This window comes from Halobacillus sp. GSS1 (genome assembly GCF_017307035.1).
Lineage (GTDB): Bacteria > Bacillota > Bacilli > Bacillales > Halobacillaceae > Halobacillus > Halobacillus litoralis.
Genome location: NZ_JAFLHE010000010.1, coordinates 57,672 through 108,164 on the forward strand (window position 1 = coordinate 57,672; position 50,493 = coordinate 108,164).

The window sequence follows — 50,493 nt, forward strand, 5'->3', positions numbered from 1 at the left end:
TACCCTCCATTTATCCTATTGATGAAGTGGTAGACATGTCCACGCCGACATTAAACCAAGTCTTTGAATGGGCGAAAGAACATCAACCTTCCTTATTCAATGAAATCATGGAAGTTCAAAAACGACTCAAGTCGATGGAAAACAATGAAACTATAAAAAGCATTCTTCAATATGTGAATGATCCAGAATATAGCAAAGAGCTTCAAAGGGTCTATATGAAGTTAGCACGAGTCGGTGACCGACAGCATCAAGTGGGGGTCCATTGGCTAAAGCAGTGGCATCATCGTGATTTGGCGATTGCCGCCAATATATCAAGAATATCCGGGAAGAACGACCGCATTCTCGTTCTCATCGGCGGAGATCACCTGCACCTTCTGCAGCAGTTCTTAACAGACAGCGGTGATTTTAAAGTGCGTTCTGCAAGTTCCTATCTACCCAGCTGATGCTTACTCGAAAGCATAATAAAAGAGGTTCCCCAAAATCATCAGGGGAACCTCTTTTCTCATTAGTCTTGATCAGGTTTATCTTCGAGGGCTTCCAGAGCCGAGCGTTTTTTCTTCTTCTTACGGTTTTTCCAACGTTTGATATGAATCGTACTTGGTTCATAATCATCAGATTCGCGAATATCTGTGTTGGAAGCTTTCATGAACGACCAAGCAAGTAAGAACATAATCACAATCAGCGGGAATCCACCGACGATACTTGCTGTTTGCAATGTATCCAATCCTCCAAGGAACATAAGCGCGAGTGGCATTAAGCACAAGGCGAAGGCCCAGAACAGACGGTTCCAACGTAATGGTTCACCTTCTACATTCTTCTGCACGACTGAAGCAAGAATATAAGAAGATGAATCGAAAGTCGTTGCAAGGAAAATGATCGCTAGAATGGTAAAGATTAATACCATGAATTTCGCTAACGGAAGTTGGTTGATGATTTCAACAATGGTCGCAGGTGCACCATTCGCATCCATAAAGGCGATGGCATCGAACTGTCCTGTCAACTGCATGTACAAACCGAAGTTCCCCATAATTCCGAAGAATAGTACACAACCGAGCGTTCCGTATACCATTGTTCCAAGTACCATCTGACGAATCGTACGTCCTCTGGAAATACGTGCAACAAACAATCCGACAAACGGAGCGTATACAAGCCACCAAGCCCAGTAAAAGATGGTCCAATACTCTGGGAAGCTTGTTTTTTCAAATTGGCCTAAATTTCCGAAAGGCTCCATCCAAGTTGCCATCTTGAAGAAATTATCTGCCAAAATTCCCAACGCGTTGAACGTAGTCTCACTGATGAACCGTGTCGGGCCAAAGATGAAGATAAAAGCCAGCAGGAATATGGATAGCCATAAGTTCACATCACTGAGGACTTTAATCCCTCGCTTAAGCCCTGAATAGGAGCTGATTGCGAAGATCAGAGTACACAATAGCATTATGACTGTCTTAAGACCTAAATTGGCCGGGATACCAGTCAGGCTATTGATTCCTTGAGCAATCATTGGTGTACCGAGAGCAAGCGTCGTTCCTGCTCCTCCCAAAAGTCCAAACATGAATAACACATCAATGACATTTCCTAAAGGACCGTCAACGGAATCACCTAATACGGGGCGGACGGCTTCACTTACTTTAAGTACAGGTTTCTTTCGAACGTAATAAAAATAGGCAATCGGAAGGGCCGGAAGTGTATAAATCGCCCAGGCGATTGGTCCCCAGTGGAACATTCCATAAGCTGATGCCCATTGGATCGCCTCTTTAGATCCCGGTTCTATGCCAAAAGGCGGGCCTTGATAATAATACGCCCATTCAATAACCGCCCAGTATAAAATACTGGAACCAATTCCAGCGGCAAACAGCATGGCTGCCCATGAGAATGTATTGAATTCAGGCTTTTCACCTTCATCCCCTAGTTTAATCGATCCATTTTTACTAAAAGCAACATAAACAAGGAAAGCGAAAATAACAAAGCCCATAATCATATAAAGGACACCAAAGTTTTCCGTCATGAACGTATTTGCTTGAGATACCACCTCTTTACCAGCTTCAGGGAAGATAATTAGTGGTAACGTGACACCAAGTAACAACACCAAAGCGCCGATAAACGTTGGCCAATCAATTAATTTTGTTTTCAAATGACATACATCCTTTCCACTTCTTCTTGATTTAGTTTGTTCTGCGTGAGGTAATTCATTCAACTTTGCGAGGTTATGTACCGGAGAAAACACGAGCTTTATTCTAACAAGTGTAAAGACAGAAGGCAAATGAGGATGTATGTTCAATACCCTATCTAGTAAAAAATTAACATGATTCCTGTCGTTATTTGACAAAAATAAAGAAAAAGTGGAAAGTTAAAAGAAAGATACCGCGCAGATGAGGTGGAAAATTGTGTCCGAACAGAAGAAAAAGTGGGATGATTTTCTAAATCCTTTATACTTCCCACTCTTCACCGCCATACCTGTGGAAGGTTGGCTTACATTCAAACCTTCTCCCTTTTCCGGAGTTGAAATAACATTATATATCATCGGTGTGCTTTTTTTAATTTTTGCAGGCACCGTCGAAACTAACAGTGAGGAAGGAAAACACAGAGCCTTCGGTTACCTTTACTTAGTGTCCGCCTTAGTATTTGGCAGTATGGGGCTGTTCAGATGGCTTGCCTAAAATTAAATAAAAAACAACCACGGAAGAATCATAGGCACCAAGATGATAATGGTGACAATTAACCACGCACTTGGATTTTCACTAGTCAGTTGTTTTCGATAGGACATTCCCCAAGCTAAAAATAATAGAGCTGTCATCATAATGCTTCGCAAATGGAACTCCCCATCTTTATTGTTCATGAAAATATAGACGGCACCTTCGGCAAAAATGAGAATGCCGACGATAATATTAAAAATATGTGTAAACCATTTATTCATGGATCACAACCTCCTTTACATCCTCTATTATCTTTATCCTTTCCAAGTATATTACAACCTCATCCCAAAGGAAAAGAACCAAAACATCCATATAAAATGCCCCATCTACATTCTTACCATCCACTCATTCAACCATATGGCAGGATTGTTAAGGGTGGGAAAATAAAAAGCCAATTGGAACATCTGTTCCAATTGGCTAGAGTGTTTCGATTAATCCCTTAAGGTCCTTAGTCATTTCGTACATTGTGCCGCTCTCACGGAGAATTTCCCAATAACCTTCGTAGAAAAACACTTCTAATAACGTATCTCCTTCGCATGAAAGCTTAAGTGCCCCTTCCACTTCTGAGGTCAGGGACGACTCTTTCAAGGGCGGACTGTCTTTCATCTCTTCCAGAATCTTTCGGACTTCCTGTTCCTGCTCCAGTTTGTATGTTGTTCTTTCTGTTTCTAAATCATAGTATGTAATCGTGACAGGTCTTTCATATTCAGTCCAATGATAGGGAGTAATATGATCTTGGTTGAATACTATTGGATTAAAAAAATACCTTTGGTCGATGTATATGTAGGCACTCAACACGACAAGGATAAGACTTCCAAAAATGAATCGTTTTTTTCTCATTCTCCCACCTCTTCATAAATTCCATGCATCTGCATCTATCTTGTATACGCATAAAAAGAGGATAAGGTTTCATATTTTCAAAATAATTCCTTTTTTAACAAAGAAAAAAGGCGGAATCAGATTTCCGCCTTTTTCTTTCTTATAGTTTTGGGTAACCCAAGACTGTTTTCACTTCTAAATATTCTTCAATACCATAATCGCCCCATTCTCTTCCAATACCAGACTGTTTATAACCACCAAATGGTGCGGCAAAGTCTGCTTTCGCATCATTGATTTTCACTCGGCCAGCTCGAATGCTGGATGCAACCTTTGCAAGTGTCTGTTCATCTTCACCAAAGACATAGCCTGCGAGTCCATATTTCACATCATTGGAAAGCTCAATGGCTTCTTCAATCGTGTCGTAGGTGATCAAGCAGGTAACTGGTCCGAATATTTCTTCTTGTGCGATGACCATATCGTTATTCACATTTGTGAATACGGTAGGCTTGGCATAATAACCTTTATCTAATCCCTCAGGCTTCCCTGTTCCTCCTACCAGAAGAGTGGCGCCTTCTTCCTGTCCTTTTTCAATATACGATTGAACAGTATCCCATTGCTTTTTAGAAACCAATGGACCAATATGATTGTCTCCTTGAGGGTCCCCGACAGGGAATTCAGGAAGTACTTTTTTGACAGCTTCTTCAAATGAACCTTTCATAGAGGAAGGTACAAGTACCCTTGTGGCAGCAGAACAAACCTGTCCGCTATTTGTAGCAATATGGCTGACAGCGGCCCTTGCTGCTTTTTCAACATCAGCATCTTCAAGCACGACTAACGGGGATTTACCTCCCAGTTCCAGTGCAACGTTAGCGATACGTTCAGATGCGTTCTGCATGATTTTTTGACCTACAGCACCAGAACCTGTGAAGGATACAAAGTCAATATCTGGATGGGAACTGATGCCATTACCGATAACAGAACCCGATCCATTCACTAAGTTGAAAGCTCCTTTAGGTACACCGACCTTATCAAAGATTTCAGTTAAAATAATGGCCGCAAAAGGGGTCAATTCTGCTGGCTTGGCAACAACGGGACTTCCCGCAGCAAACGCACTCGCAATTTTTGTTGAAATTTGGTTTGTAGGAAAATTCCATGGGGTTATTAAACCACTGACGCCCACGGAATCTTTCATAACCGTGTGGCCTCCACGATCTTCAATAAATGAGAAGTCTCTTAATGATTCTGCGGCTTGTGAAAAATGATTATACCCCATCATGTAATGTACGTTCTCTGAGATGGATTTTGGAGAACCCAACTCTTGTGTAATCGTCTCAATGATTTCTTCTTTTCTGTTCTCATATTCAGCAGCTATGTCTTCCAGCATTTTTATTCTTTCTTCTTTAGTGGTTTGAGAGAAAGATGGAAAAGCATCACGTGCCGCCTGAACTGCCTTATCCAAATCTTCCTTCGTACCAAGACTAATGGTACCGATGACTTCTTCTGTTGCAGGGTTGATGACATCTTCTGTTTCATTGCCTGTGGATTCTACCCATTCACCGTTTATATAATGCTTTAAATAGTTACGCATTTTCATTTCTCCTTTATATAAAGAAATTTTATGTTACGTGTTACATGTTGAATGTATCCGAATTCTCCCAATTCGAAACATATGACTGCTTTCCAAACGGCTTTCACTGGACTATAATGGGGAAAATAATAAGGAAGGATGAGTGTTGATGACTTCGACCAACCAACAAATTCAACATTACTTGACCAGGAACGAGGATAAAGCCCGCTTACTCGTCAGTTGCCCAGACAAGCCAGGAATCGTTTCCAGTATCTCGACATTCCTCTATGAACATGGAGCAAACATTGTGGAATCGAATCAATTTACAACAGATCATGAAGAAGGAACCTTTTTCTTACGCATCGTATTCGCAGCAGAAAATATGAAGTCCAAAGAACCAACGATGAAGGCAGACTTTCATGACCTTGCAGAACAATTTGAAATGACCTGGAGAATGACTTTTCTTCATGAATTGAAGCGTACGGCTATTTTTGTATCCAAAGAACTCCATTGCTTGCGTGAGCTTTTATATGAATGGGAGAGTGGCGACCTCGTTACGGACATTGCGCTTGTTGTCAGTAACCATGAATCAGCAAGAGAAATTGTCGAGTCTTTTGGAATCCCTTTTTATCACATTCCTGCAAACAAAGACATCCGAGAAGAGGTAGAAGAAAAACAGCTGGATCTGTTAGAAGAATACAACATCGATTTGATTATCCTAGCTAGATACATGCAAATCCTCACTCCTAAGTTTGTAGACAGGCATCCATCCAAAATCATCAACATTCACCATTCCTTCTTGCCCGCATTCATTGGTGCTAACCCGCACAAACGGGCTTACAAACGTGGGGTCAAGTTGATTGGTGCCACCTCCCATTATGTGACCGACGACCTCGATGAAGGACCGATCATTGAACAAGATGTGATTAGAGTCGATCATAGAAACAGTGTGAATGACCTCAAGAAAAAAGGGCGGCTGATCGAGCGCAGCGTGCTGAACAGAGCGGTCAAATGGGCCCTTGAAGATCGTGTCATCGTTCATAAAAATAAAACCATCGTCTTATAACAAAAAGGACCTGACCGGCTATGTCAGGTCCTTTCTTCTGTCCGTATAATAGATAGGTAAATTCCCTGAATTCCCACATAAAATAGGATAAGCATCTTAAAAGGGGGGACAGGGATGATCCATATCGTAAAACCGGGGGAAACATTGGCACAAATATCAAGAGATTATCGTACACCGTTGAGGGATATTTTGGCAACAAACCAAATCGCAAACCCGAATATGATTTTTCCAGGGCAACAAATCAACATTCCAGGCTTTCCAAATCCAGATACCATACCTTATCGAATTGATGTAACCACAACCAAACGCCAATTGCGTTTGTACAAAAATGGCGCCTTGCAAAAAGAGTTTCCTATTGCCGTGGGACGAATACTTTCAGCGACCCCTGTCGGAAACTTTTTCATCATCAACAAAGCTCCAAATCCAGGTGGTCCTTACGGGACTATGTGGATGAGTCTATCCAAGCAACATTATGGCATTCACGGAACAAACAATCCTTCCTCAATCGGAAAAGCCGTTTCCAAAGGATGTATCCGCATGTTTAATAAAGATGTGGAAGAGTTAGCAAGGACGATCCCTGTGGGAACCCCGGTTACTATTCATCCTTAAGTAGAAAAAAGCCAGTGGATATCCACCGGCTTTTTCTTTTCATTCCAACTCCGCTCGACTTGTCACCTTTACTCCCTTTAAAGCTTGTGTAGCAAGTCGGTCCGCCTCACCGTTATCCTTCCTTGAAATAACTTCAAACGAAGGGGCAATTCCCATCTCCTTTAATTTTTCATCAATACGGTCAGCCCAATCATTTAAAGCCTTTTCCATCGTAGGCCACTCATCATTCAGTTGATTAATCACAACTTGAGAGTCTCCTACGAACCGAACAGGGATATGATGGACCCCCATAAAATCCAGTTCTTGAATGGCTAAATGTAAGGCCGCGTATTCCGCCTCATTATTTGTATCCAATTCTTCAACAAGGGCATTTACTCGTAGACGCATCGCTTTCCCGCTTTGATTATAATAAATGACACACCCAAGGCCTGCTTTACGGTCTTTTATTTCATATCCACCATCAAAATAGACGGTGATCTCATGAGGCTCCGTTTCAAGATCATCCAAATATTTTTGGAGATCCTTCCGCTTCCATGTTGTATCATAATCGTCGATAAAGGTAATAGATTTGGCGCGTCCTGTCTTTTCCAAATCTTCGGTTATTAACAAGGCCTGTCCAATGGTCATCTTTTCTGATCTAAAAAAAGCTTCTGTTTTCTTCGGGGTTTTATATGTAACTTCCAGTCTGATTTTCACCCGCACTCCACCCTCCTTCAAAAGTATTTCCATGTATTTATTATGGTCTAATCATCTAAGATTATTTTTAGCCGAGGGGTTTATAAAAACCTGTCGCTCTTCCTTTAAAACCAAAGGAATGATAGACATCATGTGCCTTCTTTCTTTCCGCTCTATTTCCACTATTCAACATGATGGTTTTCGCTCCCTTAGTGATTGCCCATTCATCAGCCTTTTCCATAAGCATCCTTCCTATCCCTTTTCCTTGTGCTGTCTCACACACAACAAAAGCGATGATCCTCACGTGGGGGTCATCTGTGTGGTAAGCTTCATTGAAGGTCAGCCCAATCATGCCAAGCAATTCCCCATTCGCCTCATAGACGAAGGTTTGGTAGTGTTCTTTAAATAATATGCTTTCCAATCTGTACTTCATCTGTTCTTTACTTGATGGGTAACCTAGGGCATCCATTAAGGGGACAAGCCCTTCCGCATCTTCAAGCTTTACACTCTGAATCATCTGTCCCTCCTCACTCCCTTCACTAAATATTTCCTTTTCAGCATAACAAACCTGAAGGCCTTTCTCGACCTTCAGGTTTGTTATGTTTTATTTATTTCATCACTTTCTCTTTTTGGCGAAGCTCCACTCTTCGTATTTTTCCAGATGTCGTCTTCGGCAATTCTTGAATGAATTCCACTCTTCTAGGATATTTGTAAGGCGCTGTCAGTTCCTTTACATGATTTTGTAGATCTGAAACAAGTTCTTCATTTCCTTCAAAACCTTGTTGAAGGACAATATAGGCCTTTACAACATTTCCTCGAACTTCATCAGGGCTTGCAACAACGGCACATTCCTGGACAGCTTCATGTTTGACAAGAGCATCTTCTACTTCGAACGGGCCGATGGTATAACCTGAACTAATGATGATATCATCACTCCTGCCTTCAAACCAAAAATAACCTTCTTCATCCATCTTAGCCTGGTCTCCTGTCACGTAATAGTTACCTCGTCGGGACATCTTCGTACGTTCAGGATCTTTATAATACTCCTTAAATAAAGCTGGGGTATCAAGGTGTACCGCAATGTCTCCTACCTCACCAGCCTCTACAGGCACACCCATCTCGTCAATGATCTCGACCTGATTCCCTGGTGTTGGGCGCCCCATCGACCCAGGGCGTACTTCCATATCCTTCATAATTCCGACGAGAAGTGTATTTTCTGTCTGACCGTAACCATCTCGTACTGTTACATCATAATGTTTTTGGAACGTGTCAATGACTTCACGGTTTAATGGCTCTCCAGCAGAAACCGCACTATGCAGTCCTTTTAATTTATAATCAACTAAATTATCAACTTTAGCCATTAAACGATACTCCGTTGGCGTACAACAAAGAACATTCACATTATGTTCATCCATCATGCTTAAATATTTTTTGGGATCGAACTTCCCTTGATAAATCAGACCTTTAGCCCCTGTTCCGAGCACCGAAAGAAACGGACTCCAAATCCACTTCTGCCAGCCAGGTCCAGCTGTTGCCCAAACCGTATCTCCATCTTGGATCGCCAACCATTTATCAGCAGCTGTCTTTAAATGAGCATACCCCCACCCATGTGTATGGACAACACCTTTCGGGTTACCTGTTGTACCAGATGTGTAAGAAAGGAAAGCCATATCATCTCTTGAAGTATCAGCAAGTAACAACTCCTCACTATTGTCATCCATAAGAGAATCAAGATCATACCATTTCTCTTTCGCCCCACCTACAGAAAAAGTGATTAACTCATCAAACTCATGAACGCCATGGAACTGATCTGTATAAGGGTGATAGCTGACTACCCCTCTCACTTCTCCGTGAGAAATTCTATACTGCAAATCTTTCGTCCTCAGCATTTCAGAACTTGGAATAACAACAAGTCCTACTTTAAGAGCTGCTATATACACTTGATAAGCTTCAATCAAGCGAGGAATCATGACGAGTACTTTATCTCCCTGCTTCAACCCCTGCTCAAGGAAAGCGTTTCCAATTTTATTCGCATTTTTCATTAACTCTTCATATGTAATTTCTTTCTGGTCACCTTGTTCGTTCAACCATAACAAAGCTTTTCTCCCTATTTCTTTCGCGTATTTCTCCATTTCAGAAACAACATTATATCTTTCAGGAGCAATCAGTTCTTCTCTTTTCATATTAGGGCCTCCTTTTTAATGAGCGACTGTTCAGTTTGTCCAATTCTATTATAGCAATTTTTCTTAATATTTCAAATAATTAATCATACATAATCCCCAACTAACGCTCTCTTTAGTTGAAGACTCTGTTTCTAGACTTATGTTGAGTAGATGGGGACTGCGGGGAATAGCTCCTTTACCATGGAAGGTTCTCGAAACCCCTACTATAAGGTCAGCTCGTTTGATTATAAGAAATGGATGATAGAAAACATTCCCCAGCATGGAGAAGCTTGATCAATAACGCTTCACACCAGTTGGATAGTGGAAGACCATCTAACTTGGTAAAAGGGTTCGTTTCTTCCATACATCGAAAGGGGTGGTTGGGAAGCTGCGAGACTCCCGTGGGTGAAGGAGTCAGGTGAGATCCCGCAAGACGCAGTCCGAGGAAGCTCACCACGTCCCCCACAGGAAAGTGTTCAAATGCGGAATTGCCCTGGTAGACACGACTGGCATAAGCAGCACAGCGAAGGAATGTGCCCTTTCATTCCTTCGCTGTGCTGCTTATGACGCGAGTGTCTGGGCGATGGAGCTAGACGAGTAGCTTCCCAGCCACCCCAGGCGCTCAACACGGTAACGAACCCCGAAACATCTCGAAACTAAGTCTTCCGGAATCCTGCCAATTAGTTGAATAAAGAGGAGTATTTGAGGGTATGGTACATATACTTGAATTGACAAATTATTTTAACTATTCTTATAATACGTGTAAGCATAAACAGGGAGTGATCAGCAGTGGAAGCTCGCCCCGTCCGCAAACAGCCTGGACTTAGCAAGTATCAGTTAATACTCATATCCGCCATCATGGTAGCTGCATTCTTATCTATATCCATGATTACAAAAAATTTCAACTATACGCTGGCTTCTTTGATTACAGTCGTGGTAATAAACTTCAGTATCTCACTAAAAACTCTCCGCCTACAAAGAAAAAGAGCCTATAAACCCTGACTTTAAACGTCTGGATCTATAGGCTCTTTTTCTTTTCTTCTATCTTGTTGCTTCTTTTGCTTAATGACATGTAGTTCAAGCTTTCCTCCATATGCTGATCAATCAGCTGAAGCAAGCGTGACAAATCTTTATTCTTTAATGCTTCAAGCAATAGTTCATGTTCTTTGAAGCGCTGTTCTTCGTACAGATCTTCATCTACAAACACATCATACAACATTAAATACACATTAATTTGATTGAGAATTCGTTCTGTAAAGTCAATCAAAAACGTATTTTTCGTCTTTAAAGCAAGGGTCATATGAAATTGCTTGTTCACATCCAGGTACTCCAGAATATCACGGGTTTCGTAAGTTTTTCTTTCATGTTCAATCCATTCTTCCAACTGAAAAAAATCTTCTTCATTCATCTGGTCATAAATTTGTTCAAGAGTCATTCTTTCTAAATGACGCCTCATATCAAAAGCCTGCCTTATTTCTTCAAGCGTTGGTTCAACAACGAAGGCACCCCGATTGGAGTAAATTTTGACTAAACCCTCTTGTTCCAGCTTTTTCATTGCATTCCGGATGGGGGTGCGTGAAACTTGGAGTTCTTTTCCGATCATGTTTTCAACAAGCTGGGTACCTGGTGGTAAATAACGAAACAAAATATGATTCTTCAAGTATTCGTAGACGTCATCCGTTCTGGATTGGCGTTCATTGAGCGTATCAGTAAACGTTCGGTTCTGGATGTTATCCCACCTTTTATGCCAGACGTTTAAAGTTTTCACCAAGAATTTCATTCATTGAGTGAACCGTAATGAATGCTTGTTCGTCTATCGCTGTCATATATTTTTTTAGACGCGTGTAGTCCTTGCGGCTGAGAATCGTTGTGATAACTTCTTTATCTTCTTGATTGAAAGCTCCTTTAGCCTGGTGGATGGTTGCTCCTCTCCCAAGCTGGTTGACGATGAAATAACGGACTTGTTCACTTTCACGACTAATAATGACAATCTCTTTATTGTCTTCAAATTGTTGCAGCATGTAGTCAATAACCAGACCATTCAGGATGACACCGAAAAATGCGTACATTCCGACAGTTGGTCCAAATAGAAAAATGGATGACGTTGCAATGGCAATATCAGAGAACAAGACGCCTTTTCCAACTTCAATGGAAAAGAATTTATTCAGGATCATAGCAAGGATATCTGTTCCGCCGGTAGAGGCTCCCTGATGGAATACAAGCGCCATTCCTGACGCCGCTATGATTTGGCCGATGATCAATTGAATGAGAAGGTCGTTACTTAAAGCTTCCTGCATAGGGAAGAATGCTTCCAATCCCCATACCATAAAGGACAGAGCAAAACTTGCATAAATGGTCTTCAGACCAAATTGAAAGCCCAGGAATATAAAACCGACAATAAATAATATGATGTTCAAGATAATCATGATCATTCCTAATGAAAGATCAGGAATGACTTTATTCAGTACGATCGAAGCACCACTTACTCCTCCTGTGGCAAGATCATTTGGTGAGAGGAAAAAATGGACGTTGATGGCTACTCCAAGCGCACCTAAGTTCATTAACAGAAAAGACCATACTTTTTTCAGCATCAGAAAGCCTCCTTTTTATGTGGAAATAAGTTAGAATTTGTCGAACGAAATTGTAGTACAATCGGGATTATAGAGCCCATATATACGTTTGTAAACAGCTTTGACTGTAAAAAAATAATTTATTTCTTGTAAGCGGTTGAACTTATAATTTTCTAATAAATACAGGGGTCTGATGGCTGAAATTTCGCAATTTGATGAAATCTAACACCATATAAAGAATAGAGAAATATTGATATTAAGGTTTACGTTAGTTTAATTTTGTCGAATTTGTTCCCTCCTTCACCTTGACCACCTAAAAAAAATAGATAAAAAAATCATCATCCATAGTGGATGATGATTTTCCGAGATTTCTATTTAGGTAACTTGACGGTAACCTTTGTACCGGCTCCCTTTTGACTTTCGTACGAAATTTCTCCATTCAGGTCTGAGACAATTTTCTTTGTCACCATCACACCCAAACCGGTTCCTTTTTCTTTGGTTGTAAAGAAAGGTTCCCCTATTTTCGCAAGTTCTTGTGGAGTTAATCCAGGTCCATTATCTCTAACGGAAAGCGTTAGATGGGAGCTGGCCATTTGGATGCTTACACGAACCTCTCCTCCTAGATCCACAGCGTCAATTGCATTTTTAACAAGGTTGATAAGGATTTGGTTCAACCGTTTGGGTTCCGTTTCGAATTTGTCCTGGATAGGATCGCAATCAAAGAGAAGATAGATCTGTTTTTCATTCGCTTCTGGTTCTAACAGACGCAACACATAGGAAACCAGTTGCTCAGGGTCTACCTGCTCCAGCTGAATGGATGATTTCGGCTTAGACAACATCATAAAATCCTGAACGATGGCCTCTATACGATTAACTTCATCGAGAATGATTTCCTGATAGTTATCCCTTAACTCAGGATTGGCTGCACCAATCTGAAGGAATCCTTTAATAGCAGTCAGTGGGTTCTTAATCTCATGTGCAATACCAGCTGACATTTGAGTGATCGTGGACAGTTGTTGAGATTTTTCCTTAAGCTCTAACATCTCTTTGTATCCTGTCACGTCCTCATGAATACCAAGGACATAAGAGTTTCCGTAATACTCGACAGGGAAGCCTTTTGTACGAATCCATTTCGTTTTTTCATTAGGGCCTGTAAGGCGATATTCGATTTCGCTTTCTTTTTTTGCCATTTCATCTAGAGCTGTTCTTAAAGAAGCACGGTCTGCTTCATGAACTTTTTCCATCAACGAATTCGGATCGAGGAAAGCTTCCCGGCGGGGCATTCCGAACATTTCCTTAAAAGCCGGGCTGACATAATGCAGCTCCTTAAAATCCGGCCGGCTGATCCAAAAGACGTCTTTAATGTTATTCGCAAGTAAGGCAAACCTTTCTTCCGACGCCCTTAAAGCTTTTAATTGATTCTTGTATTCTGTTATATCTTGAAGGAAAACAGTGATTCCCATTTCCGTTGGATGAACCGTGACTTGAACATCAGTATTGGTTTTCTTTAAATAGCCTTCGAACTCTACAGTTTCCTGGGTTTCCATTGCTCTTAAATACTGTTGAAAGAAATAGTAGTGTTCACGAATCGGAAAGATATCCCACAACTTCTTAAAATAATTCTGTAAGAAAGGAATTTCTGTCATTTCTTCCATTTTCGGATTGGCATACGTAACTTCCCAGTTGTGATTGATCAATGCAAGGCCGTGTGGAAATTTATCGACCAGATGCATCATTCTTTTTTTCATAGGGGAAGACTCCGATCCAAACGTTTGTATCATATTCCGATGGTGCTGATATCCAACAGATTGATTCAATGAAAATGTGGATTCTTTTTGCTTATTCGAAGAGAGAGTCATGGAAGCAGGGCCGTCGAGCATCCCTTTTATACTTTTCAAGGAAAAAGCAATCTGACCATTCGTCAGATGAACCATCTTGCAATGATATTTATGCTTGTTCGCATCAGTCAACTGAACAGACGATTCTCTGAGACCATCTGTAAGAAGACTATGCAGAACCTGTTGTAGTCGTTGTTGTCCTGTGTGACCAAAACTATGGATCCACTGAGAGAATGACATGTCCGACTCTTCAAGTTGAAGTGTTCCTTGCATCTGCTGATTAAGCGTAACCGTTTGTAGACGCAAATCCAGTAAACATGCAGGTGTACCATTCAAACTTAGAACATCCAAAATTTCACCGCTATGCACTTGGTCAGAATACCTCTCTCTAATTACCAATATTAAGACCTCTTTCCTTTTAGCCGTTCAATATTTTCCAGTACGGTTATCATTATAACGTAAGCCTTAACAATTTTGAATATTTTCAAAACAATTCATACATTATTTTTCTATTTACTACAAATTATGAGACAGAAGACAAGTTTATGATCATTTTCTTCTTTCTTTTCAACCTTCGATACTTCTCCACAGTGTTAAGGAAGCATAACTTAAATATGGTTCCCATTCCTTACTCCAATGTTCCATCTGCTCGTATGTTGGTTTATTTTCCAAGCCAAAATAAAACTTCAATGCATTTTGTATTCCAATATCAGCTTTTGGAAAAAGGTTCGGTCGACCAACACCAAACATCATCCAGTTTTCGGCTGTCCAAGGCCCAATGCCTCTGACCTTTACCAGTTGCTTCATAATCTCCTCATCTGATTCATTCGCTAATGCTTCCAAATGCAGCTTTCCATCCACAATTAAACGTGAGGTATCAATGACATATTCTGCTTTTCTCTGACTGAATTGTAATTCTCTCAATGTTTCATAAGGAGTCTCTGCAACAGTTTGAGGATCTGGATAAAACCATACTCCGTCCTTTTTTGTCCCCAGTGTTTCCACAAAACGAGTACTCAACGTATAAGCGAATTTCATATTCAACTGCTGGTGGATGATGACTTTCATCAAACAGTCATAGAGGTGAAAATCTTTCACAATTGGTGTCCCCGGGTGTGCTTGAAACATGGTTTTCAAACTTGTATCTAAGAAGTGGTGGTGTACTTTTTCTATATCTATATTCCATTGAAATAAATCAGATATGTGGGAGAGCAACGCTACTTTGTCTTCCTCACTGTCACTCGAGACTTCAAAAGAAGGATCAGCGGTTGTGCCGAGCCCCTGGACACGGACAATGTGATGATTTCCTTCTAGTTTCACTGGAACATCCACCCACCGCTCTTCTCGGTTCAAACGGGTTAGAGGGTCAAATGCCCATCGAAGCAATGTGTAATCAAAATCATAAAAAGTGTTTGCTTTAAACTTTTCTTTCCACAAACTGTTTTTCCTCCCTTTTGTCGGACGATTTGTTTATATTTTGTTAAGAATGGGAACTATGCCCTAATATCCTCTTTTACTCATTTCCAACTTCATCCCTTTTCAAACATTCTTCTACATCCACATACATATGTCCACCCACAGTTTCAATTTAATTTCTCTTCCACATCCATCCTTCATTAGAAAGGAAAAACCACTACACGGAGTGTGCAGTGGTTTAGACTCAGAGTCCCCAGACAGGCGCTGGAACCATCTGTTTGATCATAAGATCGTTCAAACTTCCAAAACTATATCCTCTTTTTCTTAGTTCATCAATCAGTTGAGCCAAGGCCTCCGCATTATCTTGAGAAACAGTGTGCAGCAGGATAACAGCACCTGGGTGAATTTGGTCGATGACACTCCTATAGGCATATTCCCATCCGCGTTGTTTGTCTGTCTCCCAGTCCACAAAAGCAAGAGACCAAAAGGCATGAGTGTATCCAAATTCTTTCGCCCACTCTAAAGTTTCCTCATTAAAGGTTCCGCGCGGCGGGCGAACGAAAGTCATCACTTCCTGATCGGTCAACTCTTTGACAGCTTCGTCCACCCTTTCTAACTCCTGCTTCATTTTTTCCTTCGATACTTTTGTAAAATCAGGGTGGCTCCATGAATGATTCCCAATCAAGTGTCCTTCCTTCGCCATACGTTTTAAAAGGTCAGGTGCACTTTCAATATAATGACCGGTTACAAAAAAAGTGGCCGGCACACCTTTATCCTTTAATACATCGAGTACTTGACCGGTGTATCCTTGTTCATAGCCATTGTCAAAGGTCAAATAAACAATTGGGTCACCCGAAGGGTCCACATAAAACCCATCATACTTTTCAATCATCGGTCCATACCGTCCCACGTCAGGTACGGAACCATCTTTCTTCTTACTGAAACCCCAGCCATCAGCCAAGGTATGATTTGGCAAAATCAAGAGGAATAACACTAATACTAAGGCAAATGTTGTTTTCCACATAACGGACCACTCACTTTTTTCTTAGTATGTGTGGACATTTGATGAATATAAAAAAAGGCAGGTGGGAAAATTACCCACATGCCTTTTATAAAAATAGCGACGCCGCCCATCCGAAAATGAAAAGTGGAATATTAAAGTGTAAGAATGTCGGCACACAAGTATCCCAAATATGATTGTGCCTTCCATCTGCATTCAATCCGGATGTTGGCCCAAGTGTACTATCAGACGCAGGAGAACCAGCATCACCTAAGGCCCCAGCGGTTCCAATTAAAGCAGCTGTTGCCATTGGTGAGAATCCGGCTGACAAACAAATGGGTACGAAAAGTGCGGCCAATATCGGAATGGTGGCAAAAGAAGAACCGATTCCCATAGTTACGATTAAGCCGACAAGTAGCAGTAAGAACGCGATGAATGCTTGATTATTTCCAAGATAGTCGGAACTGACTTCAACAAGAGCTGATACAGATTCTGTTTCTGTCAGAACGTTTGCATAGCCTGCCGCTACTAACATAACAAAAGCGATGAAACCCATCATACCAATTCCTTCATTCATTACCTTGTCTCCTTTATAATACGGCACGACACGGAAGATGAACATAAGGATAATTCCTGCGAGTGCAGCTAAAATGAGGTTCTGCCAAACGGCTTGAATCACTAAGGTGACAACGATGGCGACAATGGTCCAGAAATGTTGACGGTTGAATTTGGCGGTTTGTACTTTCTCTACTTCAAACCCGTTCCCCTCTGTAGCCACATTTGGCAATTCACGTTTTTTCCGATAAGTAATGAAAATGGCGATGAAAAGACCGACAATCATACCCGACCCTGGAATGATCAGAGATTGAGCGATCGAACCGATGCCAAGGTCGATTCCACTGCTGCTCATGGATGATTGAATCGTTTCATGGAAGATGTATCCAAAACCGACCGGCAACATGACATAAGGTGCTTTCAAACCAAAGGTCAACGCGGCCGCAACTGCACGGCGGTCCAATTTCATTTCATCAAATAATTTCAGTAATGGTGGAATTAAAATAGGAATAAAAGCGATGTGTACAGGGATTACGTTCTGGGACAAGCTCGCCACAAAGGCGATGACTAGTACCATCATTGTTCGTTTATCCTTTAAAACTCGAAGCAGATAGCCAATCAGCAATGAAGTAATCCCCGAATAGCTGATCGCTACAGCAAAGGCTCCTAATAGTATATAACTAAGCGCTACGCTCGCCTGTTCGCCCATACCGCCGACAAGCAATTCTAATGAACTCACTAAAGTCTCCCCGTTCATGAGTCCTGCGGTCAGCCCTGCGGCAAGAATAGCGATAATGACATTCACACGTAATAAACTTAAGACTGTCATTACCAGGACAGAGACAACAACTGCCCATGCCATAAAGCATTCTCCTCTCATTCTTTTCATACATTAACGATTTATCATGATAAAGCACGAACGCGAAAAAATCAACCCTCAAAATAATTGAGAGTCAATTCTAACGATTCACTGTTTATTCCATGTTCTTTTCAAGGTCTTCCAACATGGAAATAAGACGATCGATATCTTCAACAGAAGTTTCTTCCGGGTCTAACTTTTCAATACGTCCCATAAAATCCGCCAGGCGCACTTTGAGATCCTCGATTCTTTCTTGTTGTGACATTCCTCAGCACCTCTTTTCTATATCATTCACGTTTTAGCCACGTCCATCATAGTACATGTCAAAAGACCTGTCCACAAAGAAGAAATTCACCCACCACTAATGCTATAATGCTTGATAGAACATATAGGAGGAAGAACTCATGTCATTAGATGATTTTAATGCTTACTTGGAAGAAAACCCAATAATCAGGTTATTAGTAATAGCAGCGATACTTTTTGTAGTTGTTCTCATCCTCCGTAAAGTCATTCATACATTTTTCAAAAAAACGGACTTTATTGAGGAAAGAAAAGAAAACACCCTCGAATCCATGCTCAACTCCATCATCAGTTATACGGCACTTATCGGGTTCATCTTTGTCATCCTTGATGAATTCATTTCTATTGAAAGGCTGCTTGCTGGGGCTGGTGTCATCGGAATTATTGTAGGTATTGGTGCTCAAAGTTTGATCAAAGACTTTTTTGCTGGGCTGTTCTTTTTATATGAAAAGCAGCTTCATAAAGGGGACTTCATCTCTGTCAATAACACCTTCCACGGTACAGTGGAAGACATTGGCCTCCGGTTCTTAAAGGTCCGTCAATGGAGTGGAAAATTACTCACCATAAGCAATGGTCAGATCAACACAATCGAAAATTATAACTTTGAATATATGCGCGTGATTGAAAAGGTGACGACAAGCTTTCATCAAGACCCTAAACAAGCGTATCAAGTCTTAGAAAAAGCTTGTGAACGTTTAAATGAAGAATTACATGAATACTTGAAGAAAGATTTGACGGATAAGCCATACGAACCTTTCCAAGTGTATGGGATGTCTTCTTTGAACCATGAACACCGTGGATATGAATACACAGTCGTCGGTGTGGTCAATGACTTAGTTTACTGGACGGCAGCAAAAAAAACGCGCCTCATTCTTGCTGAAGAATTGTTTGAAAACAATCTCTTCATGGCAGAACAGCGCGTCGAATTAAATTCATCTGGTTATGAAGACCATCATTTCACTTCAAATGAAAAGCTCACGTGATCTTGGATCGGGATCCATGCCCCGATTCCTTGTCTCGTGACATTTTTTACGTTCAGCGTTTTTTTCGAGCCTTTGAGCTGAATGTAAACATCCCCAAAGGTCACTTCCCCTTTTTCATTCACAGCTGGTGCATAAGCATGCAGAATACCCACTTTGTTCGTTGGTACACCATAGGTATTGTTTTGCTTCGTCCCTTTACCAATAACGGTATTGAATGAAAGTGGAAGCTTTGTGTTCTTTTGTGCTTCCAGAAGAATAAGCTTCATCATTTGATCGCTGTGACTAATTCTTGAAGTAAGACCACCTTTGATCTGCTTTTCTTCTTTTTGGACATAACTCAGCTTTTCTGTCTGCTTTCCACCATGGTTGCTGTATTCATTCGTATTGATCTCCTGGTATTCCCAATTGATATTCGTTTCTTTGGATTCGTAAGCAAGCGGCCATCGTCCTAAAAAAATCTCGCCCCTATAACCAATGGCGAACGGAGATGGTTTCAATGATGTTTCATTCAACATCTCAATCAATTGCGGGTTCGTCACTCGAATGTCCGTATCTTCCATCAATTCTTTCGTGATTTCTTCCTCTTCCAACAATTCTTGATCATCTGTCGAATTCGGATACGTATTGTCCTTAGATATGTTCAGCACATGATTCGGAATCGCACTTTCTTTTTCTGCTTTCTTATTTTCAGCTGATATCGATCCAGCACTGATGAACATGAAGATCCCAATAAATATGATCAGTCCTAACCATTTTCTTTTCACATCATGGGCCACCTTTCTTTTTTTCTATTTTGTGAAAAATGGCCCGGACTATACACATGGAATCAAGAAAGCATCTTGTTCATAACGTGATTCGCCTTCCCATCGAAAAACTGAATGAAAGGTCCGATCAAAATAATAATAATCACGGTACCGATTCCAATCGGTCCTCCCAGGACTAATGCAAGTACAAGTGCAAAGACTTCTGTCAACGTTTTGGCCGTTCTTAAACTGAAGCCGAACCTCTTCTGCAAAGCAACCATGAAGCCATCAATAGGGTTCAGAGAAAACTTCGGCTGTAAGTACAAAGAAACTCCAAAAGCAATGATTGCAATCCCGCCAACCAGCACCGTCAATTGAATCCAAAAAGATGCGATCCCGAAAGTATCGAAAACCGATAACATCCAAAAATCAATGAATTGCCCAATGACAAAGATGGTGATAACCGCCAATAAATCAGGCTTTTCTTTGGCAATGATAGCATTTGTAAAAATCAGCATAGCACCGATGATAATGACCCAGCTACCTACAGTAAAACCAATGGTCTCAGACAGGCCAACATTAACAGCATCCCAAGCGCCAGCGCCGAGATCTGATTTGATGGTTAAGGTGATCCCAAGGGAAATGATGATTAACCCGATCAAATAAAAGAAAGCTTTAACAAAAATATTCCTCATTCCATCTCTCTCCTCTTTCTTGTATGTATGGCCAGACAAAACTGTTGGCACTTCAACATTTATTCACTATATGGCAGGTTTCTTGAAGACTTAGTTTCGAGACTTGCGTGTGGTTCTAGGAGCTCCGGGAAAAGGTTCGCTTTCCATGGGGCGGGCGGTGAGCCTCCACAGGACGAAGTCCGAGGAGGCTCACCGCCCGCCCCACGGAAAGCGAGTCATTCCCCGCAGCCCCATCCACTCAACAAAAGTCTCGAAACTGAGTCTTCCACTAAATGGAACTTTCACGCAATAGAATAAAGCACAAAAAAAGAGCGCTTATCCAAATTCAGGATAAGGCTCTTTCATTTTACTTGCTTAATTGAATGCACTCAAGCGTTTCTTCAACTTCTATACTATTTTGAACCGATTGAACCATAGAACAATTTTTCTGGGAGATCTCCAGATTCTTTAACAACTTGTCCTGGTTCAAGTGATACCCTTTAATAACATAATGAAGGTGGATCTTTTCAATACGATTGGCCTCATCAGGATTCCTCTCTACCTCAGCCGTCACTTTAATATCCTCATAGTCCGTGCGTTGTTTATCTAAAATCTTCCTGAAAACTCCGATGCTGCAACCCGCAATCGATGCAACCATAAGCTGATAAGGGCGGAAACCGAACGTCTCATCACCTGAAATGTTCATTTGACCGTACTCAAATGACGTGCGTACACCGTTTTCCTTTAAATAAAAGTCCATCATTCATTCACTCCTTTGACAATATGCTACGCCTTTACTTTTATAATAACCGTTTTCAGTAAGGAAATAACCTTCTTATGAGAAAGAAAAACTTGTCCCCTCCTATTGATTTCTTATACGATAAGGAAGTATGAAAAAAGGGGGCCGTCAGTTATGGTATCCAAACAAACACGATTCTGGATTTTAATAGGTCTTGTGACCATATCAGGATTTTCCCAGGGGATGCTCCTTCCATTGATTGCTGTCATCCTTGAACAGAACGGCATTTCTTCCTCTATTAATGGATTGCATGCTACCGGGCTTTACATAGGTATTTTACTTTCTTCTCCATTCATGGAAAGACCTCTGCAACGTATTGGTTATAAACCAATGATTATGATTGGAGGGGCTCTGGTTGTTGTATCTCTTGCCTTATTTCCATTCTGGCAGGCGCTATGGTTCTGGTTCATTTTAAGAGTCACCATTGGAATCGGTGACCAAATCCTTCACTTTGGAACTCAAACGTGGATCACAGCTACAGCTGAAAAACACAACCGTGGCAGAAGCATCGCTTATTACGGCCTGTTTTTTAGTGTCGGCTTTACGCTTGGACCGCTGATGACCAATTTATTGGCATTTGGTATCTATGTACCATTCATCATTTCCTCATCCTTAAGTTTTATCGTCTGGTTATTCATGATTTGGGTTAGAAATGAAACACCTGAAAAAGACCATACCACAGCCTATGGAACGAGTTCAATCAAAAGGTTTGCTAAAGCCATTCGTCTGGCCTGGGTTGCTTTTTTGCCACCTCTTGCCTATGGATTTCTGGAAGCAACCCTTCATGGAATCTTCCCTGTGTACGGAATGAGGATTGGACATGATGTTAACTTATTATCCTTAATCATTCCGTGTTTTGCTGCAGCCAGTTTATTTTCTCAAATTCCTTTAGGCGCATTAAGTGATCGGATTGGAAGAAAAAAAGTCATCTTAACCGTCGTAGCTGGGGGAATCTTTGCTTTTCTTGCGGCTGCTCTCTTTGAAAACTCTGTGGTCGCTCTCTTTGCCACTTTCGCATTAGGCGGTTTATTTGTGGGTTCCTTGTTCTCTTTAGGCATTTCATTCATGACAGACTTACTCCCGAAAAACCTTCTTCCTGCTGGAAACATATTATGCGGAATGGCATTTAGTGTCGGAAGTATTCTAGGTCCTTTCTTGTCTGGCTTTTTCTTGGACCTTTGGCCAAATCTATCGTTTTTCTACGTCATCGTCACCCTTTTGATTATCGTATTTGCAGCTACTCTTTACAAAAAAGATCCAGGTGCCCCCTCACTCCAAGAAGCTTGAGCCTTTCCTTGGAACGAACGGATGGAAGAGCAGATAAAAAAGCTGTGGACATGTTGTCCACAGCTTTTTTTATTTGGAAAGGGCTTGTGTCAGTACATCAAGGTTGTGTTCCATTAGGCTGAAGTAATCTTCATCGTTTTTAACATTTTCTTTAGTTAGAACAGACAAGTTGTGAAAACGGAGCGCTTCTGCTCCGATTTCATTTTGGATCACTTCTGAAACTTTCGGCGTGATGTTCTGCTCAAAAACCACATATTCAAGATTGTTTGACTCGGCGACTTGAACAATATTTTCAAGGTCTTTTTGAGAGGGCTCATTTGTTGGGCTTAAGCCTGAAACAGCAATCTGCTCTATGCCATAAGCCTCTTCCCAATAACCATAGGCTGCATGGGAAACAATTACTTTACTTTTAGCTTTAGATTCTACACGCTCATGAAACGCCTGATCCAATTCCAACAGTTTCGCTTGGAGTTCTTCATAATTTTCTTCATAAAGATCTTCCTCTTCTGGATTCATTTCAATCAACTGATTTTTGATTCCCTCTGCCATTTGTACAGCACGTACAGGATCCAACCAAACGTGAGGGTCTTTTTCACCGTGGTCGTGGCCGGCATGACCATCTTCTCCGTTGGCATGTTCATCTTCTTCATGTGCATGCTCATCTTCACCGTGATTATCTTCTCCCTTGGCACCTTCTTCATGATTATGAACATGTTCTTTCAAGTCTATATCCCCTGCTGCTTCTAGGATTTCTACACCCTCTGGCTGAATCGATTCGGAAATTTTCTTTGCGTATCCTTCTAAACCGGCACCATTATAAACAAATAGATCCGCTTCTGCCATTTTCACCATTTCCTTAGTCGTCGGCTCATAAGTGTGTGCGTCTGAACCCGGAGGCAGAATAGATTGTACGTTGACTGTCTCTCCACCTATTTGTTCAGTAAAGAACTGTAAAGGATAAACCGTTGTATAAACGTTTAATTCTCCGTTATCGTCACTAGTTTTTTGATTATTCTGCTCGGTTGCCGTCTCTTCATTTCCACAAGCAGTAACCAGTAATATGGTAAGTATAAAAGATAATAAGATTGCTAGTTTCTTCATTCGTCGACCTCCTCGTCTTTCCAAAAAGATTATATCGTAACCATTACACTTTGTAAACAGTAACCATTACTTTTTGCCACCTACAAAAAAAGATACCCGCGTTTAAAACGCAGGTTCCCTTTTAAGTCAAGGTATAGATCAGTTACATTGCGGGCATTTACCATATATTTCGAACTTGTGGTTTTCAACATCATATCCATTCAGGTTCTCATTAATACTATCCATCGGGCAGAATTCAATCGATTTCGTTTTTCCGCATGTGGTGCAAATGAAGTGATGGTGATGGCCATGTGTATCACACCCTAAACGAAAATGCTTTTCTCCTCCAAGCTCTGTAGCTTCTAAAATATCAACATCAGTCAGCATATAAAGATTTCGATAGATCGTATCATAACTTACACCAGGAAAATGATTCTGTATTTCCTTTAGAATCTCTTTAGCTGCAATATACTGGTCTTGTTTGACAAAAATCTCCAAAATACGTTCCCTTTGCTTCGTTCTTTTATATCCTTTTTCCTTCAGTCTCTGCAAAGCTGTTTCTACGTTCATTATGCTTCACCCTTTATCCATTGTTGAGCTCGAACTCGTTTGTAAAGAATCGACATAATTAAAATCAAAATGGCTGTCACTACAATGGTTCCTCCTGGAGGTACACTGAGATGATAGGACGAAATGAGACCGATCAGGACAGAGGTTTCCCCAAAAGCGATGGATAGACCAATCGTCTGCTTGAAACTCTTTGCAATTCGGATCGCTGAAGCCACTGGTAAAGTCATTAAAGCCGATACAAGTAAAATTCCCACTACCTGCATAGAGGATGCGATGACCAGTGCAACCATGACGATGAACAGCAAATGAATCCATCTTCCATTCACACCTGACACAGAGGCATGCTCCTCGTCAAATGACAGAACGAAAAGTTCCTTATAAAACAGAATAACAATAAGGATGACAATGGAAGTAATCACCAGCACGGTCCACATACTATCACGGCTGACGGCTGTTACACTTCCGAATAAATAACTGAATAAATCCGTATTAAATCCATCCGCAAGAGAAATGAGAATCACACCGACACCGATCCCACCTGAAAGAATAATAGGAATGGCAAGTTCTTCATAGTGTTTATACACCTTTCGAAGACGCTCAATCAATATCGCTCCGAACACGGAAAAGGCCATCCCCATGTAGATCGGATTCCATTCATTGACGGCCGTCACTCTTTTTTCAAGCAGCAAACTTGCTGCAATTCCTGTTAACGTAATGTGGGATAAGGCATCAGCAATCAACGACAGGCGTCTGACCACAATGAACACTCCCAATAAAGGAGCAACGATACCGATTAATATTCCTGTTATAGCGGCATTTTGTAAGAATTCATATTGTAGAAAACTATCAATCATTGTGGGTCACCTCATGATGCGTGTGATTATGGGTCAGCTGCTGGACGGAATGACCATAGAGCTGATTGAGGTCCTCTTCACTAAATTCCTTGTATTCTTCTGAAGCACCGTGGAAATGGACCGTCTTATTCATACAAATGACGTGCGATGCATGCTCGGTAATGGTCCCGATATCGTGGGTGACCATCAAGAGGGTAATTCCCTGCTCTTTATTCAGTTTACCAAGCAAATCATAAAACTCCGTGACGTGCTTCGCATCTACCCCGACCGTCGGTTCATCCAGAATTAATAAGGAGGGGTCACTCACTAAGGCCCTTGCAATAAACACCCGCTGCTGCTGCCCTCCGGACAATTCTCCGATATTAGAGTAGGCGTATTCCTCCATTTCTACGACTCTCAATGCTTCCAATGCTTTCTCTTTATGTTTTTTATTAAAGAATTTAAATGCTCCAATTCGGGAGACCAGCCCGGTCTTCACAACTTCAATCACCGTCGCAGGAAAACCAGAATTGAAACTGTTGGCTTTCTGTGAGACAAATCCAATCTCCTGCCAATCCTGATAGTGCTTCAAGGTTTGACCGAATAAGCGAATGGAACCATGATCCGGCTTAACAAGACCCAGCATCAATTTAATTAATGTGGACTTACCTGAACCATTCGGTCCGACAAGACCAAGGAACTGGCCTGATTGAATGTCCAAGTTTACGTCTTTAACGACCCATTCTCTATCATATTTAAAAGATACATTTTCTAACTTTACTATTGTTTCATTTCCCATGGTCAATCCCTCTCGAAATAATAATCATTACGAATTAAATTATAATGGATATGTACGTCAAAGTAAAAACGTCTGTATTATAGCCTTCCCTTTTTGAAACACAGGTTAATCAATAATCGTTACGATTTAAATGCACAAGGACCATCATAAAGGAGGAGACGTTCCGAATCAAGACTATTTTTCAGTTCGTTATCAGGGGGGAGCTTTCTCCTACATTTATTAATAAGCATAGTCCCGGGTACGAGCTTACTAACGTTCTCGCCTAACACCTGTTCACGTTCCACAGTTGCCAAATATGAAAATATACGGAAAGACAAAAAAACCAGAGCTGAATGAAAAGCTCTGGCTACATGGTTTATAGATATCGGTTGTGACGCTTCTCCAAATAATCTTGAAGAGCGGAAAAAATCATAGTAAGCGGCCAATATACAAGGGCTGCTGTAATATACATCGTCATTGAATCGACCGTACGACCTGCTGCAATTTGTGCTTTGTTCAAAATTTCAGGAACAGAGATCATGGCAGCAAGCGATGTGGCTTTCAGCAAATCAAGAAAAACATTCCCAAGCGGCGGGATGGCAATTCTCGTTGCCTGAGGCATGATGATTCTCCTTATCGCCTGCCAATACGTAAATCCCAGAGCTCGGGATGATTCCCATTGACCATTCGGAACACTGTTCAAAGAAGCCCGATTGATTTCAGCAATATAGGCTGCACTGTTTGTTCCAAATCCGATGATGGCAGCTACAGTTGCGGGCATTTTAATGCCTACAACCGGAAGACCGAAATACAAAACGAATAAATACACGAGGATCGGTGTGCCTCGCATGAAAGATATATAAAATCGGGCAGGCCATCTCAGCCAGACACGGTCCGATCCTCTCGCAAGGGCTAAAAAGAAGCCCAGAATGAGCCCTACCACCATACCACTTAAAGCAACAAGCAAGGTCAAAGGCACACCTTCAAGAATAAAAGGAAGATTCGCCCATGCGCGCTCTGCGTTAAAAAGCTTCTCGATTTGAATTTCGTTTATTTCGATACCTAACATAAGGATCTCCTTACAGTTCTAGTCCTTCGATTTCACGGATATCCGCTTCTGGTTTTTTAGAAGCATCCTTGCCACCGAAGAACTCTTCAGAAAGCTTCGTAAGGGTTCCATCTTCATGCATTTCCTGCAATACGGCATCGATTTCTTTCTTCATTTCGGAGGCATCATCCGGCATAACAATAGCGGAGTTCGTCGGATGGAACTTCAAGTCCGGGTGTAGTTGAACTTCGATATTAGGCAGTGCTTTTAATGCAAGGGACTGTAAGTAGTAATCATTGATGATGAAGTCTGTATTTCCGTTTTCCACATCACGCAAATAAACATCATTGGTTACATTACCGTATGTTTTCGTCTCAGCACCGAAGTGTTCAGCAATTTGAGAGAACACCGTAGTCGCTCCACCACCATGTGTTTTTCCTTCGAGGTCCTCCAATTTTTCAATCCCGGATAAGTCAGACTCACGAACAATCATTGTGGAATAAGAATACTTATATGGTTCACTAAACGTAAACTGTTCTTGACGGGCTTTAGTTACTTCCATGTCGTTAATCACGGCATCAATACGGCCACTGTTGATGGCAGAAAGTAGTCCATCCACTCCGTATTCTTCAAATTTCAACTCAAGACCGAGACGATCAGCTACTTCTCTCATAATTTCTACGTCATATCCAGTCATCTCATCAGAGTCTTCTGGATAATAAGAAGCTGGGAAAAGCGTACCGGAAGTACCGACAACAATCTCCCCTTTTTCCTGGATTTCGCTCCATTTGCTATCGGAAGCTTCTTCGCTCCCATTGCTATCTGAACCGCTCTCTCCGTCCTCACTGGAACCACAAGCAGCGAGGAATGCAGCAAGCATAAGCATAAGTATGAATAAAAGACCTTTGCGCATTCGTTGTTTCCACCTTCCATATGTTTTTTGCACCTGTCTAATATAGCAACTTGACACCTGTAATATCAACTGCCTGAATCCTTTTTTACATATTCCATTATTTCCACTTGTATTATCACCTTTTCATGGTATGATAATAACATATATTAAATTAAAATAATTTTAAATAACTAACCCTTTTAACCAACTGTTATTGACTTTCATTCTCAATTATCAAAAGGAGTTGAAAATTGCATGAATCAGTCTAGAACCTTTCCTTCCATGAAGTGGTGGAAATTACCATCGTTTTCTACCCTTAAGGAACACGCTGAATTAATCGCAGCCATAATCAGTGGATTCCTTATTTTACTGGCATGGTATGGCGAACATCATTGGACACCTTCTGTTTTTGTGAGTATATATGTGACCGCCTTTGTCATTGGTGGTTTTGCCAAAGCGAAAGAAGGATTAGAAGAAACGGTAAAAGAAAAATCACTCAACGTAGAATTGCTCATGATTCTGGCCGCCATAGGTTCTGCTTCGATCGGATACTGGACAGAAGGAGCCATTCTCATCTTCATATTCGCTCTCAGCGGAGCGTTGGAAACATACACCATGAACAAAAGCCATAAAGAAATCTCTTCTTTGATGAGTCTGCAGCCGGAAGAAGCTTTTCTCATTACAAATTCCGGATATGAGTGGGTGCCTGTAAAAACACTTCAAGTCGGTGATCAAATTTTAATTAAACCTGGAGAACGTGTCCCTGCCGATGGAAGTATTGTGAAAGGAAGTTCGACATTAAATGAAAGTGCCATTACTGGTGAATCACTCCCTGTAAATAAAAAAGAGACAGGAGAAGTGTTTGCAGGAACGATGAACATTGATGGAAGTCTTGTTGTCTCTGTGACTAAACCATCCAATGAAACGCTCTTTCAAAAGATCATCGCCATGGTTCAAAACGCACAAAGTGAGAAATCACCCTCACAATTGTTTATTGAAAGATTTGAAAGTACGTATGTAAAAATCGTATTAGCGGTCGTTGGCCTTATGTTATTTCTCCCTCACTTTCTGTTTGGGTGGACGTGGATGGAAACCATCTATCGGGCCATGATTCTACTTGTCGTAGCATCTCCATGCGCCCTGGTCGCTTCCATTATGCCTGCCACCTTATCGGCCATATCGAAAGGAGCACGTCAGGGGATCTTATTTAAAGGGGGCGTTCATCTCGAACACCTTTCTCATCTAAAAGCGATCGCCTTCGATAAAACAGGTACGCTTACGAAAGGAGAGCCGGAGGTCACTGACTTTCTTCCGTTAGAAAGTGACATGGAACACTCCATCCTTTCTATTGTTTCTTCCATTGAAAATGAATCCAACCACCCTCTCGCTCAGGCGATTGTAAGCTATGCGAAGAAAAATGACTGTACATTTTCTACCGTCGAAAACGTCAAGGATCATAGCGGTATGGGTGTAAGCGGCCTTTACGAGAACGAGGAATGGAAAGTAGGTAAAGCGGATCTGGTCGGGAAAGAGGCAGCAATGGCCTATAAAGGGAATTACGCGGAAGTCCTTGCCTCAGAAGGAAAGACCGTGATTTTTGTAGCAAGAAACGAAAAAATCGTCGGCCTTTTCGCCTTGAAAGATACCGTCCGAAAAGAAGCGAAAGAAGCGATTGCTACCTTAAGAGAGCATGATATTTACACCATTATGTTGACAGGGGACAATGACCGGACAGCCAAAGCCATTGCTGAAGAAGTGGGTATGGATAACTATATCGCTGAATGTATGCCTGACCAGAAACTTCAGGAAATCAAAACCTTAAAAGATCATTTCTCCCATGTCTCGATGGTCGGTGACGGGATCAATGATGCGCCGGCGCTTGCAGAAGCAGATGTTGGAGTCGCGATGGGAGAAGGTACAGATGTCGCCTTAGAAACTGCTGATGTGGTCTTAATGAAAAATGATCTCCCGAAGATTGGTGAAGCGATACAAGTTTCTCGAAAAATGAACAAAATCATTAAGCAGAACATTATCTTTTCCATTACCGTAATCATGCTTTTGATCGTAAGCAATTTCCTGCAGATCCTCGATCTTCCTTTAGGTGTCATTGGACACGAAGGGAGTACGATTCTTGTGATATTGAATGGACTCCGATTATTAAAATAAAGAAAGAAAGCGGGACCATAATCGGTCCCGCCTTTTTATGCGTTCTATCCCCATGTCTCTCTCGTTCTACGATGGTGACTCATGGCATTGATCTCCCCTCCCAGAATAATGACGACTCCGGAAAGGTATAACCAAATCATCAGCACAATGACTGTACCTAAACTGCCATAGGTCGCAGAAAAATTCCCAAGACTACTCACATAAAAAGAAAACATCAGAGACACTAACTGCCAGCCGAATGTGGCAAACACCGCCCCCGGTACGGTATCACGATATTTTAACCGTTTGTTTGGTGCCATGACATACAAAAAAGACAAAACGATGTAAAAGATGATAGAGGATATCACCCACCTCATCCCATTCCACAACGTCAAAAAGTTTTCAGAAAGTCCGAAAACGGAAAACAGCTGTATGCCGATCGTGTGCCCGAGAACAGGGAGAAGGAAAGCGATCCCAATAACAAAAACCATCGCCACTGTCAGCACAATCGCAATCAACCGCGATACAAAAAATGACCGGTTCTCTTTGACGTTATGAGCACGATTGAATGCGCGCATAATGGCATTGACCCCGTTAGATGCGGCCCAGAGAGTCCCGACTAAACCGATGGATAGTAAACTTCCATTTTCGCTGCTTAGTAAGGACGAAACGTTTTCGGTAATCAAATCGAATGTCTCAGGCGGTGCATAGGTACTGACGAATGCAAGCACTCGTTCCTCGTCAATATGTAAATATCCGAGTAATGTAAGCAGGAATATCATAAAAGGAAACAAAGATAGTAGAAAAAAATACGACAGTTGAGCTGCCATCCCTCCGACGTCATCTTCACCGAAGCGAGTAAACAACTCTTTGCCAAAATTCTTGATGGTCTTCACAATATTCCCTCACCTCTTGTGATCAAGAAGCTTCTTTTGAATCGTCAACAGCTCTCAGCTGCTCTTTCACTTCTTGATTAATTTCCCCTACTTTATTCAGCATACTCTCCGCCTTGTCCAATAATTCCAGAAGATCTTCGACTCCTTTATTCACCTGGGCAGAAAAAGCCTCATAATTCACTCTAACTCTGTGGATTGCTTCTGAAGGCTGCTTCACGAAACTTTGACACTTCGAGCCTGTAGCCCGCGATTTTTCTCCTACATACTGTCGCGTATCTCTATCCATAAGAGCAGCGATTCCTCCTACCAAAGCCCCAACAAGTACACCTTTCCAAAGTTTACTCTGTCCCATAAACATCCTCCTTAAGATTATGATCGTTTTTTATTTTATCTAAAAGTTCAAAACATCCATCATGGACGAGGTCATAGACATATTCAAAATTACCTGTGAAATACGGATCAGGTACTTCGGTTTCCTTCGAATAAGGAACATAGTCCAACAATTTAGCGATCACTACCCCGTTCTTTTCTCTAATTCCTTTCAAGTCCTGGATGTTTTTATCATCCATCGCAATCAAGTAATCAAAGTCATCCCAGTCAGATTCCTTCACTTGCCTTGCACTCATCCCCTTATAAGAGATGCTTTTATCATCAAGGATTGCCCGTGTCCCTTCATGTGGTTCAGCTCCAATATGCCAATGACCAATCCCTGCAGAATCAACGGTTATCTCTTCGTCCAACCCTTCTTTTTTTACTAGATCCTTAAAAACAGCCTCTGCCATAGGTGAACGACAAATGTTACCGAGGCAGACAAATAATACACGAATCATAACTGTGTTCCTCCAATGTAGTATTTCTCATCTGTTTATTTTCTATGAAAGCGTCGAAAATCCTGCATAGCTAAAACAGTTCACCCAAATATCTTCCCTTTTTATGTCGAAATCAACCTCTCTTTTTCATTTTTATACAGAAATGACCTTGACATTTGTTTCTAATTTTCGGAATATTTAATATATGGACAAACAAATACTATCAATATAGTTAGGGGGAAGATGATGGGTGAAGGTAGTGCACTACACAGTTTTTTAAGTGAGTTAAGTGGAATCGTCTGGGGACCATTCCTCTTAGTGTTATTAGTCGGAACAGGGGTTTATTTAACACTCCGTCTAGGTTTTCTTCAATTTAAAACGCTCCCGTACGCTCTAAAGCTTGCTTTCAAACCAAGCAAAGAGAAGAAAAAGAATGAAAAGGGGGATATATCCCATTACCAGGCGCTAACCACAGCCCTTGCAGCAACCATCGGTACAGGTAATATTGCTGGTGTCGCAACGGCCGTTGTCCTAGGGGGACCAGGCGCCGTTTTCTGGATGTGGGTGACAGCTGTTTTTGGTATGGCGACGAAATATGCCGAAGCGGTACTAGCCGTTAAATACAGAATTGAAGGCAAAAACGGGGAAATGTCCGGCGGTCCGATGTATTATTTGTCCCGCGGTTTGAAAACGAAGTGGCTTGGACGCCCTCTCGGTTTCTTATTCGCGATCTTCGGTGCTGTCGCTGCATTCGGAATAGGGAACATGGTCCAGTCCAACTCCGTTTCTGATGTCATGGAAGGTACGTTCAATGTTTCACCATGGGTGACAGGGATTCTGTTGACCTTGTTAGCTGGATTAGTATTACTTGGAGGAATTAAAAGTATTGGGAAAGTCACGGCTTTCTTTGTCCCAATCATGGCTATCTTTTATGTCATTGGTGCATTAATCATACTTATTCTCAATTACAACATGGTCATCCCGGCATTGGGAACCATCTTCAACGATGCATTTACAGCGAGCGCTCTTGGTGGCGGTCTACTCGGAACAGTCATTCGTTATGGCGTCGCACGTGGTGTGTTCTCCAATGAAGCAGGTCTCGGTTCTGCACCGATCGCTGCTGCTGCAGCCCGTACAGACTATGCCGGCCGCCAAGCACTAGTTTCTATGACCCAAGTATTCATCGATACCATTATCGTTTGTACGATGACAGGTTTGACAATTGTCATGGCCGGTCAATATCAAGGTGGGTTGGACGGCGCAGACTTAACTTCTACCTCCTTCCAAATTTTCCTTGGTGATGTAGGAGCTTATATTGTAACAATAGGCCTAGTCTTCTTTGCCTTCTCGACCATTGTCGGTTGGTCCTACTATGGGGAGAAGTGCTTCGGTTACTTGACGAAGCAACGATTCATCGGTGCTTACAAGATTGTTTTCGTAGCATTCGTGCTTGTAGGTTCTGTTTCCCAACTGAGCACCGTATGGGTGTTCGCTGATGTGATGAATGGCTTAATGGCCTTTCCGAACTTGATCGGACTATTACTCCTATCCGGAGTCGTAGCCGCCGAGACGAACAAGTTCCTGAAAGTCGCCAAAAAAGAAAAGCAACAAGAACGCGAACAACGCCAAGCTGGTTAACCTTAAAACCAACATACCAAAAGAGCTTACAGCCCAAATGGCGCTGTAAGCTCTTTTTTTGGTACAACTCAGTTTCAGAAACATTCCCTTTAGTTGAAGACTCAGTTTCGAGATTTTTGTTGAGTGTATGGGGCTGCGGGGAATGACTCGCTTTCCGCGGGAGCGCGGTGAGCCTCCTCGGACTGCGTCCTGCGGGGTCACACCCTGCACTTTTTTCCCGCAGGAGTCTCGCCATTCCCCTCCGCCCCTTTATCATAATAGGTTCTCGAAACCACTACGATAAGGACAGCTCGTATGATTATTAGAAAAGGATGAAAGAACACCTCGCCTAGCACAGAAAAGCCTAATCCGAAGCGCTTTCCCCCCTAACAGTTGGATAGTAGAAGACCATCAAACTTGGTAAAGGGGTTCGTTACACTCATACATCGAATGGGGGGGTTGGGAAGCTGCGAGACTCCCGCGGGAATGGATTGGCTGGCAAGACCCCACAGTGCGTAGCACGAGGAGGCTTGCCGTCATCCCCGCAGGAAAGCGAGTAGCTTCCCAGCCACCCCTGACGCTCAACCCTGGCAACGAACCCCGGAAAGTCTCGAAACTGAGTCTTCAAGAAACCTGCCATATTCTTTATTAAAGAGATGGTTAAGCTATAGGGGTTATGCAGTCAGGGCCTTCGTTTTTAGCTGAGTTGACGTAGTCGCTGACTTCATGGGCACGGAGGTCGTCCATTGTCAGTTGTTCAACAAAACCCTTGGCATCAGAAGGGGACCATTTCACTGGTTGAATCCACTGATCCTGCTTCTCTTCTGGAAGGATGACAGGCATCCGATTGTGAATCGGAGCCATAAACTCATTCGCATCCTGCGTGAGAATTGTGCAGGTATAAAGAGATTCATCTTCCCCCTCCCATTGATCCCACAAACCCGCAAAGGCGAATAGAGAGCGGTTTTCAGGTTGAATTCTAACGGGCTGCTTTCCTGTTTCAGTCTTTTTCCATTCATAAAAACTATCCGCTACGATCAAGCATCGTTTTTGACTCATCAATCTTTTGTAACTTGGCTTTTCATGAGCGGTTTCACTTCTGGCGTTAATCATTTTATAGCCAATTTTGGGATCTTTGGACCACGAAGGGACCAGCCCCCATTTCATATAACCCGCGCGCTTTTGTTTACCATCATGAATCACCGCCAGAATCTTTTGACCTGGCGCGATGTTGTACCGAGGTTCATACCCATCCATCGGCCTTTCTATCCCGAACTCTTTCAAAATTTCTGCTTCTTCCGCTAACAGGGTGTATCTTCCGCACATACCATCACCTCCTTGTTGTGAAATTATGACCACGTGAAGCTGAAAATTGAAGAAACATTCAAAACCCGAAACGCCGGTCAATCTTTTTTTGATATTGCTTGTATGCCCCTGACTGATTCAATTTTCTCTTTTCCATCATCATGTCGAAGCGAAGCTTTTTCTCTTTCCATTCTTTTTTATAGTGAGCAGACAATTTAGGATCTTTAACCTTGGCCAGGAGGTCTTCAATTTCAACCATCTCTTTTTTCAGGATCATTTCTTCAGGGAGCATGTTTGCATTCTTTAAAATCCGGTAACTGTTTCTAAGTTCTGGAGGCAGATAGGCGAATTCGTCTTTAGGCAGTGGTTTTCCTTTTCCTGGCAGGTTATCGAAATCCCCCTTTTTCATGGATTGCTTAATTTTTTCCTCAATCAAATGTCCATAATCCATCTTTCTGCCTCCTATCCTTTTTCCGCATAGGCTTTCATTGCATCTATTTCACTATTTTCGATTGGTTCATGGATCATCGTGATTTCTCGTTGGTCCTGTGTTTTTTGAAGGTCTTGATAAACTTTTTCTGATAGGGTGAGCCCCGCGCGGCTTGCCTCTTGGACGGTTTGGGAGTAGATGACTTTTTTCAAATTAGAAAAATACATGGCTGTGAGACACATCGCACAAGGTTCTCCACTTGCATACATCGTACAATCACTCAAATCAATGGATCCTCTTGCTCGCTGGGCTTTCTTCATTGCTACCAATTCAGCATGAGCACTGACATCCGGACGTAAATGCAGTTCATTCACACCTTCTGCGATAATTTCTCCGTCACAGACTAGGACTGCTCCAAAAGGGTGGCCTCCATTTTCAACATTGTCCAAAGCCAGTTCCAATGCCCGTTCTGAAAAAGAATTCACGATCTCATCCTCCTCTTACTTTTGTAGACGCTTGTTCAGTGATTGCTTCAACCCATCGGCTAGTGGTTCAACAGCTACAATCCGTCTAATTTTAGCGGCATGGTCACGATCGTGGTAGCGCACATCATTGACATCATCCACCGTCACTCCATCGGGGTGGGGCTCAATGAGAGTCATATAATCCCCTGGGGACACATCCCCCTCCCGTAAAACCCGCAAATAAAATCCTGAGAACCCTTTTTCCATGACACGAGCTGGAAAATCGTCAATTCCATGGGTTCGGGCTATGATATAGCATGGTTTCCTCGGCTCAGATACTTGCAGGACTGCACCTCCGAGCTGAAAAACATCGCCGATCCGGACCTGACGTTCATCAATCCCTTCCACAGTCAAGTTCTCCCCAAAAGAAGGAAAAGTAAATTCTTGGTTGTAATGACCTTCCCAGTGCCTATAGTGCTGGGCGGGGTACAGACAAACAGCTTTATCACGGCCGCCATGGTTCTTTTTATCTGCTTGTTCGTCCCCATCAAAGTTCCGATAAGTTAAATGAACAGGACCCTTGACAGGGGTTTTCCGGTAAGCACTGTTCAACTCGCCTTTATCTGTTTCATAGGTTTCCGGACGACCCACATTCAAAGATAAGAGTTTATACTTCACTTAAGATCCCCTCTTTCCATTGCTTGATCCAGGCCGGGAGGTAATCATAACTCCAAGCATCCATCGGATAATCAACAAAAACATCTTCTCCATTTTCATAGAGCGCCTGTATTAACTCGTTGATACTTCCGAAATAAAATTGATAGAGAAACTCATAGCTGAACGGTTCTTTTGGCATATGCTGATCGGCACAAACCTGTGGATCACTGTAGTTTAAATAGGTACGGCAAGGTATAGGCCTCACTTCATAAGCCATACATAGTTGTGTTTCTGGATCTAACATCGGGCAAGGCAGATTCAACCTTTTGTATTCTAATTTCGTTTCGGGTGCCTCATAATCCATGGCCATAGCCAATTGCAGTTTGTCCTGGTGTTTACCATAATAATTTTCCCAATGGGCATAAATCGCTTTTTTCCGATCTTCTGAAAAGTTTTCGATGGAACGAAACAACATTTTCGCTTCCATTTTTGTGATAACAATTGGAAAGTAGCAGCAAAAAGCACACCCCATAAAACAGTTCGGTTTCATGGAGGTGAATTCCTCCATGCGCTCAATTTCGTTGTCTACTTCAGTAAGCAGACGCTGAAAACCACTTAGTATCACGGTTTCAGTTTCCTGTTCACTATCCAATAAATCATCGACGATTCCATCAAAGAAAGATGGGTCGATCTCATATGATTGGTTTATTTTTTCACAACGCTTTATGATTTCTTCATGTTTCAAAAAACTCATAGAAAAACTCCTCTGTCTGTCGTTGGTCCCATTATACATGGGGGATGACTTATGACACCACTTTCTCCCCGACCACGAATTTCCTGTTGTTCAACCCCCAAAAAACTCCTATGATATGAGAAGGTCTATAAATAGATTATTTCACCTTTGGAGGTACGTCTACATGTTATCAAACGCAGAAATCGGTATCGATCTTGGTACTGCTAATATATTGATCTACTCAAAATCAAAAGGAATTTTACTTAATGAACCGTCTGTTGTCGCCTATAACACTGAAACGAAAAGTGTTGTAGCGGTAGGAAAAGAAGCGAAAGAAATGGTCGGAAAGACACCAAGAAACATCATCCCTGTCCGCCCGTTGAGGGATGGTGTCATCGCTGACTATGATATGACCGCGCAAATGTTGAAAGAGCTTTTGAAAAAAGTATCCAAAAAATCAGGGATCTCCATGCGAAAACCGACCGTGGTTATATGCACACCTTCCGGCTCAACTTCTGTTGAACGCCGTGCCATTCACAATGCAGTGAAAAGCTATGGCGCTAAAAATGTGCACTTGATTGAAGAACCAATCGCAGCTGCAATCGGCGCTGACCTTCCAGTCGATGAACCTATAGCAAACGTAGTCGTAGATATTGGTGGCGGGACGAGCGAAGTAGCCATCATCTCCTTCGGTGGTGTGGTATCCTGCAAGTCCATTCGCACAGGAGGAGACGTCATGGATGAGGAGATTATCCAGCATGTGCGTAAAGCTTACAACGTATTAATTGGTGAGCGCACAGCCGAACAAATCAAAATGGAAATTGGCTACGCACTGATCGATCATCCGGAAGTAACGATGGAAGTAAGAGGTCGTGACATGGTCACAGGTCTTCCAAAAACTATCGAACTAAAATCCACGGAAATTCAAGGAGCTTTGAAAGAATCCCTTGAACAGCTGCTTGAAACAATTCGCGCAACCCTTGAGGATTGCCCACCGGAACTAAGCGGCGACATCGTAGACCACGGAGTTATCCTTACCGGAGGCGGGTCCTTGCTCAACGGCATGCAGGATTGGCTGTCCAACGAAATTTCCGTACCCGTACACATGGCCCCAAGTCCACTTGAATCCGTAGCCATCGGAACCGGCCGCAGCCTGAAAATGATTCAGAAACTGCAAAAAGCAAGTAAATAAGACTGAAGTGTGGAACCACCCTGGGAGACTCGACAAGCGTAAGGCAAGGGCGCAGTGGAGTTCTCTACCTCCACAAAGGCTCTCTTATGTGTCCAGAACCAGTCAGTGAGAGCTCTCCAAATTAATGCGAAGAATCTATCCAATAGAAAATAAAGAAAACAAAACCTCCGGAAATTCCGGAGGTTTTGTTTTATCATCCCGCTCGTGTAGAAGAAAAATAAATCCAATTAAAAATTCGTCTCAAAAGAGAGGAAATGATAGCAACCTTGTCGAAATAACGCATAAAAGTAGCGATGAATAGGTACTTTTGATAGAATGTTTCGAAACAACCCAAGGAGTGGAAAGGTAGGAATAGAGATCTATTTCCCCACTCTGGTACTTCACACAACAGAACACACAATAAGGAGCAGATTCTCAATGAAACTATCTACTTTACTCAAGTGGCTGACAGGTGGATGTGAAGCATTTCTGGCTATTCCTATAGCAGGTGGCGCATTCATATTCAGTAATGCCTGGATACCGCTTTTGTTCATGTTTGTTTTCCACTTAATCACCCTTGTGGTCGCAGCTAGAGACAAGCGTTCCTACGCAGGAAATATTCTCGGTATGATCACAAGCGCCATTGGAGCGATCCCTTTTATCGGATGGGTTATGCACACAGTGACAGCCATCGTTCTTTTGATTGAGGCTGGACGGTCCACAAGCCTGGATAATAAATCCTGATTACCTACATCACAAGGGGGAATAGCGATGTTTACAGTCATATGTCTTTTTCGAGTAAAACTAAAAGATCTGGATGAATTCGTGGAATTGAGTAGAAAATCTGGTGATCTCTTAAAATCTCATGGAGCTCTCGACCATAATATTTATTTTTCCAATAAATTGACCGGCAGTCAGGGGTCCATGGGATTTTTGAATGTTGTTGATGTTGAGGAAGATGAAGAACTCGTACTCGGTCAATCTATATTCCATAGTGAAGATCATTACCATGAGATCATGAGAAAAGCTGGATTCGATGATATTATCCAATATTTAGATGACCATATCAAAGATGTTGTGGAAACGACCAGAATTATTACTTCAAGCTTTTCAACAGAACGCAGCAAGGAGTTAGAAGCATAAATCCCCAGGAGGTGTCGGATTATGAAAATTGTAGTTTTAGGTGCAGGGGCCCTAGGTGCCTATTTTGGTGCACGTTGGCAGGAAGCTGGTCATGAAGTCATTAACCTCGTACGCGAAGGAAGAGCCGAGCAGATTGAGAAAAACGGATTGAAGCTACATAGCGAAATGGGGGACTACCAAGTTCCAGATCCTGTAATTGCAAGGAGTCCACAGGAAATTGAAAACCCTGATCTTGTTTTTCTTGCCGTCAAAGGTTATCACCTTCACGGGACATTGGATTGGCTTAAAGCTTTGGTAAATAAAGGAGCGAAAGTGTACCCCGTTTTAAATGGCATGGAACATATCAGTATTCTTCAAAAAGAATTGGGAGAGGAAGCTGTCATTGGCGGACTTTCCTATATCATCGCAACCCTTGATGAGGCTGGTCATGTTGTTCATACGAGCCCTTTCCATGATCTCGTATTCGGCCCGCTCCACACCTCTCAGCAGGCCATCTGTGAAGAGCTTGCGCTCGCGTGTAACCAGGCGAATTTAAATGGAACATTAAGCACGAATATTTTGGAGGACATGTGGAAGAAATACATGTTCATTACCGCGTTTTCCGGAATTACCACAGCAGTTAATCAACCTATTGGCGTTGTACAAAGTTACCCTCAAACGATCCGAATTGCCGAGCGAATTCTTGTGGAGATGAAAGACCTTGCAAACGCCCACCGCATTGGTCTGACAGATGCACAAGTGCAGCAGGCGTTTGAACGTTTACGTGGATTGGATCCTGAAATGACGTCATCGATGCATCAGGATCGCCGAAAAGGGCTTCCTCTAGAAGTTGAACATCTACATGGAGGAGCTCTACGCCTTGGCAGTGAGATAGGTTTGAGTATGCCTTATATCGAAACCATCCATGCCATGATTAAACCTTATGAAGAGTATCAACAATGATAAAAAGGGGGCTCCTAATTCAGGAGTCCCCTTCTTCCATCTATTCTTCATCTGCGTACTCATCCACTGCCGGGCGTTTTCCTCTTTTTAACTCCCTGATTGATAATCCGAAATCCATTTGCAAATGGGGATAATCCTTAAAGTTTTCCCAGTCGCCTCCCCACTCAAAACCAAGGCCTTTAGCGGTTTCTACGATTTCAAGCCAATCGGACCGTCCGTTTCCATTTCCATCGTATTCTGTATCCCATATGACACGGCCGTCTTCATGTTCCAGCGCAAAATCGATAGCCAGGCCGTAATTATGATAGGACTCCCCACCCCTCGCATAAGTGACGATCTGCCCATCGGAAGAACGCCCTTGTTCATAGAGCCTGTCCTGTCTTTGAACGGAACGGTGACCTTCCGTAATGACCATGTTAATTCCTGCTCCCTGTACCTTTTCGACCAGTTGATTTTTACGCTTTTCTACCGTCGGGTGAAGATTTGTAGGGAGCGGGACATCTTTTTTATAAAAAACACCTTGAGGAAGTTCTTTTTCTATTTGTGGGACTAAAAAGAAAATAACCAGAGCAACCACACCAGCAAAAAAGATAACGTTCATCAAGTTCGTTAAAATGCGCACTTCCGCTTCCCTTCCATTCATTTAATGATTAATATGAGAATACCACATGAAGCTGGATAGAGAAATGAATAACTTCCTTTTCATAGTTTCGTATAGTACATTTACAGAAACATCCAATTTGGAGGGAGCCTTATGAAATCTGTCTACTTATTACTATCAAACACAGGTACCATCACAAACCAGGCGATTAAGGCATTCACCCAAGCCCCCTATAACCACGCCTCTCTATCTTTAGACAAGAATATGAAACGTTTATATAGTTTCGGGAGACGCCGACCTACGAACCCTTTTTGGGGTGGCTTCGTTCAGGAGGATCTTGTTGAAGGAACATTCAGTTGGTATCCTTACGCGACTTGTGCGGTTTATGAACTAAAAATGACAAGAAGAAAATACCAAAAGCTGGAGCGTCTTCTGAAAGCGTTCGCTAAAAACTATAAAACTTACTTTTACAATTACTTAGGTCTTTTAGGGGTACCGACAAACCAGCCCATTCATGTGAAATCCAGTTACTTTTGCTCCCAATTCGTCGCTGAAGTTCTTAAGCGATCAGGTTCCAGCCTTTTCTCTAAAACGAGCGCCCTCGTCACTCCAGAAGATTTCCGCGACCACCAAGACCTTCAGTTGATTTACGAGGGCCCTCTTTATGAATATCCCCATCTTTACTCAAGACCATATTATCACCCGAAAAAATACAAGTCCTTCCCTTTTCGAAGATACATGAAACAACAGGTAAAGTCCGAGGTACTTGGAATACACGAAGAAAATGGGGAACTCTACCAGTTCAGGGATGGCTTCATCAAACCTAAGAAAATCTTAATCTCAAGGAAATGGTATAGAATCAGAAAGATCCTAAACTTACCAAAGTTTCTATAACTTCCACAATAGCTCCCTTTAGTGGAAGACTCAGTTTCGATATGTTTCCAGGGTTCGTTGCCTAGTTAAGCGTTAGGGGTGGCTGGGAAGCAACTCGCTTTCCTGTGGGGGAGCGCCAAGCTTCCTCGGACTGCGTCCTGCGGGATCTCGCCTATCTCCTTCTCCCACGGGAGTCTCGCAGCTTCCCAACCACCCCATTTCATATGGGGAGAAACGAACCCCCTATACCGAGATGGGCTGTCCAACATTCTCCCATTTAGAGTGGGTTTAAGCTTCTGTATCAAGCTTTCACTTACTGAATGCCCACTGGGCAGAATTAATATTATCCTTTTCCCAAAACCATACAAGCTGATTTTTAAGTAGTGGTTTCGAGAACCTTCCATGATAAAGGGGCGGAGGGGAATGGCGAGACTCCTGCGGGAAAAGAGTGCTAGGTGAGACCCCGCAAGGCGTCAGCCTGAGGAGGCTCATCGCGCTCCCGCGGAAAGCGAGCTATTCCCCGCAGCCTCCTCTACTCAACAAAAGCCTCGAAACTGAGTCTTCCAGAATCCTGCCATATAGTTTAATAAGAATGAGCAAAAATACCCCCCCGTTCCGTGGGAACTTCAACTTCCGGAACAGGGGGGGTTATTTTTCGTTATTCGAATGTTCCTTTAACTAAAGGTTCTCCATTTCTAACCATTTCCCTGCCTAAAGCAATGACACGGGAAATTTTCAGTGTCTCCGGATCCATCATGACAAGATCGGCATCTCTCCCTGTTTCTAGCTTCCCTTTCGTAGGAAGACCTAAAATAGAAGCCGGGTTAAGGGTGATGACCTTCAAGGCATCTTCCATGCTCACCTTCTGCTCAAGAACGGCATCTTGAAATGCTTCATACAACGAAGCAACCTTACCTACTTTCAAACCAATCAAGTTGCCTTTATCATCGAAGTCCGGGAGACTCCCCTGGGCGTCGGAAGTAAAGGTGATTTGCTCGACCGGCACTCCCTGATTGAGCATTCGTTTCAGGGCTTCGCTACTTTTCACTTCTCCGTCCTCTAAAAATTTCGGGATTGTACTCGTAGTGAAATCAACGAAACCTCCCTTTTTCGCATATTGGATGCCCGCTTCAAAAAGTTGTAAATTGCGATTAATGTGCGTCGGATAAAATTGTGTTATGGGTAAATCAGTCGTCTCTATAACTCTCTCTATAAGTTTTAATTGGTCAGGGCTATCTCCGACATGCACATTTACAATCCCTTTTTTTCCGGAAAGCATCCCGCCAATCCGCGCCTCGGAAGCAATCTTCGCCATTTCCTCGACCGTAGGCTGAGACGATCGGTGATCTGAGATTGCGATTTCTCCCGCTCCGATAATCAGGTCAATCAAAAGGATATCGTCTTCAATATTGCCTGTTAATGTTTTTACAGGGACTTGATAGGAACCCGTGTGACAATAGCAGGTGATCCCTTCTTCTCTCAAAGCACGCGCTTTGGCTACGAGGTTTGTCATGGTCCGGGTCGTCCCATCCGTACCGATGACCCCAACCAGGGTCGTTACTCCGCTCAACGTCGCATCCGTTAGTGTTAACTCAGGTGTGCGGGACCGGAAACTTCCTTCTCCCCCTCCCCCTGTAATATGAACGTGGCCATCAATAAATCCAGGAGTCAGCACCTCCCCTTGCGCATCAATGACGTGCACCTGTTCCCCATTTAAATCTATATTGTCCTGTATATCTGCGATTCGCCCATCGGCGATCAGGACATCTTGTTCTCCTAAAAACTCAGGAGCATATACGGTTGCCTGTTTAATTAAAGTGATCATTTCTCATACCTCCTGTTTGCCCTTGAATTAATTGAAATTGATGAGAACAGCGACAATCATAAATACGGACGCGAGCCCGAAGAGCATCAACTGAAATTTAAAGATAAAGCGGAACCAGTTGGACCAGTCCAGTCGCGCCGCACCTAGTGTGCCCATAAGCGCCGCAGAAGTAGGTACAATAATGTTTGTTAATCCATCTCCCAATTGGAAAGCTAGGACGGCCACTTGTCTCGTCACACCTGCGATGTCAGCTAAAGGCGCCATCAATGGCATCGTCAGAGCCGCCTGCCCCGATCCTGATACGACAAAGAAGTTGAAGACCGATTGGAATAAGAACATCAACCATGCAGATATAACCTCAGGAACCCCATCAAACAATTGCCCTGCTGAATGAAGAACCGTATTCAATACAGAAGCTGAGGCCGGGTCATCTCCTCCCAGAATAATAATAATCCCTTTCGCCATCCCTACGACCAAAGCAGCTGGAAGCAAATCTTTCGCTCCTTGAGCGAACCCTTCTGCAATGTCATTGACTCTCATATGATTCAATTTAAAGATGACACCAATAATTCCTGCCACAAGACCTATGGTAAAGAACTGGCTTGCAATTTCCGGAATATAATAGGCATGTTGAATAACACCCCAGATAATCCAAGCAACTCCTAAGACCACGGTCAAGATTACCAGCACGTGACCAAACTTGAAGTTGACTTTCAAATCCTTTTGCTCAAAATCATCCCTGAAGTACTGGTCGGATTTATAAGCAAGTGACCGGGTCGGGTCTTTTTTTACGGAGCTTGCATATTTCCATGTATAAATCGTACCGATAGCCGTAAAGATCAGCCACATCGTAAACCTGAATGGCGTTCCGGAAAGAACTGGCACATCCGAAACCCCTTGAGCAATGGCTACTCCAAAAGGGTTCATCCAAGATGTCGCAAACCCGATTTGTGTGGCTACATAAGTAATCATGATCCCAGTAATGGCATCATAGCCAAGCGCTACTACGAGTGGTACTAGAATCATAGCAAAAGCAATGGCTTCTTCTCCCATTCCGAAAACGGCGCCACCCAAAGAAAATAAAAAGAACATAATCGGAATGATTAGCACTTCTTTCCCTTTTGTCCGATCGATGACCGACAAAATGCCTTCTTCGACGGCCCGTGTTTTCATAATGATTCCAAAAGCCCCGCCGATAATCAGTATAAAGGCAACGACTCCGACAGCGGACCCCCACTTATCCCCTGAGACTAAACCTTCGAATACGTAATTTAACAGACCAGCTCCTCCGAATGGTTCAAATAAACTAGTCCCTTGCTGAGCATTTTCGTCAGTCACTGAAAAACTATCCGGTACCAGGACGGTTCGCGTTTCCTCTGAGCCGGATTTGTCGTACGTCACCTCTTCTGTTTCGAATGTCCCAGCAGGTATTAAATAAGTTAATAGAGCTGCAAATAGGACAACAAAAAAGATGATGACATACGTATGAGGCATATCAAACTTCTTCTTCCGCTTCTTATCCATGTATTTTTCCCCCTTCTGATCCTTCCACTATTCTTACATGCAAGTTTTATGCCAAAAACATTTTCTGAAAATTCCGCCTTAAAGGAGGCCATTTTTCTAAACTAGGATACAATTGGGTGTTATAATATAACCCAATAAAAACCAAAAAGAAGGGTGATAAGATGAAAAATCAATTAACGTTGCTAACAGGAACCAAAGAAACACAAGCGACACTACACGAACAATTGGAAGACATTTTAGGAGAATTCATCCATATTGAGAGCTATGCCGTGGATGAACATGTTCCCAATCAAGTCAGTGATGATTTAATCATCTTTTCCTCTTATTTAATTGAAAAGGAAGCCGCTCCTTTCATAGCTCCCGACTCACCCCACAAAACAGCCATACGCACAATCAATTACCAGCACATTGAACGATTGTTGGAACTAGAAGAAGGAACCTCGGTTCTATGTGTCAATGACACATTCGAAATGGCAGAAGAAACGATTGATACGTTAAAAAAGATGGGGATCGATCACCTGTCCTTCACCGCTTATTACCCAGGGCTAAAGAATACATATGACATCTCCACTGCCATCACTCCAGGCGAGGTCACCCTTGCTCCTCCTTCGGTAGAGAAGATCATTGATATCGGTGTCCGCCTTATCGATATTACGACATTAATTGAAATTCTCGATCACTTCCACTTAAAAGAAAAGCTTGGAGGAGTGATTTCAAATCGGTACACAGGAAAAATCATTGATTTAAGTAAAAAACTCTCAGAAATGAATAAACAAACCGAACTCTTAAACCAACATCTTCAGCAAGTGGTGGATGGAGTGAATGATGGAGTCATGGCAATCGACTCTGATCAAAAAGTTACCGTTTTCAATCCTTTCATAGAAGAATACAGTGGGTTATCACACACACATGCGATGGGGAAGCCGGTTCATCAATTATTCAAAGATCCTAAGCTCCTTAAATTCATGACCACCCCTCAGGAAGAAGGATTGTACTTTACTTTAAACGGTTACAACCTCATGATTTACCGTGTCCAATGGGAAGAAAGTGACAATGTAATCTTCATTTTCAAAAACTCAGATGAAACCATCACGATGGAAAAAGCGGCGCGAAAACAATTGTTGAAAACAGGCTATATCGCAAAGTACACCTTCAAAGATATCATCGGGAAAAGCCCGACGATTGAAAAAGCGAAAGCCATCGGACATAAACTTGCGAAGACACCCCTCCCTGTTTTAATACACGGAGAAAGCGGAACCGGTAAAGAGCTGTTCGCTCATGCCATCCACCATGAGTCCGATCGCCTTTATGAACCTTTCCTCGCCGTGAACTTCAGTGCATTACCTGAAGATTTATTGGAAAGTGAACTCTTCGGCTATGAAGAAGGGGCTTTTACCGGTGCTAAGAAAGGTGGCAAAAAAGGGTTGTTTGAACAGGCGGATGGGGGCACCATCTTCCTCGATGAAATTGGAGATATCAGTTTAAAGCTTCAAGCTCGTTTATTGCGGGTGATTCAAGAGATGGAAATTCGTAAGATTGGAGGATCGAAAACCATTCCAATCAACGTAAGAATCATCGCTGCTACGAACAAGGACTTACTCCAACTGATCGAACAAGGGAAATTCAGAGAAGATCTTTACCACAGACTTAAAGTTCTCTACGTGTCCGTTCCTCCACTAAGAGAACGAAAGACAGATATTCCTGCACTTGTGGAACAGTTTTTATTGGAAAACCACACACCTAATAAAGCGCTAGGGACAGGATTGCTTGGAGAATTGATGCGCTATGATTGGTATGGAAACATTCGTGAATTAAAAAATACAATATCCTACCTTCTTACAGTTTCAGAGGGGGACACCATTACAATTAATGACCTTCCTGATGAAGATTTCTTCCAAAGACCAAAGAAAAATATACAGCGGGAAACAACTAGCCTGGTGGATGATCGATTGAATAAAAAAGTTTTAGAGATGGTCCTGTCGTTGAATGAATCGATGATCAATGCAAGCCGTAAGAAAATCTATGAAGAACTTGCTCAGGACGGTTCCATTTATTTATCAGAACAGCAGATTCGCAGAGTGTTGGCAGATTTAAAAGAACGAGGTTTTGTGACGATCAAACGTGGCCGGGCAGGAACACAGATTACAGAGGCTGGGGCTAATTACATCCATCCTAGTTAATGTTCTCTATTTAAGAGAATGATATAATAGTGTCGAATCGACAAAATTAGGGAGAGAGACATGACAATGGGACTACAAACTAAAAAATCCAGCAAAACGTTCTATGAAATATTCATGGTCGCTCTCGCAGCCCTTTCCGTCGCCACTATATGGCAGCAAACCGGCTATAATAGTGTGATCGTGTGGACGACATGGTCCATCTTCTTTCTTGACTTTCTTTATCGTTTATATCGATCGGACAGCAAATGGGGATTCATAAAAAAACACCCCTTCATCGTCATCGCAGCGATTCCCCTTGATGCCATTTTTCAGTTTGCAAGATTTGCAAGAATCCTTCACCTCTTAAGATTGAAATCAATCACAAAGTACTACACGATGCCCTTCATACGATTCCTTAAAAGGCAGCATCTCTTAACGGTGACCGGAGCCACCTTTATTCTTGTATTCCTTCTGATCATTCCTTTAAATTTAATTGAAAATGAATTAGACAGCTATGGAGATGCCTGGCTAAGCGCCATCCTCTCCCTCACCTTCTTCGGGAGGTCTGGGTTTGAACCAGAGACGATGGCAGGACACACCATTATCGTTATCTTCACTATCCTCGGGGTTATTATTCATGGGCTAGTAATCAGCACAACATTTGATTACTTAATAAAGAGCTCACTCTTCCAATCCATTAAGAGCAAATTCACCGATAAATAAAGCCGCCATCAAATGGTCGGCTTTTTTTCATGCCTCTCATACCGGCTCAACGTTTAATACCTTTTATAAAAAGGAATCATAACCGGGATACCCATTTTCTGGAGGTGAAAGAGATGGCTGATCGAAAACGAAACAAAGTATCTGAAAACGACCAAAGCTTCCAAGAAAAATTAAACAAAGAACAGTTGATTGACGGCATTCCAGATGAAGAAGTAAAAAAAGAAGAACGAGAACAGGATAAAGGAAGAAAATCAAAACAGGACTCTGTTACAGAGGAAAATTACGACGAGGACCTTCGTCCATAAAAGCAGAAATGAGGTGAAACGTTGACAAAATTCAAAGCATATAAAGTCGACCAGACGGAAGAAGGTGTGCAAGGTTCGGTCCAAGACCTTTCTTTCTCGGACCTTCCTTCCAGCGATGTTTTAATTAAAGTCCATTATTCCAGCATCAACTATAAAGACGGGATGGTTACCCAGCCGGATAATCCTCTTGTCAAAAATTATCCGATTATACCAGGCATTGATTTGGGAGGAGAAGTTGTTCGTTCCTCTAATGACCAGTTTAAAGAAGGTGACGCCGTCATCGCTACCAGTTATGAAATCGGCGTCAATCATCACGGTGGATATAGTGAATACGCAAGTATCCCCGCCGAATGGATCGTCCCTCTCCCCGATGGATTGACGACAGAAGAAGCTATGATTTACGGTACGGCTGGTTTCACCGCCGCCCTCTCCCTTCATCGATTAGAAGAAAACGGACTGACTCCTGAACAGGGACCTGTCCTTGTGACCGGAGCTTCCGGCGGCGTCGGTAGTATTGCGGTTGCCATGCTCGCTAAGAGAGGCTATACCGTAGAAGCAAGCACAGGAAGCCCTCAGCATGAAGAATACTTAAAGGATTTAGGAGCGTCTAAAATCATTTCCCGTGAAGAGGTTTATGATGGTAAGCTCCGAGCAATCTCAAGCGGACGCTGGGCTGGAGCTGTTGATCCTGTCGGAGGAGAACAGCTTGCCTCCCTTCTTAGTCAATTGGAGTATGGCGGCGCAGCATCTGTGAGTGGATTGACCGGAGGTACGAAAGTTCCCACACAGGTTTATCCTTTTATCTTAAGGGGTATAAGTCTTATTGGCATTGATTCCGTCAATTGTCCGATGAATCTAAGAAAAAAAGTGTGGCACCGAATGGCTAATGACTTAAAAATCAAAGAATTTTTCGATCGGATCAAAGCCGTTCACTCTCTCAATGAAATCCCTGAAACAATTGAGAATGTTCTACAAGGAAAAACACGCGGTCGCTCGATCGTGAAACTTGTGGATTGATGGTAGTTTCCCAAAACGTATACTATTGACATTTATAAATATAGAGTTTATAATGACTTGATAGTGCCTTCAACAGGAGGTAACTCGGAAAAGAAAAGAGTGATTTGTATGAGACTGGCATTCTGCTACGTTTTGATACAACTTAATCACACTGGATCAGCTTCGGAGCTGTAAGGATGCAATAGAGGTAGGGATTGCGTCGTTTAAGTTGCCAAAAACTACCATGTAGAATTTTTGAACCGCGGCAATAACATGGACAAAGTTCCACAAAACTTGCATGAAAAGCAAGTAGGTAAAACTTGATATTTTCCGAAAGTATACAAAGCGAGAAGGGCGGCCGCCCTTCTCGCTTTTCCAATTTCCATAGGTTTAAAGAGGTGCTTTCATGGTAATATAAGCCATAGAAGTGTAGAAGGAGGCTTATGAAATGTCACGGTACTTAGACCATATTGAACCGGAAGATGTCCGTTTTCTTATGGACTTATCAGAGTTCAAAACGATCGTACTAAAAATGCTCGGTGAAGCACAGAATTTGGTGAACCTACAAATTGCCTACGATTTTCTTGAGGATCCAGAGGGAGACACACTTGTCCGTCCTATGGTCGAACTCAATGAAATCAGCAAGTTCACAGAAGAAGACCGTCATACATTGCTCCAATCTGGATTTTCCATAGACGGCGAGCCCTTTGATAACGCTGACTATGCTATGGAACAAATCTTCGGGGCAGAGTACACGATTCTTGACGTCACAGAAGATGAAGACGGTGCTTTTTTTACAATAGAAATGCCATATAGAAATTTTAAAGAACAAAAAAGTCGTGTGTAATCCCACTTTTTATTTCCCTATAAATTCAAAGAGCCTATGCTTTTGCATGGGCTCTTTCTTATTTCAATGAACTATTATTAGGAATGTATGTTTTTTACTCGACCGACTTGACCGTCTTCCAGACGTACTTTTATTCCGTGAGGATGGTTTGGAGATTTTGTGAGAATATCCTTCACTCTCCCGCTGGTCAATGCTCCTGTTCGTTGGTCTTTTTTCAGGACGATCTCTACTTCTGCTCCTATTTTAATATCGCTTCTTTTTTGTCCATTCATTTTTTTGGAACCTCCACATTCAGTCTCCTCCGTATTCTATCACAATTCCCCCGCACACACTTCTTCAACTAAAGCTCCCGTTTGTGGAAGACTCAGTTTCGAGACTTTTGTTGAGTGGATGGGGGCTCCGGGGAATAGCTCGCTTTCCGCGGGAGCGCGGTGAGCCTCCTCGGACTGCGTCCTGTGGGGTCTCACTAAGCACTCTTTTCCTCCTACATATCCGGTTCCGGCGCCTAGCGG

The 50,493-nt window shown here is 42.4% G+C and carries 53 protein-coding genes (1 of these 53 cut by a window edge); 18 read left to right on the top strand and 35 right to left on the bottom strand.

Features of this window, described 5'->3' with window-relative positions; all coding sequences use genetic code 11:
* A protein-coding gene (locus J0K78_RS15670) for a DUF5694 domain-containing protein (protein ID WP_206947879.1) crosses the window boundary here: on the top strand, nucleotides 1–443 show its 3' portion. 259 nt of this gene lie to the left of the window's left edge; only the last 443 of its 702 coding nucleotides appear in the window; its start codon lies off the left edge, out of view; the stop codon is at nucleotides 441–443.
* A 62-nt stretch (nucleotides 444–505) separates the two neighbouring features.
* Here J0K78_RS15670 and J0K78_RS15675 read toward each other — a convergent pair whose 3' ends face one another.
* Nucleotides 506–2,131, bottom strand: a complete 1,626-nt coding sequence (locus tag J0K78_RS15675) for a BCCT family transporter (RefSeq protein WP_206947880.1) — start codon at nucleotides 2,129–2,131, stop codon at nucleotides 506–508.
* Between the two features lie 253 nt (nucleotides 2,132–2,384).
* Between J0K78_RS15675 and J0K78_RS15680 the strand changes: the two genes are divergently transcribed.
* A complete protein-coding gene (locus J0K78_RS15680; RefSeq protein ID WP_242517915.1) occupies nucleotides 2,385–2,657 on the top strand; it encodes a hypothetical protein in 273 nt (90 codons plus the stop codon).
* 2 nt (nucleotides 2,658–2,659) lie between these two features.
* On the opposite strand, the gene J0K78_RS15685 is transcribed toward J0K78_RS15680, so the two are convergent.
* The 3 genes from J0K78_RS15685 to J0K78_RS15695 all read right to left on the bottom strand — a co-directional run bounded on the left by J0K78_RS15685 (nucleotide 2,660) and on the right by J0K78_RS15695 (nucleotide 5,100).
* Nucleotides 2,660–2,914, bottom strand: coding sequence for a hypothetical protein (locus tag J0K78_RS15685; protein WP_206947882.1), 255 nt, complete (start codon nucleotides 2,912–2,914; stop codon nucleotides 2,660–2,662).
* Nucleotides 2,915–3,110: 196 nt separating this feature from the next.
* Nucleotides 3,111–3,533, bottom strand: coding sequence for a hypothetical protein (locus J0K78_RS15690; protein ID WP_206947883.1), 423 nt, complete (start codon nucleotides 3,531–3,533; stop codon nucleotides 3,111–3,113).
* A gap of 139 nt (nucleotides 3,534–3,672) precedes the next feature.
* Entirely contained in the window at nucleotides 3,673–5,100 is a 1,428-nt protein-coding gene (locus tag J0K78_RS15695; protein ID WP_206947884.1) for an aldehyde dehydrogenase family protein, read from the bottom strand.
* Nucleotides 5,101–5,248: 148 nt separating this feature from the next.
* Here J0K78_RS15695 and purU point away from each other — a divergent pair, with 148 nt between their 5' ends.
* The gene (gene purU, locus J0K78_RS15700; protein WP_206947885.1) at nucleotides 5,249–6,145 is read left to right on the top strand and encodes a formyltetrahydrofolate deformylase; all 897 of its coding nucleotides are present in this window, start codon (nucleotides 5,249–5,251) and stop codon (nucleotides 6,143–6,145) included.
* Nucleotides 6,146–6,259: 114 nt separating this feature from the next.
* Nucleotides 6,260–6,754, top strand: coding sequence for a L,D-transpeptidase family protein (locus tag J0K78_RS15705; RefSeq protein ID WP_206947886.1), 495 nt, complete (start codon nucleotides 6,260–6,262; stop codon nucleotides 6,752–6,754).
* A 39-nt stretch (nucleotides 6,755–6,793) separates the two neighbouring features.
* On the opposite strand, the gene J0K78_RS15710 is transcribed toward J0K78_RS15705, so the two are convergent.
* The 10 genes from J0K78_RS15710 to J0K78_RS15755 all read right to left on the bottom strand — a co-directional run bounded on the left by J0K78_RS15710 (nucleotide 6,794) and on the right by J0K78_RS15755 (nucleotide 18,094).
* The gene (locus tag J0K78_RS15710) at nucleotides 6,794–7,450 is read right to left on the bottom strand and encodes a reverse transcriptase-like protein (protein WP_206947887.1); all 657 of its coding nucleotides are present in this window, start codon (nucleotides 7,448–7,450) and stop codon (nucleotides 6,794–6,796) included.
* A 67-nt stretch (nucleotides 7,451–7,517) separates the two neighbouring features.
* Nucleotides 7,518–7,946, bottom strand: a complete 429-nt coding sequence (locus tag J0K78_RS15715; protein ID WP_206947888.1) for a GNAT family N-acetyltransferase — start codon at nucleotides 7,944–7,946, stop codon at nucleotides 7,518–7,520.
* Nucleotides 7,947–8,037: 91 nt separating this feature from the next.
* Nucleotides 8,038–9,612, bottom strand: a complete 1,575-nt coding sequence (gene mbcS / locus J0K78_RS15720; RefSeq protein WP_206947889.1) for an acyl-CoA synthetase MbcS — start codon at nucleotides 9,610–9,612, stop codon at nucleotides 8,038–8,040.
* 997 nt (nucleotides 9,613–10,609) lie between these two features.
* Entirely contained in the window at nucleotides 10,610–11,359 is a 750-nt protein-coding gene (locus tag J0K78_RS15725) for a GntR family transcriptional regulator (protein ID WP_370551156.1), read from the bottom strand.
* A complete protein-coding gene (locus tag J0K78_RS15730) occupies nucleotides 11,334–12,182 on the bottom strand; it encodes a YitT family protein (RefSeq protein ID WP_160914303.1) in 849 nt (282 codons plus the stop codon). The genes J0K78_RS15725 and J0K78_RS15730 overlap by 26 nt, the downstream gene beginning before the upstream one ends.
* Before the next feature lie 350 nt (nucleotides 12,183–12,532).
* Nucleotides 12,533–14,398, bottom strand: coding sequence for a PAS domain-containing sensor histidine kinase (locus tag J0K78_RS15735; protein WP_242517917.1), 1,866 nt, complete (start codon nucleotides 14,396–14,398; stop codon nucleotides 12,533–12,535).
* Nucleotides 14,399–14,566: 168 nt separating this feature from the next.
* Nucleotides 14,567–15,436 (bottom strand): DNA-3-methyladenine glycosylase family protein, encoded by an 870-nt coding sequence (locus J0K78_RS15740; RefSeq protein WP_206947891.1) that lies wholly within the window; start codon nucleotides 15,434–15,436, stop codon nucleotides 14,567–14,569.
* A 223-nt stretch (nucleotides 15,437–15,659) separates the two neighbouring features.
* Entirely contained in the window at nucleotides 15,660–16,439 is a 780-nt protein-coding gene (pdaA, locus tag J0K78_RS15745; protein ID WP_206947892.1) for a delta-lactam-biosynthetic de-N-acetylase, read from the bottom strand.
* Between the two features lie 85 nt (nucleotides 16,440–16,524).
* Nucleotides 16,525–17,832: a Na+/H+ antiporter family protein gene (locus tag J0K78_RS15750; protein ID WP_206947893.1), complete on the bottom strand. Its 1,308-nt coding sequence runs from the start codon at nucleotides 17,830–17,832 to the stop codon at nucleotides 16,525–16,527.
* A gap of 112 nt (nucleotides 17,833–17,944) precedes the next feature.
* Complete coding sequence (locus J0K78_RS15755) at nucleotides 17,945–18,094, bottom strand: SE1561 family protein (RefSeq protein WP_167356021.1); 150 nt, start codon at nucleotides 18,092–18,094, stop codon at nucleotides 17,945–17,947.
* A gap of 139 nt (nucleotides 18,095–18,233) precedes the next feature.
* On the opposite strand from J0K78_RS15755, the gene J0K78_RS15760 reads away from it, so the two are divergent.
* Nucleotides 18,234–19,112: a mechanosensitive ion channel family protein gene (locus tag J0K78_RS15760; protein ID WP_206947894.1), complete on the top strand. Its 879-nt coding sequence runs from the start codon at nucleotides 18,234–18,236 to the stop codon at nucleotides 19,110–19,112.
* Here J0K78_RS15760 and J0K78_RS15765 read toward each other — a convergent pair.
* The 3 genes from J0K78_RS15765 to J0K78_RS15775 all read right to left on the bottom strand — a co-directional run bounded on the left by J0K78_RS15765 (nucleotide 19,082) and on the right by J0K78_RS15775 (nucleotide 21,289).
* The gene (locus tag J0K78_RS15765) at nucleotides 19,082–19,876 is read right to left on the bottom strand and encodes a YfkD family protein (RefSeq protein WP_160914294.1); all 795 of its coding nucleotides are present in this window, start codon (nucleotides 19,874–19,876) and stop codon (nucleotides 19,082–19,084) included. The genes J0K78_RS15760 and J0K78_RS15765 overlap by 31 nt on opposite strands.
* Nucleotides 19,877–19,938: 62 nt before the next feature.
* A complete protein-coding gene (locus J0K78_RS15770) occupies nucleotides 19,939–20,550 on the bottom strand; it encodes a YczE/YyaS/YitT family protein (RefSeq protein ID WP_206947895.1) in 612 nt (203 codons plus the stop codon).
* A 346-nt stretch (nucleotides 20,551–20,896) separates the two neighbouring features.
* Nucleotides 20,897–21,289, bottom strand: coding sequence for an OsmC family protein (locus J0K78_RS15775; protein WP_206947927.1), 393 nt, complete (start codon nucleotides 21,287–21,289; stop codon nucleotides 20,897–20,899).
* 153 nt (nucleotides 21,290–21,442) lie between these two features.
* On the opposite strand from J0K78_RS15775, the gene J0K78_RS15780 reads away from it, so the two are divergent.
* The gene (locus tag J0K78_RS15780) at nucleotides 21,443–22,615 is read left to right on the top strand and encodes an MFS transporter (RefSeq protein ID WP_206947896.1); all 1,173 of its coding nucleotides are present in this window, start codon (nucleotides 21,443–21,445) and stop codon (nucleotides 22,613–22,615) included.
* A gap of 69 nt (nucleotides 22,616–22,684) precedes the next feature.
* On the opposite strand, the gene J0K78_RS15785 is transcribed toward J0K78_RS15780, so the two are convergent.
* From J0K78_RS15785 to J0K78_RS15810, 6 genes are all read right to left on the bottom strand, one after another.
* Nucleotides 22,685–23,716 carry a metal ABC transporter solute-binding protein, Zn/Mn family gene (locus J0K78_RS15785; RefSeq protein ID WP_206947897.1) on the bottom strand — a complete coding sequence of 344 codons (1,032 nt, stop codon included), beginning with the start codon at nucleotides 23,714–23,716 and terminating at the stop codon, nucleotides 22,685–22,687.
* Nucleotides 23,717–23,854: 138 nt separating this feature from the next.
* Nucleotides 23,855–24,265, bottom strand: coding sequence for a Fur family transcriptional regulator (locus tag J0K78_RS15790; RefSeq protein WP_160914286.1), 411 nt, complete (start codon nucleotides 24,263–24,265; stop codon nucleotides 23,855–23,857).
* Nucleotides 24,265–25,119 carry a metal ABC transporter permease gene (locus tag J0K78_RS15795; RefSeq protein ID WP_206947898.1) on the bottom strand — a complete coding sequence of 285 codons (855 nt, stop codon included), beginning with the start codon at nucleotides 25,117–25,119 and terminating at the stop codon, nucleotides 24,265–24,267. Before J0K78_RS15795 ends, J0K78_RS15790 begins: the two co-directional genes overlap by 1 nt.
* Nucleotides 25,112–25,897, bottom strand: coding sequence for a metal ABC transporter ATP-binding protein (locus J0K78_RS15800; protein WP_206947899.1), 786 nt, complete (start codon nucleotides 25,895–25,897; stop codon nucleotides 25,112–25,114). The genes J0K78_RS15795 and J0K78_RS15800 overlap by 8 nt, the downstream gene beginning before the upstream one ends.
* A gap of 355 nt (nucleotides 25,898–26,252) precedes the next feature.
* Complete coding sequence (locus tag J0K78_RS15805) at nucleotides 26,253–26,945, bottom strand: amino acid ABC transporter permease (RefSeq protein WP_160914281.1); 693 nt, start codon at nucleotides 26,943–26,945, stop codon at nucleotides 26,253–26,255.
* 10 nt (nucleotides 26,946–26,955) lie between these two features.
* Entirely contained in the window at nucleotides 26,956–27,837 is an 882-nt protein-coding gene (locus J0K78_RS15810) for a transporter substrate-binding domain-containing protein (protein ID WP_206947900.1), read from the bottom strand.
* Nucleotides 27,838–28,071: 234 nt separating this feature from the next.
* On the opposite strand from J0K78_RS15810, the gene J0K78_RS15815 reads away from it, so the two are divergent.
* Nucleotides 28,072–29,982, top strand: coding sequence for a heavy metal translocating P-type ATPase (locus J0K78_RS15815; RefSeq protein ID WP_206947901.1), 1,911 nt, complete (start codon nucleotides 28,072–28,074; stop codon nucleotides 29,980–29,982).
* Nucleotides 29,983–30,026: 44 nt separating this feature from the next.
* Here the strand turns inward: J0K78_RS15815 and J0K78_RS15820 are convergent, their stop codons facing one another.
* From J0K78_RS15820 to J0K78_RS15830, 3 genes are read right to left on the bottom strand one after another with little or no spacing between them, the layout of a single operon-like run.
* Nucleotides 30,027–30,857 (bottom strand): YihY/virulence factor BrkB family protein, encoded by an 831-nt coding sequence (locus J0K78_RS15820; protein ID WP_160914275.1) that lies wholly within the window; start codon nucleotides 30,855–30,857, stop codon nucleotides 30,027–30,029.
* 22 nt (nucleotides 30,858–30,879) lie between these two features.
* A complete protein-coding gene (locus J0K78_RS15825; protein WP_206947902.1) occupies nucleotides 30,880–31,209 on the bottom strand; it encodes a YtxH domain-containing protein in 330 nt (109 codons plus the stop codon).
* Nucleotides 31,196–31,687, bottom strand: coding sequence for a low molecular weight protein-tyrosine-phosphatase (locus tag J0K78_RS15830; protein WP_206947903.1), 492 nt, complete (start codon nucleotides 31,685–31,687; stop codon nucleotides 31,196–31,198). The genes J0K78_RS15825 and J0K78_RS15830 overlap by 14 nt, the downstream gene beginning before the upstream one ends.
* 225 nt (nucleotides 31,688–31,912) lie before the next feature.
* Between J0K78_RS15830 and J0K78_RS15835 the strand changes: the two genes are divergently transcribed.
* The gene (locus J0K78_RS15835) at nucleotides 31,913–33,304 is read left to right on the top strand and encodes an alanine/glycine:cation symporter family protein (protein ID WP_206947904.1); all 1,392 of its coding nucleotides are present in this window, start codon (nucleotides 31,913–31,915) and stop codon (nucleotides 33,302–33,304) included.
* A gap of 639 nt (nucleotides 33,305–33,943) precedes the next feature.
* Here J0K78_RS15835 and J0K78_RS15840 read toward each other — a convergent pair.
* From J0K78_RS15840 to J0K78_RS15860, 5 genes are read right to left on the bottom strand one after another with little or no spacing between them, the layout of a single operon-like run.
* A complete protein-coding gene (locus J0K78_RS15840; protein WP_206947905.1) occupies nucleotides 33,944–34,609 on the bottom strand; it encodes an SOS response-associated peptidase in 666 nt (221 codons plus the stop codon).
* Nucleotides 34,610–34,667: 58 nt separating this feature from the next.
* The gene (locus tag J0K78_RS15845; RefSeq protein WP_206947906.1) at nucleotides 34,668–35,039 is read right to left on the bottom strand and encodes a DnaJ family domain-containing protein; all 372 of its coding nucleotides are present in this window, start codon (nucleotides 35,037–35,039) and stop codon (nucleotides 34,668–34,670) included.
* An 11-nt stretch (nucleotides 35,040–35,050) separates the two neighbouring features.
* Entirely contained in the window at nucleotides 35,051–35,503 is a 453-nt protein-coding gene (locus tag J0K78_RS15850; protein WP_206947907.1) for a nucleoside deaminase, read from the bottom strand.
* A 15-nt stretch (nucleotides 35,504–35,518) separates the two neighbouring features.
* Nucleotides 35,519–36,160, bottom strand: coding sequence for an MOSC domain-containing protein (locus J0K78_RS15855; RefSeq protein WP_206947908.1), 642 nt, complete (start codon nucleotides 36,158–36,160; stop codon nucleotides 35,519–35,521).
* The gene (locus J0K78_RS15860) at nucleotides 36,150–36,893 is read right to left on the bottom strand and encodes a YkgJ family cysteine cluster protein (RefSeq protein ID WP_206947909.1); all 744 of its coding nucleotides are present in this window, start codon (nucleotides 36,891–36,893) and stop codon (nucleotides 36,150–36,152) included. Before J0K78_RS15860 ends, J0K78_RS15855 begins: the two co-directional genes overlap by 11 nt.
* A gap of 163 nt (nucleotides 36,894–37,056) precedes the next feature.
* On the opposite strand from J0K78_RS15860, the gene mreBH reads away from it, so the two are divergent.
* From mreBH to J0K78_RS15880, 4 genes are all read left to right on the top strand, one after another.
* Complete coding sequence (gene mreBH, locus J0K78_RS15865; RefSeq protein WP_206947910.1) at nucleotides 37,057–38,064, top strand: rod-share determining protein MreBH; 1,008 nt, start codon at nucleotides 37,057–37,059, stop codon at nucleotides 38,062–38,064.
* A 417-nt stretch (nucleotides 38,065–38,481) separates the two neighbouring features.
* Nucleotides 38,482–38,787 (top strand): hypothetical protein, encoded by a 306-nt coding sequence (locus tag J0K78_RS15870; protein WP_206947911.1) that lies wholly within the window; start codon nucleotides 38,482–38,484, stop codon nucleotides 38,785–38,787.
* A 27-nt stretch (nucleotides 38,788–38,814) separates the two neighbouring features.
* A complete protein-coding gene (locus tag J0K78_RS15875; RefSeq protein ID WP_206947912.1) occupies nucleotides 38,815–39,186 on the top strand; it encodes a DUF1428 family protein in 372 nt (123 codons plus the stop codon).
* 21 nt (nucleotides 39,187–39,207) lie between these two features.
* On the top strand, nucleotides 39,208–40,128 hold the full coding sequence (locus J0K78_RS15880) for a ketopantoate reductase family protein (RefSeq protein ID WP_206947913.1): 921 nt from the start codon (nucleotides 39,208–39,210) through the stop codon (nucleotides 40,126–40,128).
* Between the two features lie 40 nt (nucleotides 40,129–40,168).
* Here the strand turns inward: J0K78_RS15880 and J0K78_RS15885 are convergent, their stop codons facing one another.
* The gene (locus tag J0K78_RS15885) at nucleotides 40,169–40,750 is read right to left on the bottom strand and encodes a M15 family metallopeptidase (protein WP_335808469.1); all 582 of its coding nucleotides are present in this window, start codon (nucleotides 40,748–40,750) and stop codon (nucleotides 40,169–40,171) included.
* Between the two features lie 132 nt (nucleotides 40,751–40,882).
* On the opposite strand from J0K78_RS15885, the gene J0K78_RS15890 reads away from it, so the two are divergent.
* Nucleotides 40,883–41,623, top strand: a complete 741-nt coding sequence (locus J0K78_RS15890; protein ID WP_370551155.1) for a hypothetical protein — start codon at nucleotides 40,883–40,885, stop codon at nucleotides 41,621–41,623.
* A 637-nt stretch (nucleotides 41,624–42,260) separates the two neighbouring features.
* Here the strand turns inward: J0K78_RS15890 and iadA are convergent.
* Together iadA and yfcC are read right to left on the bottom strand one after the other, a co-directional pair.
* On the bottom strand, nucleotides 42,261–43,427 hold the full coding sequence (iadA, locus tag J0K78_RS15895; RefSeq protein ID WP_206947914.1) for a beta-aspartyl-peptidase: 1,167 nt from the start codon (nucleotides 43,425–43,427) through the stop codon (nucleotides 42,261–42,263).
* A 27-nt stretch (nucleotides 43,428–43,454) separates the two neighbouring features.
* Nucleotides 43,455–44,951: a putative basic amino acid antiporter YfcC gene (gene yfcC / locus J0K78_RS15900; protein ID WP_206947915.1), complete on the bottom strand. Its 1,497-nt coding sequence runs from the start codon at nucleotides 44,949–44,951 to the stop codon at nucleotides 43,455–43,457.
* A 161-nt stretch (nucleotides 44,952–45,112) separates the two neighbouring features.
* Between yfcC and J0K78_RS15905 the strand changes: the two genes are divergently transcribed.
* From J0K78_RS15905 to J0K78_RS15925, 5 genes are all read left to right on the top strand, one after another.
* Nucleotides 45,113–47,131: a sigma-54 interaction domain-containing protein gene (locus J0K78_RS15905; protein WP_206947916.1), complete on the top strand. Its 2,019-nt coding sequence runs from the start codon at nucleotides 45,113–45,115 to the stop codon at nucleotides 47,129–47,131.
* A gap of 60 nt (nucleotides 47,132–47,191) precedes the next feature.
* Complete coding sequence (locus J0K78_RS15910) at nucleotides 47,192–47,833, top strand: hypothetical protein (protein WP_242517918.1); 642 nt, start codon at nucleotides 47,192–47,194, stop codon at nucleotides 47,831–47,833.
* A gap of 113 nt (nucleotides 47,834–47,946) precedes the next feature.
* Nucleotides 47,947–48,138, top strand: a complete 192-nt coding sequence (locus tag J0K78_RS15915; RefSeq protein ID WP_206947917.1) for a hypothetical protein — start codon at nucleotides 47,947–47,949, stop codon at nucleotides 48,136–48,138.
* A 21-nt stretch (nucleotides 48,139–48,159) separates the two neighbouring features.
* Nucleotides 48,160–49,155, top strand: coding sequence for an acrylyl-CoA reductase family protein (locus J0K78_RS15920; RefSeq protein ID WP_206947918.1), 996 nt, complete (start codon nucleotides 48,160–48,162; stop codon nucleotides 49,153–49,155).
* 427 nt (nucleotides 49,156–49,582) lie between these two features.
* Nucleotides 49,583–49,981: a hypothetical protein gene (locus J0K78_RS15925; protein ID WP_206947919.1), complete on the top strand. Its 399-nt coding sequence runs from the start codon at nucleotides 49,583–49,585 to the stop codon at nucleotides 49,979–49,981.
* 77 nt (nucleotides 49,982–50,058) lie between these two features.
* Here the strand turns inward: J0K78_RS15925 and J0K78_RS15930 are convergent, their stop codons facing one another.
* Complete coding sequence (locus J0K78_RS15930; RefSeq protein ID WP_160914240.1) at nucleotides 50,059–50,253, bottom strand: YwbE family protein; 195 nt, start codon at nucleotides 50,251–50,253, stop codon at nucleotides 50,059–50,061.
* Nucleotides 50,254–50,493: the final 240 nt, after the last annotated feature.

Excerpts from the sequence above, each read along its gene's own strand:
- J0K78_RS15715 (WP_206947888.1), bottom strand. The coding sequence starts at position 7,946 with ATGATTCAGAGTGTAAAGCTTGAAGATGCGGAAGGGCTTGTCCCCTTA.
- J0K78_RS15755 (WP_167356021.1), bottom strand. The coding sequence starts at position 18,094 with ATGTCACAACAAGAAAGAATCGAGGATCTCAAAGTGCGCCTGGCGGAT.
- J0K78_RS15695 (WP_206947884.1), bottom strand. The coding sequence starts at position 5,100 with ATGCGTAACTATTTAAAGCATTATATAAACGGTGAATGGGTAGAATCC.
- iadA (WP_206947914.1), bottom strand. The coding sequence starts at position 43,427 with ATGATCACTTTAATTAAACAGGCAACCGTATATGCTCCTGAGTTTTTA.
- J0K78_RS15805 (WP_160914281.1), bottom strand. The coding sequence starts at position 26,945 with ATGTTAGGTATCGAAATAAACGAAATTCAAATCGAGAAGCTTTTTAAC.
- pdaA (WP_206947892.1), bottom strand. The coding sequence starts at position 16,439 with ATGTGGAAAACAACATTTGCCTTAGTATTAGTGTTATTCCTCTTGATT.
- J0K78_RS15760 (WP_206947894.1), top strand. The coding sequence starts at position 18,234 with ATGTCATTAGATGATTTTAATGCTTACTTGGAAGAAAACCCAATAATC.
- J0K78_RS15930 (WP_160914240.1), bottom strand. The coding sequence starts at position 50,253 with ATGAATGGACAAAAAAGAAGCGATATTAAAATAGGAGCAGAAGTAGAG.
- J0K78_RS15775 (WP_206947927.1), bottom strand. The coding sequence starts at position 21,289 with ATGGACTTTTATTTAAAGGAAAACGGTGTACGCACGTCATTTGAGTAC.
- J0K78_RS15830 (WP_206947903.1), bottom strand. The coding sequence starts at position 31,687 with ATGATTCGTGTATTATTTGTCTGCCTCGGTAACATTTGTCGTTCACCT.
- J0K78_RS15845 (WP_206947906.1), bottom strand. The coding sequence starts at position 35,039 with ATGGATTATGGACATTTGATTGAGGAAAAAATTAAGCAATCCATGAAA.
- J0K78_RS15770 (WP_206947895.1), bottom strand. The coding sequence starts at position 20,550 with ATGAGGAATATTTTTGTTAAAGCTTTCTTTTATTTGATCGGGTTAATC.
- J0K78_RS15815 (WP_206947901.1), top strand. The coding sequence starts at position 28,072 with ATGAATCAGTCTAGAACCTTTCCTTCCATGAAGTGGTGGAAATTACCA.
- J0K78_RS15915 (WP_206947917.1), top strand. The coding sequence starts at position 47,947 with ATGGCTGATCGAAAACGAAACAAAGTATCTGAAAACGACCAAAGCTTC.
- J0K78_RS15685 (WP_206947882.1), bottom strand. The coding sequence starts at position 2,914 with ATGAATAAATGGTTTACACATATTTTTAATATTATCGTCGGCATTCTC.
- J0K78_RS15840 (WP_206947905.1), bottom strand. The coding sequence starts at position 34,609 with ATGTGCGGAAGATACACCCTGTTAGCGGAAGAAGCAGAAATTTTGAAA.
- J0K78_RS15835 (WP_206947904.1), top strand. The coding sequence starts at position 31,913 with ATGGGTGAAGGTAGTGCACTACACAGTTTTTTAAGTGAGTTAAGTGGA.
- yfcC (WP_206947915.1), bottom strand. The coding sequence starts at position 44,951 with ATGGATAAGAAGCGGAAGAAGAAGTTTGATATGCCTCATACGTATGTC.
- J0K78_RS15800 (WP_206947899.1), bottom strand. The coding sequence starts at position 25,897 with ATGGGAAATGAAACAATAGTAAAGTTAGAAAATGTATCTTTTAAATAT.
- J0K78_RS15875 (WP_206947912.1), top strand. The coding sequence starts at position 38,815 with ATGTTTACAGTCATATGTCTTTTTCGAGTAAAACTAAAAGATCTGGAT.
- J0K78_RS15795 (WP_206947898.1), bottom strand. The coding sequence starts at position 25,119 with ATGATTGATAGTTTTCTACAATATGAATTCTTACAAAATGCCGCTATA.
- mreBH (WP_206947910.1), top strand. The coding sequence starts at position 37,057 with ATGTTATCAAACGCAGAAATCGGTATCGATCTTGGTACTGCTAATATA.
- J0K78_RS15910 (WP_242517918.1), top strand. The coding sequence starts at position 47,192 with ATGACAATGGGACTACAAACTAAAAAATCCAGCAAAACGTTCTATGAA.
- J0K78_RS15705 (WP_206947886.1), top strand. The coding sequence starts at position 6,260 with ATGATCCATATCGTAAAACCGGGGGAAACATTGGCACAAATATCAAGA.
- J0K78_RS15730 (WP_160914303.1), bottom strand. The coding sequence starts at position 12,182 with ATGCTGAAAAAAGTATGGTCTTTTCTGTTAATGAACTTAGGTGCGCTT.
- J0K78_RS15690 (WP_206947883.1), bottom strand. The coding sequence starts at position 3,533 with ATGAGAAAAAAACGATTCATTTTTGGAAGTCTTATCCTTGTCGTGTTG.
- J0K78_RS15880 (WP_206947913.1), top strand. The coding sequence starts at position 39,208 with ATGAAAATTGTAGTTTTAGGTGCAGGGGCCCTAGGTGCCTATTTTGGT.
- mbcS (WP_206947889.1), bottom strand. The coding sequence starts at position 9,612 with ATGAAAAGAGAAGAACTGATTGCTCCTGAAAGATATAATGTTGTTTCT.
- J0K78_RS15785 (WP_206947897.1), bottom strand. The coding sequence starts at position 23,716 with ATGAAGAAACTAGCAATCTTATTATCTTTTATACTTACCATATTACTG.
- J0K78_RS15790 (WP_160914286.1), bottom strand. The coding sequence starts at position 24,265 with ATGAACGTAGAAACAGCTTTGCAGAGACTGAAGGAAAAAGGATATAAA.
- J0K78_RS15870 (WP_206947911.1), top strand. The coding sequence starts at position 38,482 with ATGAAACTATCTACTTTACTCAAGTGGCTGACAGGTGGATGTGAAGCA.
- J0K78_RS15905 (WP_206947916.1), top strand. The coding sequence starts at position 45,113 with ATGAAAAATCAATTAACGTTGCTAACAGGAACCAAAGAAACACAAGCG.
- J0K78_RS15825 (WP_206947902.1), bottom strand. The coding sequence starts at position 31,209 with ATGGGACAGAGTAAACTTTGGAAAGGTGTACTTGTTGGGGCTTTGGTA.
- J0K78_RS15780 (WP_206947896.1), top strand. The coding sequence starts at position 21,443 with ATGGTATCCAAACAAACACGATTCTGGATTTTAATAGGTCTTGTGACC.
- J0K78_RS15890 (WP_370551155.1), top strand. The coding sequence starts at position 40,883 with ATGAAATCTGTCTACTTATTACTATCAAACACAGGTACCATCACAAAC.
- J0K78_RS15810 (WP_206947900.1), bottom strand. The coding sequence starts at position 27,837 with ATGCGCAAAGGTCTTTTATTCATACTTATGCTTATGCTTGCTGCATTC.
- J0K78_RS15750 (WP_206947893.1), bottom strand. The coding sequence starts at position 17,832 with ATGGCATGGGCAGTTGTTGTCTCTGTCCTGGTAATGACAGTCTTAAGT.
- purU (WP_206947885.1), top strand. The coding sequence starts at position 5,249 with ATGACTTCGACCAACCAACAAATTCAACATTACTTGACCAGGAACGAG.
- J0K78_RS15860 (WP_206947909.1), bottom strand. The coding sequence starts at position 36,893 with ATGAGTTTTTTGAAACATGAAGAAATCATAAAGCGTTGTGAAAAAATA.
- J0K78_RS15925 (WP_206947919.1), top strand. The coding sequence starts at position 49,583 with ATGTCACGGTACTTAGACCATATTGAACCGGAAGATGTCCGTTTTCTT.